Below are 57,671 nucleotides of genomic sequence, written 5' to 3'. Positions count from 1 at the left end.
CTTGCCTTCGCCGTGTCGGCTTTGACATTCCAGGGGCCCGCGTTCTCGGGTCAGGCCGCCCTGTCCGCGGGAAGCCAGACGAGCGCCTCCCTGCAAATTCCCGGTGAGGAGGAGGACGGCGGCCCCACCCAGCCGGCGGACTACCTCACCCAGAAGTTCACCTCCGGCCAGGACGTGACGCCCGCGCAGATCAAGCAGGCGGTCCAGCGGTCCAAGGCGCTCAAGCCGGGCAGCGGCACCTGGGACCTCCTCGGCCCCTCGAACATCGGAGGCCGCGTCACCGACCTGGCCGTCGACCCCGCCCACCCCGACACCTTGTACGTCGCGGCCTCCGGCGGCGGCGTCTGGAAGAGCACGGACGCCGGCGACACCTTCGAGCCGGCCTGGCCGAACGACAACACGCAGACGGTGGGCGCGCTCACGATGGGGCCCGACGGCACGTTGTGGGCCGGCACCGGCGAGGCGAACCCGTCCGGCGGGGGTCTGACCTACTTCGGCGACGGCGTCTACAAGTCGACCGACGGCGGCCGGCACTGGCAGCAGTGGGGTCTCACCGACAGCGCGGCGATCGGCAAGATCGTCGTCGATCCCACGGACCCGCAGACGGTCTTCGTCGCGGCCGCCGGGAACCTGTCCGGGTCCGCGAGTGAGCGCGGCATCTACCGGCTGACGAACCGCGGCAAGGACTGGAAGCTCGTCCTGCCGACGCCGAACGCCACCACGGGCGGCGTCGATCTGGCGATCGACCCGACGAACCCCAAGCGCATCTTCGCGACGTTGTGGGACCACCAGCGCAACAGCGGCCGCCGCCTCTACGGCGGCGTCGGCTCCGGTCTGTTCCGCTCGGACGACGGCGGAGAGACGTGGAAGCGGCTGGAGAACGTGACCGGCCGGCATGCCTCGGACGCCACGGGCACCGGCCTGACGAGCGACGCGAGCCTCGGCCGCATCGGAGTCGCGATCGCCCCGACCGACCCGAACCGGGTCTACGTGATCTCCGGCAACACGTACGGCGCCGACAAGGGCTTCTACGTCTCGGACGACGGCGGCGACTCGTTCGCGCCGAGCGGCCGCGCGGGCGCCTCGAGCGGCTACGAGTGGTGGTTCGGGCGGCTGTGGGTCGACCCGAAGGACAAGAACCACCTGTTCAACGCCGACGTGAACCTGCGCGAGTCCAAGGACGGCGGCGCGACGTGGGCCACCTCCAGCGGACCGCACTCCGACCAGCACATGGTGCAGTGGGACCCGAACGTCCCGAGCCGCGTCTACCTCGGGAACGATGGCGGTGTCTACCGCTCCGACACCGATGGCGCGACCCGCTCGTGGATCCACGGGACGTACCAGCCGTTCAACCAGTCGTACCACCTCGCGGTGGCCAGCGACGACCCGACCCGGCTCGCCTCCGGCCTGCAGGACAACGGAAGCCACCGCACCTGGACCGCCACCGCCGCGCCTTCGGACCTGATGCAGTGGAACTCCTACGGCGGCGGTGACGGCCACTACGTCGTGATCGACCCGAGCGACCACAACATCTACTACGAGTGCTCCCAGGGCGGAAGCTGCACGCGGCACGAGGACGCGAACGGCACCACCCGCAACATCCGGTTCGGGACGCGGCACTCCTCGCGGATCACGACGGACGCCCCGGTCGTCCTCGACCCGAGCAACCCGTCGGTCGTGTACTTCGGCGGCAACGTGCTCGACCGGTCGACCGACCGCGGCACGACCTTCACGCAGATCAGCCCGCCCGGGGACTTCCTCACCGGGCCGGTGCCGGCGGAGCAGGACGACCCGGGGTCGTACGGAGGCATGTACTCCACGATCACCGCGATCAGCCCGGCGAAGACCGACGGCAACACGATCTACGTCGGCACCGACACCGGCCGGCTCTGGAAGACGACCGACCTCGGCGCCACCTGGACCGAGTTCACCGGCAAGGGCCTGCCCGTCCGGTGGGTCAACTCGATCGTGGTCGACCCCTCCAACGCCGACCACGTGTACGTGGCCTACTCGGGCTACCGCGAGGGCGACAACGCGGCGAACATCTGGGAGACGACCGACGGCGGCAACAGCTGGAAGAACATCAGCGGCAACCTGCCCAACGCGCCGGTCGAGATGCTCGCCTACGACCAGCCGAGCGACCAGCTCTACGCGGCGACCGACTTCGGCGTCTTCTACGACAAGAACGGCAAGAAGAACTGGAAGCGGCTCGGCGCCGGCCTGCCCAACACGCCGGTGCTCGACATCACGATCACCGGTGACCGCAAGACGCTGTACGCGGCGACGTTCGGCCGCAGCGTCTGGAAGATCGCGCTGCCGCAGCAGTAACCGGTCACACCCCTGACGGTCGGGGAGGGCGGGCCCACAACGGGCCCGCCCTCCCTGCGTTTTCGGGCAGGGTCATCTCCGGAAGCGGCCCGGTGCCGCAGCCGATTCGATCGCGCCCGATTCGATCGCGTCCGAAGATCGCGCACATATATGGTCGGCCCATGGCAAGATCGCGGCCTCCTTTCCACCGGCTCACCTCCGCCGAGCGACGGCTGTGGGAGGCCTATCCCACCGGCGCCTGGGTCGACCTGCGCGAGGGCCACGAGGTGGACCCTTCCTCCGGCGGCCCGTGGGGTTCAAAGGGCATGTGGGGCCGTTCCCGGGTGGTCCGGGCGGAGGTGATCTCCGCCCTGGTGCTCGACCGGGGCGTCGGCGGATCGGCCCGGGTGCCGGGCGTCCGGCTCGCCGGGGCCAGGATCATCGGCGATCTCAACCTCTCCGACGCCACGATCGAGGCGAAGGTCCACCTGCTCGACTGCCACATCGCCGGAACGGTCTCGCTCAACGACGCCAGGACCAGGGGCGTACGGCTGCGGCGCTGCGACATCCTCCGCTTCCGGGCCAGCCGGGCCACGATCGACGGGCTCCTCGACCTCGACGGATCGACGGTCCACGCGGGGGTGCGCCTGGACAACGCCCACGTGACCGGGCAGCTCCGGCTCTCCGGCACGCGGGTGGGCACCCCCGGCGAGGCGCCGTACCGGGAACCGGGGGCGGACCCCTCGGAGGCGGCCTCCTGGAACGGGCCCGAGGGCTCCGAGGAGCCGCGGACCTGGGAGTCGGTCGCGCTGTGGGCCGGTGGGCTCGCCGTGGACGGCAGTGCCTTCTTACGCGACATGCGGGCCACGGGCGGCCTGCGGCTGATCGGCGCCCGCTTCTCCAGCGGGCTCTACCTCCAGGGCGCCGTCGTCACCGCGGACGGCACCCCCGCCGTGCACGCCGACCACATGCAGGCCGCGGCGGCCGAGCTCGGCGCGGGTTTCACCGCCCACGGAACCGTACGGCTGCGCGGCGCGCGCATCGACGGGGTCCTGTCGTTCCACGGGTCGGTGCTGCGGGCGCGGGGCCGGGTGCTGCATCTGAGCCACATGCAGGCCGACGAGCTCATCCTGCTGCCCGAGTCGATCGAGGGCGAGGTGAACCTCGGCTACTCCCGCTTCGGTGTGCTGTTCGACCGTCCGGACAGCTACCCGGGCGACGTGCGCCTCAACGGGCTGACGTACGAGTCGCTGCGCGGGCCCGCGACCCTGGCGGACCGGCTCTCCTGGCTGCGGCGCGATCCCGGAGGCTACCTCCCCCAGCCGTACGAGCAGCTGGCCGCCTACTACCGGCGTATCGGGCACGAGCCTGACGCGCGCCGGGTGCTGCTGGCCAGGCAGCGGGCGCGGCGGCGGACGCTGCGGGTGCCCGGGCGGCTGTGGGGCCGGCTGCTCGACGGGCTCGTCGGCTACGGCTACCGGCCCTGGCTCGCCGGTCTGTGGGCCGCGCTGCTCCTCGCCACGGGCACGGCGATCTTCACGCAGTGGCCGCCGCACCAGATCGGGCTGGACGAGTCGCGCCACTTCAACGCCTTCGTCTACACGCTCGACCTGCTCGTGCCGGTGAGCGTGTTCGAGCAGCGGGGCGCCTGGGAGCCGGCCGGATGGACCCAGTGGCTGGCGAACGGCCTGATCGCCGCGGGCTGGATCCTCGCCACCGCTCTCATCGCCGGAGCGAGCAGGCTCCTGCGGCCGTCCAACGCCCCCTGACACCCGTCAGAGCCGCCGGTCCGGTCTCGGCCGCGCTCATCGGCGTGCGGGGGTCTCGACGCGCAGGCGCGGGAGGCTCTCGGGGTGCTTGTCGCGAATGAACGTCACCAGGTGCTCGCGGATGTCGCAGCGCAGGTCGAAGGCGCTCGCCGAGTCGGCCGCGCTCATCAGGGCGCGCAGCTCGACCAGCCCCTCCGGCGTGATGTCGGTGACCTGGAGCGTCCAGTCCTTCTGGTCCCACAGCGGGTTGTTCCGCAGCGCCCGGTAGAGCTCGGTGCGCACCTCCTCGACCGGGATCGACCAGTCCACCCGGAGATACACGCTGCCGAGGATGCGGCTTTCGTGGCGCGTCCAGTTCTCGAACGGATTGGTGGTGAAGTAGGACACCGGCAGGATGAGCCGCCGCTCGTCCCACAGGCGCAGCGCCACATAGGTGAGGGTCAGCTCCTCGATGCGGCCCCACTCGTCCTCGACCACGACCACGTCGTCGAGCCGCAGCGCGTCGCTGAAGGCGAGCTGCAGCCCGGCCAGCATGTTGCCGAGCGTGGACTGGGCCGCGATGCCGCCCACCACGCCGGCGATCCCGGCGGAGGCGAGCAGTCCCGCGCCGAGCGCCCGCACCTGCGGGAAGGTGAACAGCATCGCCCCCAGCGCGAGCACCACGACGACCGCCGCAGACACCCGGCGCACCAGCGCGATCTGGGTGCGGATGCGCCGGGCGCGGCGGTTGCGCTCGCCCTCGACCCTCGTCAGCCGGTCGAGCACGACATCGGTCACCGCGTACGCCGCCTGGATCATCAGCCAGGTCACGCAGGCGATGAGCAGCAGCGCGAGCAGGCGCTGGAAGCCGCGGGAGTCCGACCCGGGCATGCCGGGGTCGTAGGCCGCCTTGACGGTGCCCACCACGGCCGAGGCGAAGCCCGGCCAGGTGCACCTGCGCACGAACGGCCCGGCGAGCGCCCACCGCTCCCCTATCAGGCGCGATTTCAGCACCCGCCGGACCAGCTCCACCGCGACGATCGCGGCGGCCACGGCGATCGCCACGGTCGCCCAGTTCCACGCCGCCGCTGTGACGGCGCCCCCTGTCGTCGTCATGGCGTTCCCTTTGCCCTTTAGGGGAGCGCCGAAAACCGGATGAGTCAGAAGGCTTCGTCGAAGCTGACGTCCCCCTCGACGGCCACCTGGTAGGCCGAGACCCGGCGCTCGAAGAAGTTCGCCAGCTCCTGCACGTCCTGGAACTCCATGAACGGGAAGGGGTTGTCCGTGCCGTATCGCACGGGCAGGCCGAGCCGGGTGAGCCTGCGGTCGGCGACGTACTCCAGATAGCGCCGCATGTTGTCGGCGCTCATCACGCCGTGCCCGTCGCCGCACAGGTCGCGGGCGAAGGCGAGCTCGGCGGCGACCGCCTCCTCGATCATCCGCGTCACCTGGGCCACCAGCTCGTCGTCGAACAGGTCCGGCTCCTCGCGGCGCACGGTGTCGACCACCTCGAAGGCGAACTCCATGTGCATCGACTCGTCGCGGAACACCCAGTTGGTGCCGGTCGCCAGGCCGCCGAGCAGCCCGCGCGAGCGGAACCAGTAGACGTAGGCGAAGGCGCCGTAGAAGAACAGTCCCTCGATGCAGGCGGCGAAGCAGACGAGGTTGAGCAGGAAGGCCCGCCGGTCCTCCCGGGTCTCCAGCCGGCTCAGCTCGCTGATCGAGTCGATCCAGCGGAAGCAGAACTCGGCCTTGTCGCGGATCGACGGGATGTGCTCGACGGCGGCGAACGCCTTGACCCGCTCGTCGTGGTCGGGCAGGTAGGTGTCCAGCAGGGTCAGGTAGAACTGGACGTGCACCGCCTCCTCGAACAGCTGCCTGCTGAGGTAGAGCCGCGCCTCGGGGGCGTTCACGTGCTGGTAGAGGTTCAGCACCAGGTTGTTGGCCACGATCGAGTCGCCGGTGGCGAAGAACGCCACGAGCCGGTTGATCAGGTGCCGCTCCCCCTCGTCGAGGGCCGCGAGGTCGGCGAGGTCGGAGGAGAGATCGACCTCCTCGACCGTCCAGGTGTTCCGGATCGCCGCGCGGTACCGCTCGTAGAACCCCGGGTAGCGCATCGGGCGCAGGGTCAGGTCCATACCGGGGTCGAGCAGCATCGTTCTCATTGGCATGCCTCGCAGATTTCGGGGTTTTCGAGTGAGCAGGCGACCGCCTCGACCGGCGCCATGGCCGGCACGGTCGTCTGGGCGATCCGCGTCGCCGGGCGGGAGCGCAGGTAGTAGGTGGTCTTCAGGCCCGACCGCCAGGCGTAGGCGTACATCGAGGAGAGCTTGCCGATGGTGGGGGCGGCCATGAAGAGGTTGAGCGACTGCGACTGGTCGACGTACGGCTGCCGCGCGGCGGCCAGGTCGATCAGCGCCTTCTGCGGCAGCTCCCAGGCGGTGCGGTAGAGCGTCTTGAGCGCGTCCGGGATGGCGGCGATGTCCTGGATCGAGCCGTCGTTGAGCTTGATCGCGTCGCGCATCGGCTTGGTCCACAGCCCGAGCGCCTGGAGATCCCGCACGAGATACCGGTTGACCTGGAGGAACTCCCCCGACAGCGTCTCGCGCTTGAAGACGTTGGACACCTGCGGCTCGACGCACTCGTAGCAACCCGCGATCGAGGCGATCGTGGCCGTCGGCGCGATCGCGACCAGCAGGGAGTTGCGCAGCCCGGTCCGCGCGATCCTGGCCCGCAGCGCGGCCCACTCCTCGGGGTGCGCCGGGGCGCACGGGAAGTGGTCGAGGTGCAGGACGCCGTCCGCCGCCCGGGTCTCCTCGTAGGCGGGGTGGCGCCCGCGTTCGGCGGCCAGGTCGGCCGAGGTGCCGTACGCCGCGAGCGCGATCTCCTCGGCGACGCGGGTCGACAGCGCCAGCGCCTCCGGCGAGTCGAACGGCAGGCGCAGCGCGAAGAACACGTCGGCGAGGCCCATGACGCCGAGCCCCACGGGCCGCCACTTCCGGTTGGCCGCCTCCGCCTCCGGGGTCGGGTAGAAGCCGAGGTCGATCGTCCGGTCCAGGAACCGTACGGCGGTGCGGACCGTGGCGCGCAGCCTGCCGTAGTCCACGGCGTCGCCCTCGGGGGTCAGGTGCGCGGCGAGGTTGACCGAGCCGAGATTGCACACGGCGGTCTCGCCGTCGCTGGTGACCTCCAGGATCTCGGTGCACAGGTTGGACAGGTGGATGACGTTTCCAGGGCGCGCGGTCTGGTTGGAGGCGCGGTTGGCGGCGTCCTTGAACGTCATCCAGCCGTTGCCGGTTTGGGCGAGCGTGCGCATCATCCGGGCGTACAGGGCGCGGGCCGGCACCTGCCGGACGTGCCGCCCGGCGGCCTCCAGCTCGCGGTAGCGGGCGTCGAACGCCTCGCCCCACAGGTCGGTCAGCTCGGGGGCCTCCTTGGGGTCGAACAGTGACCACGTGCCGTCCGCCTCGACCCGGCGCATGAACTCGTCGGGCACCCAGTTGGCCAGGTTGAGGTTGTGGGCGCGGCGCGACTCCTCGCCCGTGTTGTCGCGAAGCTCCAGGAACTCCTCGACGTCGGCGTGCCAGGTCTCCAGGTAGACGCACGCGGCGCCCTTGCGCCTGCCGCCCTGGTTGACGGCCGCCACCGACGCGTCGAGCGTGCGCAGCCAGGGGACGATGCCGTTGGACAGGCCGTTGGTGCCCCGGATCAGGGATCCGCGCGAGCGCACCCGCGTCCAGGCGACGCCGATGCCGCCGGAGTACTTCGACAGCCGGGCCACCTGGCCGTACCGCTCGTAGATGCTCTCCAGCTCGTCGCGGGGCGAGTCGAGCAGGAAGCACGACGACAGCTGCGGCCGGCGCGCGCCCGAGTTGAACAGCGTCGGCGAGCTGGGCAGGTAGGTCAGCGTGGACATCAGGCCGTACAGCTCGGCCGCCTCGGCCACCGTGTCCGACAGGCCGCAGGCGACGCGCAGCAGGAAGTGCTGCGGGTGTTCGAGCACGCGCCGGGTGACCGGGTGGCGCAGCAGGTAACGATCGTAGACCGTGCGCAGCCCGAAGTACTCGAACCGGTCGTCGGCCGCCGGGTCGATCAGCCCGTCGAGCGCATCGGCCTCGCCGGCCACGAACGCGGCGATCGCATCGCCCAGCAGCCCGGCGGCGTGGGCGGCGGCGACCGACTCCGAGAAGGTGCGCACCCCCTCGGCCGCCGCTTCCTCCGCGATCAGACCGCTCAGTAGCCGGGCCGCCCGGCGCGAGTTCTCCGGGGCGGCGATGACCCCCGCCGCCGCCTCCTCGATCGCCTGCCGGACGCCCGCCGCGTCCACCGCGCCGTCCGCACCGTCCACCTGGGTGTGGGCCTGCCGTACTGCAGGGGCAGAGGCTACGGAGACGGAGGCGGAGGCGGCGCGGCGCGGGGCGCCGGGTCCGGGATCTCCCGCCGAAGCCCGCGGCCCGCCGCGCTGCCCTGACGCGGGGTCCGCGGACGCGGAGGCCGGGTCGGTGATGGTCATGATGCCTCTCCTCGTCGTTGCGTGTCCCGGCCGGGCCGGAGGGGAGGCATGCCGCGGCGCACGCGCACGAGAGGGAACCGTGCCGTGACGAAGCGGCGAGCCCACCCTCGGGGCCCGGCGCGGGGCGCGCGCCCATGCGCGCGCGTCACTGGCAGGTCTTCGGACTCGCGGGCGTCCGGACGGGCTCGCGCCCGCCGGTCCTACTGGCCGTCGCTTCCCGGGCGCGCTCGCGCCCAGTGCTTGCCGACACGGTGCCTGAGGCACAGTGCCGTGTGACGGCGGTCGTTCCCGCTCACCGCTGCGGGGCAGTCCCGGATTCGCACCGGGTTCCCTCTTGCCTCACCCAAGGTGAACCAGCAACGCGATGGATCCTACATCTTGTGGCCCTTCCCGCAAGCACCCCTACAAGTTGTGTTCCTCACCGAACTCCGAGATCATTGAGGAGCAGGGCCGTACGGCGTGCCTCGCCGACGAGCCATTGGCTGAAGTCGTCGCCGTCGAGCCACATCGGCGTCCAGTCGTTGCGGTCGCACAGGCTCCGCCAGCCCGGAGTGTCGGTGACGGCCCGGCACAGGTCGAGCAGGGCGTCCTGCCCTGGTGTGCCGCGCGGGGCGATCAGCCCCGTCCAGTCGGCGTACACGACCCGGACGCCCGACTCCGACAGCGTCGGCGCGTCCACCCCGGGCAGCCGCTCGGCGGAGGAGACCGCGAGCGGCCACAGCCGTCCGGCGCGCACGTGGGGGGCGACCTCGCGCCTGCTGCCGAACCCGAGCGGGAGCCGGCCGTCGAGGACCGCGGCGACGGCCTGCGCCCTGCTGCCGAACGGGACGTAGTCGAGCAGACGGGGATCGGCCCCCAGTCCCCGCGCGGTCATGCCGAGCAGCAGGTGCTCGGAGCCGCGGTCGGCGCCGCCCGCGACCCTGGGCCCCCCGGGGTCGCGCAGCAGCGCGGCGGCGAACTGCTCGAACGTGCGGTAACCCGAGTCGGGCGAGGCGACCAGCACCTCCCACTCCCCCGTCAGCCGCGCGAGCGGGACGGCCCTGGCGACCAGGAGCGGGTCGCGGGCCCGCGCGCAGGCGGCGAGCAGCGCAGGATCGGCGATCACCAGGTCGGCCCGCGGCCCGCCCTGCCGGGCGAGAGCCGGCCCGCCGTCGCCGGCCTCCCGCCTGATCTGTACGGCCCGGGCCCAGCCACGCCCCTCGATGAGCGACTTGAACCCGGCGGCGACGTCGTCCCCGCAGCCTCCGGGCGGACCCGGGACGGCCAGCGAGAGCTCCCCGCGGCGTGGTGGCGCCTGAACGCCGCACGCGCCCGCCAGGGCCAGGGCTCCCAGCGCGAGGACCGAACGGCGTCGCATGTCGGCACCCTCCTACCCGAAGAGCCCCTTACACGCACAGACTATGAGTAACTACCCCAAGTCACCACATAACGGACGCTACGACTGCGGTGATCGATGGGCGCGTTGGCGCCCCTCCTCGAACAGGAGGCGCAACTGGTTGCCGTGCATGGGCCGCGCTCGTACAGGGCGCCGAGAATGAGGATCCGGACGGACGACACGCGACTGCCACCCCGGGCCGGTTCGCGCACAACGACGTACAAGACCGGCGCGGCTCGCCCGCCTAACGTCTCCGGCGTGGACGAACACACCAGCCCCGAGTTCTCCCGCAGCGCCCTGCTCACCATCGACCTGCAGCGCGACTTCGTCGCCGACGGACTGACGGAAAGCGAGCTCGACCCGGACCTGCTCCTGGCGGGACACGCGCAGGAGATCGGCCCGGACGAGCACATCCTGTACAAACCCCGCTGGAGCGCCTTCTTCCGCACCCGGCTGCTGGAACGCCTCGCCGAACGCGCGGTGAGCACGGTGGTCGTCGCCGGCTGCAACTACCCGAACTGCCCGCGAGCCACGCTCGTCGACGCGACCGAACGTGACCTGCGCGCCGTCGCCGTTCGCGACGCGCTGTCCGGCTGGACCGCTGACGCGGACCGCGAGATGGCCGGGATGGGCATCGCCTGCCTGAACACAAGCGAGGTCGTCGCCGCCATCCGGACGCATGTGGCGTCCTCGGGCTGACCACCGCCTGCAGACCCGGGCCGCGACGCCGTACGGCCCGCGCCGGGCGGGCGCGGGCCGTACGGGAGGAACGGGGGGCTACTCGACCGTCACGCTCTTGGCGAGGTTGCGCGGGCGGTCGACGTCGCGGTCCAGGGCGACGGCGGCGTGGTAGGCGAACAGCTGCAGCGGGATCGTGAGCAGGATGGGGTCGAGCTCGACCTGGTTCTTGGGCACCACGATGCAGTCGTCGGCCGCCTCGGAGGTGCGGTGGCCGACCATGAGGATGCGCCCGTGCCGGGCCCGGATCTCGCCCAGCGTGGTGAGGTTCTTGTCCAGCAGCTCGTCGTCCGGGACGATCGCGACCGTCGGCAGCTCGGGGCTGATCAGCGCGAGCGGGCCGTGCTTGAGCTCGCTCGCCGGATACGCCTCGGCGTGGACGTAGGAGATCTCCTTGAGCTTCTGCGCGCCCTCGCGGGCCACCGGATAGCCGCGCACCCGGCCGACGAACATCATGCCCGGCGCGTCGGCGTACTTCTTCGCCAGCTCCTTGATCCGGTCCTCCAGCGTGAGGATCTCCTTGATCTGCTCGGGCAGCCGGCGCAGGCCCTCGCAGATCCTGCGGCCGTCGGCCGGCGACAGGTCGCGTACACGGCCGAGGTGCAGGGCGAGCAGCGCGAACGCCACGGCCGTGGAGATGAACGCCTTGGTGGAGGCCACCGAGACCTCCGGACCGGCGTGCAGGTAGATGCCGCCGTCGGTCTCCCGGGCGATGGCGCTGCCGACGGTGTTGACGATGCCGAGCACCCGGCCGCCCTTGCGCTTGAGCTCCTGCACGGCGGCGAGCGTGTCGTAGGTCTCCCCCGACTGGCTGATCGCGACGTACAGGGTGTCGGGCTCCACGACGGGGCTGCGGTAGCGGAACTCCGAGGCGGGCTCGGCGTCGGCGGGGATGCGGGCCAGCTCCTCGATGAGCTGCGCGCCCATCTGCCCGGAGTAGTACGCGGACCCGCAGCCGATGATCTTCACTCGGCGGAAGGAGCGGGTCTCGCGGGCGTCCATGTTGAGGCCGCCGAGGTGGGCGATGTGGAAGCGGTCGTCGATCCGGCCGCGCAGCGTGCGGGCGACCGTGTCGGGCTGCTCGGAGATCTCCTTGAGCAGGTAGTGCTCGTAGCCGCCGTTGTCGTAGTGGCCGGCGTCCCAGTCGACGGTGAACGGCTCCTTGGCCGTCTCCCTGGCGTCGCTGGTGAACGTGTTGAACCCGTCGGCCTTGATGACCGCGAGCTCGCCGTCCTCCAGGTGGACGACCTGGCGCGTGTAGCGGATGAGCGCGGCGACGTCGGAGGCGGCGAACATCTCCTTCTCGCCGAGGCCGAGCACGATCGGGCTGCCGTTGCGGGCCACCACGATCTCGCCGGGGCGCTGCTCGTCGATCACGGCGATGCCGTACGTGCCGACCACGCTCTTCAGCGCCCGCAGCACGGCCTCCCGCAGCGACTCGGTCTCCTTGACCATCCGCCCGATGAGCTGCGAGAGCACCTCGCTGTCGGTCTCGCTCTCGAACTTCACGCCCTCGCCCTCCAGGCGGCGGCGCAGCTCGTCGGCGTTCTCGATGATGCCGTTGTGCACGACGGCGATGCGCTGCTCCTGGTCGATGTGCGGGTGCGCGTTCACGTCACTCGGCGCGCCGTGGGTGGCCCAGCGGGTGTGCCCGATGCCGATCGTGCCCTTGAACTTGGCGGGAACCGCCGCCGCCAGGTCGGCGACCCGGCCCTTGACCTTGCGCGTCTTGAGGCTCTTGGCGTTCACGACGGCGAGGCCGGCCGAGTCGTAGCCGCGGTACTCCAGCCGCTGGAGACCTTCGAGCAGGATGGGCGCCGCGTCCTTCGGTCCGACATAAGCGACGATTCCGCACATAACCGCTCCTATCCGTAAACGATCCGCCGGAGCTGGCGCAGGGTCAGCTCCGGTGCCGCGACACGTCTTCCCGCGAGCTCGGCGGAGATTCTGGGGAAGATCTGGTCGTTCGTCAGCCCCCTCGACTTGAGTTCGCCGTGGCGGCGCCGCACGTACTCTTCCGCGGGCTCGCCGAAGTACGCCAGAACGTCGGCCACCACGCGGGCCGCCTCTCCCGGTCCCAGCGATGTGGTCCGGGTGAGGTGACCGATCAGGTCCTCGAAGGGATGCCGTGCCGTGGACACAGAGCAGGACCCTAACGCAGTGCCGATGCCGACTAACAAGTTTCCTGCCCGTTTTCGGGCAGGATCAGTCCCGAAAGTCACCCGGCGCCATCCCGGCAGTCGCCGGGCGGGCCTGCGCGACCGAAGCGGCGGCCGGTCCGGCCGCGCTCGGACCGGCCGGCTACGAGGATCTAGAGCCGGCGCATCAGCAGACGGCCCTGGCGGAAGCGCTCGCCTTCGAGAGGCGCGCGCAGCATCCGTCCGATCTCGCGGAAATCCGCCTCGCGGGCCAGCTCGGCGAGGCCGTCGATCGGCCAGCGGTACGCCGGCGCCGCCTTGTGGTCGAACTCCGCCACCGGATCGCCCTCGGATTCGAAGAAGCCGAGCAGGAGGAGGCCGCCGGGGGCCAGGACGCGGCGGAACTCGGCGAAGTACGCCGGCAGCTGCCGCGGCGGGGTGTGGATGACCGAGTACCAGGACAGGATGCCGCCCAGCTCGCCGTCGGCCAGGTCCAGCGCGTCCATGGACCCGACCTCGAAGCGCAGATCGGGATAGGCCTCACGGGCGATCTCGATCATCCTCGGCGACAGGTCGACGCCGAAGACGTCCAGTCCCAGGTCGCGCAGGTGCGCGGTCACATAGCCGGGCCCGCAGCCGACCTCGGCCACGCGCCCGGCGCCGGCGGCCCGTACGGACTCGGCGAACGCGTCGAGCAGCGCGCGGTCCAGCGGCAGGCGGCCGAGCGAGTCCCGGAAGAGCTCCGCGTAGAGGTCGGCGACGGCGTCGTAGGCCTCCGCCGTCGCGGTGAGATAGGAAGCGGATTCGGTCACGGCGGGCGACTCTAGTCCCTCGGCTCCCGCCCCGCGCACCGCCGGAGGGGCCGCGCGGAGTCGCCCGCGACCATGCTCCCGACCGTGATCGTCCGCCGCCTCGTCACGGGGAGCGAGCCCGGCCGGGGCGGAGCGGCGAACGGATCCGCCCCTCGTCCGGTCGGTGCGACGATCAGGCCACCGGGGCCACGGCGCGCAGCACCTTCATGAACGCGCGCATCCACGCCGGGTGGTCCGGCCAGGCCCGCCCGGTCACGAGGTTCTGGTCGACGTGGGCCTCGCTGTCGACCCACGTGCCGCCGCCGTTCTCCACGTCGAGCGCGCAGGCGGGGTACGCGCTGCTCTCCCGTCCCTTGAGCACTCCGGCCGCCGCGAGCACCAGCGGCCCGTGGCAGAGCGCGGCGATCGGCTTCCCGGCGCCGGCGAAGTGGCGGACGATCTCCTGCACGTCCCGGTCGCCGCGGAGGTACTCGGGGGCGCGACCGCCGGGGATCACCAGCGCGGCGTACTCGTCCGGGTTCACCTCGGAGAAGGCCACGTCGGCCGCCCAGGTGTGGCCCGGCTTCTCGGTGTAGGTGTCGAACCCCTCGACGAAGTCGTGCACCACGAACTGGAGCCTCTTGGCGGACGGCGCCGCGATGTGCGCCTCGTAGCCCTCCTCCAGGAGCCGCTGGTACGGGTACATCACCTCCAGGTCCTCGGCCGCGTCACCGGTGATGATGAGCACCTTCGCCATGACGGAACCCCTCCTTCTTATGGTCGCGGCCTCATCCTGCGCGCGGCCTCCCCGGCAGGTCAACGTCTCGGCCCGCTTCGGTCACGGCCGCGCGTCCGCGTGCGGAATCGAGGCCGGTTGGCACCGGCACCCCTGGGAATCCGCTAGAGTTGTTCACGCGTCGCCGGGGAAACCCGAGCGATGGCTGCGGAAGTGGCTCAGTGGTAGAGCATCACCTTGCCAAGGTGAGGGTCGCGGGTTCGAATCCCGTCTTCCGCTCGGAGTCCGGACGAGATCCGGGCACGGACGATTAGCTCAGCGGGAGAGCGCTTCCCTGACACGGAAGAGGTCACTGGTTCAATCCCAGTATCGTCCACCACTCACCGAAACCCCGGCCGCGGCCGGGGTTTCGTCGTTTCTCCGTCTGGTCGCGTCCGGCGGACGCGGGTCCGGCGTTGAACGGCCCCCGGGATCGTCATGGAGCCGGTCGCCTCTCGATCGTTCGACCGGCACGGTCAACGGATCGCCGAGCTCCGGCGCGCCCAAGCGGCGGTCGCCGGCGAGCCGCGGCCCAGCGCGGCCAGACCCGGCCTGGCCCGAGGGGACGGGGCGGCATCCGTCCTCAGGGCGTCGTGTGATCCACAAGGGCGCCGGCAGCCGAAAACGGCCGGCGCCCCCGTGAAATCGCGGCACTGCACTCGCCTTTACCGGCGACGCATTCCCGCCACCACCGATGCGCCCCCGCCAAGAGCACCGGTATCACGATGGGCCACGGCCGCCACCTGCCGGTCGCCGGCGCCGAGATAATCTTCTATCAATTACCCTCACGCGGCCACAATCCATTTAATCGGAAATCATACGTCTCTTGTCTAGATTTCCTCTTAATGACGGGATTTGTCGAACTTTTCTGAACTACCAGGACGGGACGACGAGAACCTGCGGTGCGACTTGGTGCATCCGGGTGCGCAGCCAGAGCAACTGGATGGCCGTCTCGGGGGCGCAGTGCCGGGCGAGACCGAGCAGGTCGTCGTCCCTGAGCCCGCGCGCGGCCTGCGCGACCACGCTCCACGACAAGTCGCACTCGGTGCCCAGGAGGTACAGCCCGTGCAGGTCTCGCAGCAGAGCCAGGCCGCTCCCATCCCCGCCGCCGTCCCTGCCGCCGCCCCTGCCGCCGTTCCCGCCGCCCCGGCCCGGCGTCACTCCAGGGCGGCGCGCCGTCCCGGAGTCCGCACCCTCCGCACCCTCCGCACCCGCCCGCTCCCGTTCCACGGCCCCGCGCACCACCCGCTGGAGGTCCGCCGGCTCCAGACCCGCCGCGTCGAAACCCCCGCTGTCGAAACTCCCGCTGTCGAAGCCCCCGGTATTCACGCCGCCGGTGTCCAAGACGCCGGTATCGCGCCCTCCTGCATCGAACCTCCCGGAGTCGAATTCCCCCGTGTCGAAACCCCCGGCGTCGATTCCCCTCGCGTCGAAACCCCCGGCCTGGAATGCCCCGGCCTCGAAACCAGCGCCCTCGAAACCCGCCGCGTCGAAACCGGAGGCCTCACGGCGCGGCACCTCCAGCCCCGGCGGCCTCCCCGGCGCTCGCGACGGCGCGGGACGCGGATCGCGCAGGCTCCCGGAGCGGTACCTCCGCAGGAAGGGCTCCAGCCGCTCGGCGTGATCGCGGCACTGCGCGGCGAGGCGCTCGCAGACACCGCACAGGTCGGACTCACGGGGATGGACGCGCCGCAGCGTGTGGAACCCGTACGACAGCGCATGCTGCGTGCGGGACAGCGTCTCCAGATAGCGCGCCAGATGCCCGCTCACAGATCGTCCCACCCGCGGGCGGCGTCCCCCCAAGCGGTGCGTGTGCCTGCAAGGATCATTTCGTCGCTTCCTTCCGGTAGGCCGACCCACCTCGTCTCCGGCGATCGCGGACGTCAGACCTCCTCGTATCGTTCCGGCGCCTCCCCTCCTCCGGCTACGGCCGTCACCTCGGGCCGCGCGGTCACACCGCAGCCGAGCCGTGTGGCGGCGGCCGAGTAGAGGCCCTCCTCCAGGGCGGCCTCCCCGCGCCGCCCGGCCTTCACCAGCCGGACCGCCGCGGCCGTGCACAGCGGCCGGCGGGACACCGGGTCCCATGCGGTGAACGTCAACTCCGCGACCGCCCGCGCCACGGCCTCGCCCTGTCCGTCGAGCGGCAGGACCACGGCCCCCGGGCATGCGCCCGACAGACGCGCGACGGCCTCCAGCGCGCCGAGGGGCGACTCGACCCGGACGAGGTCACCGTCCTCGACGCCGAGCGCCGCGGCGTCGCCGGGGTGGACTTCCAGACACGGCTCGGCCGCGAACGGCTCGGACGCAGCGTCGCCGGGACGAGCCGGCCGGGCCGGAAAGCGGCACGGCCCCGGGCGGGTGACGAGGACCAAGGGGTGCTCGTCGTCGGCGACCTCGGGAGACGGCTCGAATTCGGCGGCGTGGAGGAAGGCCCGTCCCCGGGGGTTTTCCGCGCGGTACCGCTCCTCGCCGTACTCGGCCCCCGTGGCGAGGTCGGCTCCGAACGTCTGGCAGTCCTCCGGCCCGGTGTTGAAGCGCCCGCCGGCGTACAGACGCTCGATGCCGTGGGAACTGGACGGCAGGCAGGGCCACGGGACGCCGCCGGCCCGCAGCCGGTCGTAGGTGATCCCGGTGTGGTCGCACGGACGGCCCCGGGAGCACGCCTTCCACGCCTCGAACGCCGACTCCGCGTCGGTCCAGCGCAGGAGCGGCCGGCCGTCCCGGTCGCGCAGGTCCATCCGCCGCGCGTAGTCGAGCAGGATGTCGAGGTCCGCCCTGGCCTCCCCCGGCGGCTCGACCGCCTTCTCGCACAGGTGCACCGTGCGGTCGGCGCCGGTGACGGTGCCGGTCTTCTCACCCCAGACCGCCGCCGGGAGCACCACGTCGGCCAGCCGCGCGGTCTCGGTCAGGTACGGGTCCTGGACGACGACGAACAGGTCCTCCCGCGCGAGGATCCGGTCGAGACCGGGCATCGTGGCCGCCGGATCGGACGCCGTGATCCACAACAGCCCGACCGAGCCCTCCTCGGCGTACCTGAGGATCTGGGTGGCGTGCGTGGCCGGCCCCCAGTGCGGGATGACGGCGGGGTCGACGTTCCACAGGTCCGCCAGCTCGCGCACGTGCCCCGTGTCGGCCCAGTTGCGCAGCCCCGGCAGGTCCGCGGCCGACCCCGCCTCCAGCGCGTCGCATCCGGGCCCCCCGAGCTGGCAGAGCCCCGCCCCCGGACGGCCGAGCATGCCGCGCAGCAGGTGGACGTTGTTGACCTGGCAGGCGGCGGCGGTCGCCTGGTTGGAGCCCAGGAGGGCCGGGCCCACGGTCGACACCAGCCGTTCGGCGGCGCCCAGGATCTCGGCGGCCTGCTCGATCTGCGCGACCGAAACCGCGCAGATCTCCGCCGCGCGCTTGGCGGGGTACGCCTCGACGACGCGCCACAGCCGTTCGAACCCCACGGTGTGCGCGGCGACGTAGGCCGTGTCGTACCAGCCGCCCGCGATCAGCTCGTGCAGCAGGCCGTTGAGGAGGGCCACGTTGGTGCCGGGACGCACCGCGAGGTGGACGTCGGCCTCCCTGGCCCCCGCCGTCCCCTCCGGGCCGGTCGCGATCATGGCGGGCGGCCTGGAGCCGAGCCGCCGGTCGAGCATGCGCTCCCACAGCACGGGATGGGTGGCGGCGCAGTCGTGCCCCCACAGCGCGAGCGCGTCACAGTGGTCCACATCGGTGTACGAGCCCGGCTGGCCGTCGGTGCCGAAGCTCGCCGCGAGCGCGGCCGCGGCCGCCGCCGCGCCCCAGCGGGTGTCGCCGTCCATGTGCGGGGTGCCGATGCCCGCCTTGCCGATGACGGCCAGGGTGTAGTGCTCCTCAAGGAACAGCCGCGTGCCGGTGTGGAAGGCGAGGCTGCCCCAGCCGCCGGGGCGGGCGAGCAGTTCCCGCGACCTCGCGGCGACGCGGTTCATCGCGACGTCCCACGTCGTCTCCACCAGCCGCCCGTCCTCCCGGACCAGAGGGCGGGTCAGCCGCGCCGCGCGCGGCTGCCAGGCGTGCCACTCCCGGGGGTCGAGCCTGCCGTGGTTGACGCGGTCACCGGCCCGGCCGCGCACGCCCACCACCCGTCCGCCGCGAACGGCCACGTCGAGGGCGTCGCCGTTGGAACCCGCCGCGGAGACCGCGGGAACCCAGCGCTCGACGTCCGGCTCGGCGACGCCGTCCTCCGTGAACGCGTCCACACGCACCGGCCAGGGGCTGCCGAGGCGGATGACCGGGGGGAGCGCGTCGCGCATGTGGCTCGGCAGGGCCGCGGCCAGCCGTTCCACCGCGTCGGGAGGTCCGTACGGCGTGCGCCGCCCCCTGGGATCGGCGATCCGGTCCAGCACCTGGCACCTCCGCGGTGACGATGTGTGAACGACGCGTCCCGTACCCGGTGCCATGCGCTTCTGATCCCGGAATCGCCCGAACTGACCGGTCCCTTTTCGAATACTTTCCATAGAGTGTCAATGCCGGACCCGCCCCCTGTCCGGGTCTCGTGATCTGTAAGGTGCATTTACTGGGTGTTGTCGGCGCGACCGGCGGGGACGGCCCGCGTGTTCGCGTGTGGGGTGCGAATGGACGGACGCACGGCCGGTCCGGTCGTCACGGGCATGTCCGTGCCACTCGTCGGACGGCGGGACGCGCTGACCGCGCTGCGGGGCGCGATGGCCGCGAGCCACCGCGACGGCTTCCAGTTCCTCGCGCTGGCCGGCGAGCCGGGCGCGGGCAAGACGCGGCTGCTCGCCGAGCTCGCGGCGATGGCCGGTGAGATCGGTTTCACTGCCCTGTGGGGACGCGCCGCCGAGTATGAGCAGATGCTTCCCTACAGCGCACTGGTGGACGCGCTCGACGACCATCTCGACGCACGCCGGGAGGAGGTCGTCCGGACCGTGGGGTCCGGGCAGGCCACCCTGCTGTCCGGCGTCTTCCCCGGGCTGGCCGCCGGCGGAGCCCCGGCCGGCGACGAGCCCGCGCTGGCCGACGACCGCAGCGGCCTGGCCCGATATCGGCTCTACCGGGCCGTACGGCACCTGGTGGGCGCGCTGGCCGAGCCCACCGGCCTGCTGCTGGTCCTCGACGACGTCCACTGGGCCGATGACGGCACGCTCGAGTTCCTCGACCACGTCGTGCGGCACCCGCCCGCCGGCCCGGTGCTGATGGCCGTGGCCTACCGTCCGGCCCAGGCCGCCCCGCGCGTGGCCACGCTGGCCGCGGCGGCCGGCCCGCGCGGGCACGAGGTCGTGGTCGGTCCGCTCAGCGCGGCCGAGGTCCGGCAGTTCCTCGGGCCCGACGTCAGCAGGGGACGCGGCACGGCGCTGTACGAGGCCAGCGGCGGAAACCCGTTCTATCTGGAGGCACTGGCCCGGATGGGCGGCACCGACGTGACCGAGCTGCCGCCGACCGTGCTCGCCGCGCTCCAGGTCGAGCTGGGCGACCTGTCCCCCGGCGCGCTGCTGGTGGCCCAGGCCGCCGCGGTCGCCGCCGACGAGTTCGAGCCGGCCGTGGCCGCCGTGGCCGCCGAGCTGCCGCCCGCCGCCACGCTGGCCGCGCTGGACGAACTGGTCGAGCGCGACATCGTCCGCAGCGCGGGCGCGCGGTTCCGCTTCCGCCACCCCCTCGTGCGGCGTGCCGTCTACGAGTCGGCGGCGGCGGGCTGGCGCCTGGGCGCGCACGCCAGGATCGCGGCCCGCCTGGCGGAGCTGGGCGCCCCGGCGACCGTGCGGGCCCACCACGTGGAGCACTCCGGGTCGTTCGGCGACCGGCCGGCGGTGGAGGTGCTGGTGGCCGCGGCCCGCGCGGTGACCGCGCACGCGCCCGCCACCTCGGCGCACTGGCTGCAGGCGGCGCTGCGGCTCATGCCGGACGACGCCGGGGCCCGGGAGGATCGGCTCGCCCTGATGCTGGAGCTGAGCTGGGCCCAGGGGATCAGCGGAAGGCTCGCCGAGGGCCGCGACACCGCCCGCGAGCTGCTGCGCATGCTTCCCGAGGACGACTACCCCCGCAGGGGACGCGCGGCCCGTGTCTGCGCGCTGATGGAGCGCCAGCTCGACCGCCCGCAGGAGGCCAGGGCGCTGCTGCTCGACGAGCTGAGCCGACTGCCCAACCCGCGGGCGGCCGCCGCGGTGCCGATGCGGATGCGTCTGGTCGCCGAGAGCATGATGCGGGTGGACTTCCGGGCCGCCCAGGCGGTGCTCGATCTGATGCCCGACAACGCCGACGACTGGGAGCCCGGGCTCGCGGTCGCGGTGGCGGCGCTGCGCCCGATGCCCGCCCTGGCCGCCCGCCGTACGGACGACGCGCTGCGCTACGCCGAGATCGCCGGCAAGCTGCTCGCCGACGCCCCGGACGAGCACCTGTCCGAGTGGCTGGACGCCATCGCCTGGCTGTGCTGGGCCGAGTCCTACCTGGGCCGGTACGGCGAGGCGCTGCGCCACTTCGACCGGGCGGCGTCCGTCGCGCGGTCGACCGGGCAGACCTACATCCTGACCAACCTGCTGGCGGGCCGGGCCAAGACGCTGGTGGCGACGGGCCGGCTGGCGGAGGCCAGGGCCACCGCGGAGGAGTCGGTGGAGGGCGCCCGGTTGCTCGACTCCGGCCAGCAGCTCGTCTTCGCGCTCACCCAGCTCTGCCTGGCCGAGTCGTGGAGCGGCGACGACGAGGCGGCCCTGCGCGCCGGCGAGGAGGCCGTGCGGTGCGGCGTCGGGGCGGGCGAGACCTGGGAGGCCACGGCCCGCTACGCGCGGGGACAGGCCCTGGTCAACGCGGGCCGGTTCGCCGACGGCGTCGAGGCGGTGCTGGACGCGTGCAACCGGTTCGAGTCGCCCCGCGTGGACCCGGGGACGCTGCTCCAGGCGTGCGAGACGCTCGCCTACACGGACGCCTCCAGGGAGACGGGCACGGAGGCCGGCACAGGGATCGCCACGGGGACCGGCACAGGGACGGGCGCAGGGGCCGACACGGAGGCGTCCGCGCGGGCGGCGCAGTGGGCGGCGCTCGCCGTGCGGCTGGAGGATCCACGCCTGCCGGCCTACTGCGGCTTCGCCGCGCTCGCCCGCGCGCACGCGCTGTCTCGCCGGGACCCGTCCTCGGCGGCCGCGGCCGCGGAGGAGGCGGCCCGGCTGCTGGGCGCCGGCGAGCGGCGGCTCGACGCGGGCCGGGCCCTGCTCACCGCCGGGCTCGCGCATCTCGGGACGCCCGGCGGCCGGAGCCGCGCCAGGGAGAACCTGCGTGCCGCGGCCGAGGTCTTCGACGCCTGCGGCGCCCGCGGGCTCAAGGCGCGCACCGAGCGCGAGCTGCGCCGCCTCGGCGTACGGGTGGGCGGCGGCGCGACCACGGCCCCGGGCGGGCAGGCGACCAGGTTCGGGCTGTCGCCCCGGGAGCTTGAGGTGGCGCAGCTGGTCGCCGAAGGGCTGACCAATCAGCAGGTCGCCGAGCGGCTCTTCCTCAGCGTCCGTACGGTGGAGACGCACCTGTCGCGGATCTTCACCAAGCTGGAGGTCACCTCCCGGGTCGGCGTGGCGACCGCCCTCACGCGCTGAGTGCCGACAAGTACGGGTTTTCCACGATGCCGCCGCTATGGGTGGTCCTGGGATCGTTGCCCCGGCAGAAAGGCGATCGGATGGAACACCGCATACCCCGGTTCACGCTTGACGGCGTGCGGGACGCCGAGGTCACGGTCCATCCGTTCGCCACCGAGGACGAGCTGGGGTTGCAGCTCACCCGGTTCCGCCGCGACCACACGCCGGCGCAGGGGGCGCAGGATGACGTCGTGCTGCTCGTGCACGGCCTGACCTCGTCGAGCGACATGTTCATCATGCCGGAGCACACGAACCTGGTCAGGTTCCTGCACGACAGCGGGTTCGGCGACGTGTGGGCGCTGGACTTCCGGATGAGCAACAGGTTCCCGTACACGCTGGAGACTCGCAGGCACACGCTGGACGACATCGCCCAGTACGACCACCCGGCAGCACTACGCGAGATCCGCCGCCACGTGGGGGCGCGGCGGATCCACGTGGTGGCCCATTGCCTGGGGTCGGTGACCTTCCACATGAGCCTGTTCTCCGGGGCCGTGAGCGAGATCGCCAGCGTGGTGGCCAACAGCGTCGCGCTGACGCCCCGGGTGCACCCCTGGGCCCGCCTCAAGCTCACCCTCGGTCCCGCGCTGCTGGAGTACGGCACGGGCCTGTCCTACCTGGACCCCCGGTTCAGGGACGCACCCCCGCTGACGCGGCGGTGGCTGCTGGCCCGCGCCGTCTCCTACTTCCATCCCGAGTGCCGTGAGGCGGCCTGCCACATGCAGAGCTTCATGTGGGGCAGCGGCAGGCCCGCGATGTACCGCCACCGCAACCTCGCGCGAAGGACGCACGTGCACGAGCGGCTCGCCGACCTCAACGGCGCCTGCGACCTGCACTACTACCGTCACGTGCGGAAGATGGTGGCGGCCGGGCGGGCGGTGAAGTCCGACATCGGCGACCCGCGGTACGCCGCGCTGCCCGACGACTACCTGGTCAATGCGGCCGACGTCGACACGCCGATCCTGTTCCTCACCGGCGACCGCAACGAGGTCTTCACCGACTCCAACATCGTCTGCCACCGCGTGCTGTCGGAGGCGGCGCCGGGACGGCACGAGCTGCGGATCCTGCCCGGCTACGGGCACATCGACCCCCTGATCGGGGCGAACGCGCACCGGGACGTCTTCCCGCACATCCTCGACTTCCTGAAGCGGCACAGCGGTCGCTGACCGCGTCACTGAGAGACATCCACTTATGGAACACGTCGACGCGGTCGTGGTCGGTTCGGGTTTCGGCGGCGCGGTCGCCGCCTGCCGCCTCGCCGAGGCGGGGCTGTCCGTGGTCGTGCTGGAGCGGGGCAGGGCGTACGCGCCGGGCGAGTTCCCGCGCGGCCCGGCCCAGCTCGGCCGCGCCTTCTGGGACCCGGCCGAGGGCCTGTACGGGATGTTCGACATCTGGAGCTTCTCCGGCTGCGACTCGGTGGTCTCCAGCGGCCTCGGCGGCGGCTCGCTCGTCTACGCCAACGTCATGCTGCGCAAGGACGAGGACTGGTTCGTCCACGAGCAGGCGCTGCCCGGAGGCGGCTACGAGTCGTGGCCGGTGACCAGGGCCGACCTCGAACCGCACTACGACGCGGTCGAGCGCATGATCGGCGTCTCGCCCTACCCGCTGACCAGTCCCGGCTTCGACGACACGCTGAAGACGCTCGCCATGCGGGACGCGGCGGCCGAGCTGGGGCTCGACTGGCGGCTTCCGCCGCTGGCCGTCAGCTTCGCGCCGTCGCCGGGGGCGCAGCCCTCCCAGGGGGCGCCGCTCGCCGCGGCGGCGTACGGGAACCTGCACGGCGTGCCGCGCCGTACGTGCCGGTTGTGCGGCGAGTGCGACCTCGGCTGCAACGACGGCGCGAAGAACAGTCTCGACCACACCTACCTGTCGGCCGCCCGGCACCACGGCGCCGACCTGCGCACGCTGCACGAGGTGCGGCGCATCGGGCCGCGCGTGGGCGGCGGCTACGACGTGCAGTACGTCGAGCACATGCCGCGCGAGGACGAGGCGGGCGAGGACGGCGACGGGCCGCCCCGGCGGACCGGGCCGCACACGATCAGCTGCGACCGGCTCGTCCTGGCCGCCGGCACGTACGGCACGTCCTACCTGCTGCTGAAGAACCGGGCGGCCTTCCCCGGCCTGAGCGCGACGATCGGCAGCCGTTTCTGCGGCAACGGGGACATGCTGGCGTTCCTGCTGCGGGCCACCGACCGGAGCAGGACCCGGCCCATCCGGGCGAGCCGCGGACCGGTCATCACCAGCGCGATCCGGCTCGACGACGGCGCGGACGGACGCGGCGCCTACATCGAGGACGGCGGTTATCCCGAGTTCGTCGACTACCTGGTCGAGGGCGCGGACATGAGGCCGGGCAGGGTCGCCAGGTTCCTGCTGCGGCGGATGCGCAACATCCTCACCCACGACACCAACCTGTCGGCGGAGTTCGCCGACCTGATCGGCCGGGGCGAGCTGTCGGGCACCTCGCTGCCGCTGCTCGGCATGGGCCGGGACGTCCCCGACGGGAGGCTGCGCCTGCGCGACGGCCGCCTCGACGTGGACTGGACGGCCGAGAGCAGCGAGGACTACTACGAGCGGTTGCGTGCCATCATGCGCAGGATCGGCGACGTGCTCGGCGCGGAGTACGCCGACAGCCCGCCGTGGTGGCGCAGGCGGATCATGACCGTGCATCCGCTGGGCGGCGCGCCGATGGGCCGCCATCCGGGCGAGGGGGTCTGCGACCCGTACGGAGAGGTCTTCGGCTTCCCCGGGCTGTACGTCGCGGACGGCGCGGCCCTGCCGGGGCCGGTCGGCGCCAATCCGTCGCTGACCATCGCCGCGCTCGCCGACCGCATGAGCACCCGGATCCTGGAGTCCCGTGCGTCCCTCGCCGCGCCACTGGCGGGGGTCGGGGCCGTGATGGTCGGGGCCGCGGGGGTCGAGTCAGTGGGGGTCGAGTCAGTGGGGGTCGAGTCAGTGGGGGTCGAGTCAGTGGGGGTCGAGTCAGTGGAGTTGCCCGCCGTGCCGCCGATCGAGGTGGGGACGGAGGCCGTGCCGATGGGAACGGAGACCGTGCCGATGGGAACGGAGACCGTCTCCGGCGGCCGTCCCTTCGCGGCCGGACGCGCGGACGAGCCGAGCGTGTTCGAGGGCCGGACCTCGCTGTGGTTCGTGGAGGAGATGCGGGGGCTCCTGACGCTCGTCCCGCCCGGCGGTGCGGCCCGCCGAAGTGGAGCCGGCGGACGCCCCATGGCCTTCCGCATCACGATCACGATCGACGACATCGACCGCTTCCTGACCGAGCCCGAGCACGAGGCGAGGGCGGAGGGCTGGATCGAGGCCGACCTGTGCGGAGGCAGGCGGCCGATCGCCGGGGGCTCGTTCAACCTGTTCGTCCCCGGGGAGACGGCCGGGCAGCGGCGCATGTGCTACCGCCTGCGTTTCTGGGACGCCGACGGCCGCCCCCGCACTCTGGCCGGGCACAAGGAGATCCTGCCGGGCGCGCCGACCCGCCTGTGGCTGGACACCTCCACCCTGCACGCCCGCCTGCTGGAGGGGCACGTCGAGGAGGGCGGGGACGACGACGCCGCCGTGGTCGCCGCGGGGACGCTGCGCATCCTGCCGTCCGACCTCGTGCGGATGCTCACGACCTTCCGCACGGCCGGGCCGGACGGCACGGGGGCCGTGACCCGCTTCTGCCGGTTCTTCCTCGGCGAGCTGTGGGAGGTCTACGGCCCCGGCTGATCTCTGCCGTAGGGGTCGTAGTCGACCTCCAGCGGTTCCTGGCCGGGGCGGTCGGGCTCGGGGACGTGCCGGAGGTTCACCCTGATCCTCGTCCAGGTCGAGCTGCGCCCTCGCATCGAGTCGACCAGGACGTCGGCCGGCTGCAGGAGGCGGGCCACCTCGGGATGGCGGGCCTTCCATCGTTCGAGCCCGGCCATCGCCTCGTCCCGCGTGGCGGCCCTGGCGATCTCGACGAGCGGCATGACGGACTGACGCCGTCCCTGCCGCGGCGGGTCCGCGGGCCTGTCCGGCCGCGGCCCCTGGGCCTCGGCCAGCTCCAGCAGGGCGTCCAGCGACCCCGCCCGCTCGTCCATGCCGGCCCACGGGTCGCCCGCCTCGGCGAAGCGGTCGGGCATCGACGCGAGCGTGAAGTCCTCCGGCCGGCACCCGGGCACCTCGTCCCAGGCCAGCGGGGCCGAGACGAGGCCGGTCGGCCGTACGGAGTAGGCGGAGGCGACGGTGTGGTCGCGGGCGTTCTGGTTGTAGTCCACGAAGACGCCCTGCCGTTCCTCCTTCCACCACCGGCTGGTGGCGACGTCCGGCTCCCGGCGCTCGACCTCCCTGGCCACGGCCTCGGCGGCCCGCCGCACCTCGGGGAAGGTCCAGTGCGGCTCGATGCGGGCGTAGACGTGGAATCCGCGCGAGCCCGACGTCTTGGGCCAGGTGGTCAGGCCGTGCTCCTCCAGCACGTCCCTGGCGACCAGGGCGACCCGCACGATCTGCTCCCAGCCGACGCCGGGCACGGGGTCGAGGTCGATCCGCAGCTCGTCGGGATGGTCGAGGTCGTGGGCCCGCACGGAATGGGGGTTGAGGTCCACGCAGCCCAGGTTCACCGTCCACAGCAGGTGGGCGAGGTCGCGGATCACCACCTCGTCCGCCGTTCGGCCGGAGGGGTAGCTCAGCTCGACGACCTCCACCCACTCCGGTCGCTTGGCGGGCGCCCGCTTCTGGAAGAACGCCTCCCGGTCGACGCCGTGCACGAAGCGCTTGAGTATCACCGGCCGGTCGGCCACGCCGCGCACCGCCCCCTCCGCGACCACCCGGTAGTAGGAGATCAGGTCGAGCTTCGTGTGCCCGGTCCGCGGGAAGACCACGCGGTCCGGATTCGTGATCTTCACGATCCTGCCGTCGAGCTCCAGCGTCATGCCGCCACACTACGTCGCCGGTCCGCCCCCACCCTGAGCAGCGATGCAGCCGAGGCGCTGACATTCGCGGGCGGACACTCTAAGATCACCGCCCGTACCCCATATATGGCAGGAAAGGCAGGCGCAGCCCTTGGTCTCCGAAAGATGGTCCGCGTCGGCCGTTGAAGGGCTCATCTCCTTGCCGTTGGAGTCCCTGCTCACCGGAGACTACGAAGTCGATCCCACACTCGTCTACGAGCGCCTGCGCGCCAGGTATGGCCCGGTGGCCCCGGTCGACGTCCTCGGTGTGCCGGTGTGGTTCGTGCTCGGCTACGACGAGGTGCTGCACATCATGCAGAACGCGCGCGACGCGTGGAGCAAGCGCGTGGACCACTGGCGGGCGTACGCGGAAGGAGGCGTTCCCGCCGACTGGCCGCTGCTCGCCCTCCTGCAGGCCGACAACTCCGGTTTCCACGACGGGGACAGGCACCGGGGTCTGCGCGGCGCCTGGATCGCGGGGCTCCGGCCGTTCCAGGATCCCGGCGGCGAGCAGGCGCAGCGGCTGGAACGGGCCATGGTGAGGCACTGCGACGATCTCGTGGACGTGATGGCGGAGGCCGGGCCCACCGGCCGGGCCGATCTCGCCGGGCAGTACAGCCGGCCGTTCCCCCTGCTCGTCGCCAACCACCTGCTCGGCGTCACCATCGAGCGCGGCGAGGACCTGCTCGAGGACCAGTGGCGCCTGCTGGACGGCTCCGACTCCGCCGGGGCGTACCAGCGGTTGCACGCCGCCCTCCTCGACCTGGCGACGGCCAAACGGCAGCGGCACGGCGACGACCTGCCGTCGTACATGATCGAGGCGAAGCCGGATCTCACCAACGAGGAACTCGCCCGCGAGTTGATGATGCTGTCCGGATTCCTGGACTTCACCGGCAGCCTGATCTGCAACGTCATCGTCGAGGCGATCACCAATCCCCGCCTCAGGGAGAGCCTGTCGATCGGCGCGATCGAGGAGGTGGTCAACCGCGTCGCCCTGGCCAACCCGGCGCTGGCCAACCTGACCCTCCGCTACGCCAGGATGGACGTGAAGCTCGGCCGCTTCACGATCGCGGCCGGCGACCCGGTGATGCTGTCGATCGCGGGAGCACACGCCGACCCGCGGTTCGCCGGAGCGTTCACCAGCGACAACATCCGCAGCACCCGCGCCCACCTCGCGTGGGGCGCGGGCCCGCACAGGTGCCCGAGCCAGCGGCTGGCCACGCAGATGTCCACGATCGCGGTGCGCCGCCTGCTCGACCGGTTCTCAGTGCTGACCCCGACGCTTCCGGTGGACCGGCTTCCGTGGCGTCCCTCCCCCTTCGTCCGCGCGCTGCGCTCCCTGCCCGTGACGTACGAGGTCAGCACGAGGTTCTCCGGCACGCTCCGGCCCGCGCGAGAGACCCGCGGCGAGCCGTCACCGCCGGCTGTGCAGGACGGCGGCGACGTGCGCCCGAGGTCCGGTCTCGTCACGTTCCTGCACGGACTGCGCCGCGGCCAGTGACGCGGCCAGTGACGCGGCGAGGTCACGCGAACCAGGTCATCGCCTGCCCATGCGACAGGGTCCAGGCGAGCGGCGTCCCGTCCAGCGCGAGGACGTTGTGCAGTGCCGCGCCGGGCGGCTCCGGCAGGCCGGGGTAGGGCAGCACATCGGGGGTCTCGTTCGCGATCCAGTGCCCCGGCAGCCCGCGGACCATCTCGGCGAACGCCTCCCGCCGCGGCGCCGGCACCTGGTACAGCACCGAGGTGTGGAACACGACGAGCGTGGCGCCTGCCGGGGCCTTCGCGGCCAGGTCCGGCAGATCGTCCGCCAGGTCGCCGCGCACGAGCAGCGGCGGCTCGGTCGCGGCGACGGCCGCAGCCGCCCTCAGCCGGGCCCGCCGCCGCTCGTGCTCCGGCCAAACGAGGGCGTCGAGCCACGCGACGTCGGCGGGACTCGTCACGTCGAGCGGGTTCAGATCAAGACCGGCCCGCCACACCACGTCGGGCAGGCGGGCCGGCGGCGCCACCCCGGTCACGGCGCAGTCCAGGACCGGTTCGCCGGAGCCGACCGGGTGGTCGCCGTAGCGGTAGGCGTACCGGTCGGGGTAGAGGCACAATCCGGCAGAGGCCCCGACCTCCAGCAGCGCGAGCGGCTGCGGCAGCGCGGCGAGCACCGGCAGCAGCACCGCGCACCGCCCGGCCTCGTTCGTCTGCGTGGCCCGGGTGCGCATCTCCGCTTCGACCGCCGGCCGGTTCCCCATGGTGAAGTCACGGAACGCTGCGGGGTCCTCGACCGGGCCGCCGAGGAACCGTACGACGCCGAACAGCAGGTTCGGCTGCCGCTTCGCCGGCGGGAGCGTGCCGAGCAGCGCGAGCATCTCATGGTCGCGGGAGACCGCGAGCGCCAGGCGCTCGTACGCCGGGGACACGCCGTGCGCCTCCCGTGCGGCGAACTCGGCGTAATCAGCTGCGGTCGTCATACCGCCATCGTCGTCGGATTCCGCCCGTGGCGCGCGCCCGGCGGGGCGGGATCAGGCGAGGCCGGCGGCGCGGAGTGCCTCGCCGAAGGCGGTGCGGTTGGCCCGCTGGTCGGCGACCGCCCGCGCGAGCGCCTCGGTGTCCGAGGCGCGGAAGACCGGAACGTCCTGCTCGATCACGATCCAGCCCTCGTAACCCGACCGCCGCAGCTCGGCCAGCACGGCGGGCAGGTCCAGATCGCCCTGCCCGAGCGGCGGGAAACCGCCCGCCACGACCAGGTCCCACAGGTCGCCGCCGACCCCGCGGATCCGGGCGAGGACGTCCCGGGAGGCGTCCTTGACGTGCACCTGCCGGATCCGCGAGGACCAGTCGCGGATGACCGCCACGGGGTTGCCCCCCGCCAGCCACAGGTGGCCGGTGTCCAGGCACAGCGAGACGTCCGTCGAGCCGAGCAGCCGCTCGATCTCCTCGGGCGTCTCCACGTCGGTGCCCAGGTGGTGGTGGAAGACGGGCTCCAGGCCGCGGTCACGGCAGCGGGCCGCGGCCTCGCCGATCCGCCCCGCGCACGCCTGCCAGTCGTCGTCGGACAGGGAGAGCCTCAGATCGGCCGGCATGCCGGGACGGGCGAACCGCTCGGGCCGGTCCGGGCAGGCGAGAGTCGGCCGCGGCGCGAAACGCGGATCGGCCGCCCCGGCCTCCGCGTCGCCGACGGCGGTGAACACGTCGAGGGCGGCGTCGAGGGCGGCCAGATCCTCGCGGAAGCCGTCCGGGTCGTCGTAGCGCAGGTCCACCCAGCCGCCGGAGAGCCCGAGACCATGCGCCGCGAGCCGCTCGGGCAGGGCCGGCGCCGTGCCCAGGTATCCGATCGGCCCGGAGTCGGTGCCGTGGTATCCGGCCTCGCGCATCGTCGTGAGCATCTCGTCGGGCCCCAGCGGCGCGCCGTCGGCGCGGTAGACGCCGAAGCTGACGGGCGCGCTCGCCACCCGCACCGCCCAGGGAGCCGCGTGCCCCGTCACCCCGTCACCTCCGGGAAGCCCGCGAACCGGCCGCTCGTGATGAGCCGAAGGACCTCCCGCCGCACCACCTCGACCGCGCTTTCGCCATCCGGGTCGCGGGACACCTGCTCACCCTTTCCGCCGCACGGGGACGAACCATGGCAGAGCATGGGTCGGCCCGATTGAATCACACCCCGATCATCGCATCCTGCGCTTCGGGCAGGACCAGGCCGGGTCCACGACCTGCGAGGAAGACTCCTCAGAGTGAGCCGCCGAGATAGCGCTCGGCCAGCTCGCAACTGCCCTGGGTGTAGCCGGCGCCGAGCTCCCCGGCGATGTCGGCGGCCGAATGGGAGCCGATCCACGCGACGAGAAGGAGGCGGCGGAACATGATGAACGTCCAGATCTCGGCCTCGTCCTCCTTCGGGAGGTCGAGCAGGGACCGGTAGCCGCGCGCCCACGACTCCGCCATGTGCGGCACCTCCGGCCGGTGCTCGATGAAGCTGACGGCGGCGCCGAAGTCGTAGAGGTACCAGCCGAAGCCGCAGTCGTCGAAGTCGATGACGCTGGTTCCCGCCCGGCCGTCCACGAGGAGGTTGGCCAGGCGCAGGTCGGCGTGGATGAGCCCGTACCGGTCGGGGCCCTTGCCGAACCGCTCCAGCCTGCGGCGCAGCTCGGCCTCCAGCCGGGCGAGCACGGCGTGCGCCTCCCGGTCCACGCCGACGCCGTCCTGCCACCTGCCCCACCGCGCCCGCGGGCCGAAGGCGGCGTCCAGGTCCCAGTGGAAGCGGGTGAATGACGCCGGCCTCGCCCAGGCGCGGGCGTGGCGGTGCATGCGGGCGGTTAGCGCGCCCAGCCGTTCGAAGTCCTCCACCAGCCGGTCCTCGGCCGGCTCGGCGCCGGGCAGGAACTCGAACATCACACAGTGACGGGGTTCGGATCCCGGTTCCCGCACGGCGACGACGCGCGACCCGTCGCGGGCGGGCAGCACGCGCGGCGTGACGATCCCGGCCTCGTCGCGCAGCGCGTCGAGCCAGGCGAGCTCGCTGACGATGGCCTCCAGCGAGTGGTAGCCGAGCCGGTGGACCCGCAGGATCATCCGGCATTCACCGTCGCCAACCATGAAGGTCGCGTTCTCCGAGACGTTGAGCAGCGTCACGGAGGCGCCGGGGGAAACGTCGTAGCGTCGAAGGGCACGGCGGGCGACCCCCTCGACGCGGGCGAGGACGTCGCCGCCACCGGACAGGTCGTGGACCTGCATGCGTTCTCCTAAAGATCCTGTGGAAGTCTCCGTCAGATCCTCCCTGCCGCGTTTCCCGCGTCGCCCGCCGGGGCGCTCCGTGTGTGCGACCGCGGCGTGTGGCACCGCGGCGTGTGGGACCGCGGCGTGTGGGACCGCGTGCAGGCCGCGTGCGGGGGCGGGCCCGGCGAAGCGGAAAACCCCTTTCCGGCCACGAGCGGTTTCCGTACACTCGCCACTGATCACGCGCGCCGCCACGACGCGGCGCGCCTCGGCCGAAGAGAGGGGAGTTGACCGTGCATCAGCGCATCGCGGTCGTCGTCCTCCGGTCACGGCACGAGGTGATCCTGGTGTCTACGTCGCTCTCCGATGCCGGCCGCGCGGCCGCCATCGGACGTTCCTGACGAACTTCGCCCCCTGGTAAGGGCAAAGCGGGCACTGAAGCCGTTTCACCGGCGGCGTTGACGCCGCTCCGGCGCCATGTTCGAAGGCGCACGTGAAACCGCACGTGAGACAGCATGCGGCCCCGCACATGGCCCGCACGCCGAACCCCGCGTGCGCCGCTCCGCACACCGCCCGCCGCTCGCTGGTCGCTGGTCGCCCCGGCGGTCCTCGAACGGTGTCCGCCCAGGGGCCGCGCCCGGCCTGGATCCGGCCGGTTCTTCTCGTCAGGCCAATCGCGCCCCGCCACCGTAGGAACCCTCCGAAGGGCATGGCCATGCGCGCCGACCTGAACCGCAATCACCCCGTCCCGCTGACCGGCATCCGCAACCTGGGCATCCTCGCCCACGTCGACGCGGGCAAGACCACCGTCACCGAACGGGTCCTCTACCTCACCGGCGCCGTCCACCGGCGCGGCGAGGTGCACGAGGGGACCACCGTCACCGATTTCGACCCCCTGGAGCGCGACCGGGGGATCACCATCTTCGCCGCGGCCGTGAGCTGCCTGTGGGACGGCCACCGGATCAACCTGATCGACACCCCGGGTCACGTGGACTTCTCCGACGAGGTGGAGCGGTCGCTGCGGGTGCTCGACGGCGCGGTCGCGGTGTTCGACGCCGTCGCCGGCGTGGAGCCGCAGAGCGAGTCGGTGTGGCGGCAGGCCGACCGGTACGGCGTGCCGCGCATCGCGTTCGTCAACAAGATGGACCGCGCCGGGGCCGACCTCGACGCGGCGGTCGAGTCGATCCGCGAGCGGTTGCGGGTCACCCCGCTGGTCGTCCAGCTGCCCATCGGGCGGGAGGACGGGTTCACCGGCGTGGTGGACCTGCTGCGGATGCGGTCGCTGGTCTGGGACGCCGGCCGTGACACGGTCACGGAGGGCCCGGTGCCGGAAGCCCTCGGGGACGAGGCCCGCCGACGCCGACGCCTGCTGGAGGAGACGGCGGCCGAGCTTCATCCGGCGGCGCTGGAGGAGTTCTGCGCCCGTCCGGAGATCTCGGCGCCGACCCTGACCGCCGCCCTGCGGGACCTGACCCTGCGTGGCGAGGCGGTGGTGGTGCTGTGCGGGTCGGCGTACCGCAACCGGGGTGTCGAACCGCTGCTGGACGCCGTCGTCGACTACCTGCCCGCGCCGCCCGACGTGCCGCCCGTACGCGCCGAGTGGGAGGGATCCGGGCAGGAGCGGCCCGCCGACCCGGCGGCGCCGTTCGCCGCGCTGGTCTTCAAGGTGCACGCCGCCCCCACCGGACGGCTGACCTACCTGCGGGTGTACTCGGGAACGATCAGAAGGGGAGACGTCGTGCTGGACGCCGGCGCCCGGCGCACCGAGCGGATCGGACGCATCCTCCGGGTGCAGGCCGACCGGCACACCGAGACGGACCGGGCCACGGCCGGGGACATCGTCGCGGTCGCCGGGGTCAAGGCGGCCCGCGCCGGAGCAACCCTCTGCGCCCCCGGGGCGCCGCTGGTGCTCGAGCCGCCGGTCACGGCCTCGCCGGTGGTCTCCGTGGCCGTCGAGTCGCGCGGCAGCGGGGACGCCGGGCGGCTCGCGACCGCGCTGGCCCGGATGACCGACGAGGACCCGTCGCTGTCGGTCCGCGCCGATCCCGAGACCGGCCAGACGCTGCTGTCGGGGATGGGCGAGTTGCACCTGGAGGTCGCGGTGGACAAGCTCCGCCGCGCCCACGGGCTCGACGTCGCCGTCGGACGGCCCCGGGTCGCCTACCGGGAGACGGTCGTCCGCGGGGTGTCCGGGCTGCTGTACCGGCACGTCAAGCAGGACGGCGGCGCCGGGCAGTTCGCCCACGTCGTGCTCGACGTGGAACCGCTGGAGCACGACGCCGGCTTCGTGTTCCGGTCCACGGTCACCGGCGGCCGGGTGCCGCGCGAGTACGTCGGCGCGGTGGAGGCCGGCTGCCGGGACGCCATCGCCGAGGGCCCGCTCGGTGGCCATCCGGTGACCGGCCTTCGGGTCACGCTGACCGACGGCACGACCCACCCGAAGGACTCCTCGGAGATGGCGTTCCGCACGGCCGGGCGGCTCGCGCTGAGGGAGGCACTGCGTGCCGGTGAGATGGCTCTGCTGGAGCCGCTGGCCGAGGTCACGGTCACGGTGCCCGAGGAGGCCGTCGGCGGAGTTCTGGGCGACCTCGCGGCCAGGCGCGGCCGGGTCGGCGGTTCGGAGGCGCGGGCGGGCGCCGTCGTGGTCACCGCGACCGTGCCGCTGGCCGAGCTGTTCGGGTACGCGACCCGGCTGCGCGGCCGGACCCAGGGCAGGGGCGACTTCACCAGCCGCCCCGCGGGCTACGCCCAGGTGACCGGTTCCGCCGCGGACCTCACGCGATAGGCACCTCGCCGCGGTCCCGTCCGCGCCTCGTCGCGGGCGGGGCCGTGCCTCGTCGCAGGCAGGGCCGTGCCTCGTCGCGGGCGGGCCGTTCCCGTCCAGCCGTGGTGGCCGCCTACTTCTCCCGCAGGCCCCACGGGGTGCCGTACGCGGTGAGCAGGTCGAGGAACGGCCGGGGCGGCAGGGCTTCGGGGCCCAGGACCCCGGTGCCGGACCAGGCGCCGGCGGCCATCAGTTCGAGCGCCGCCACCGGGTTGACCGCAGTCTGCCACACCACCGCCTGGGAGCCGTACTCGCGCATGGACCACTGGTTGTCGACCACGTGGTAGAGGTAGACCTCGCGCGGGCTGCCGTCCTTGGTGCCCTTGACCCAGGTGCCGGCGCACGTCTTGCCGTGCATGCGATCCCCGAGGGTCGCCGGGTCGGGCAGGCACGCCGCGACCGCGTCGCGCGGGGACACCCTGACGACGGCGCCGCCCTCGGCGACGACCTCGACCGGCTCGGTGCGGTCCAGCCCCAGCAGATGCAGGGTCCGCAGCGTGCCGATGAAGCGCTCGCCCAGTCCATATTTGAAGGTCACCCGCTCGGCGTCGATCCAGCGGGGCACGAGCAGGACCTCTTCGTGCTCGACGTTGACGCACTCGACCGGGCCGATGCCCTCGGGGAAGTCGAACACCTCCGGCTCGCTGAAGGGCGGGGTGGTGAACCAGCCCCGGCCGGCCTCGTAGACGACCGGCGGGTTGAGGCACTCCTCGATGGTGGTCCAGATGCTGAACGAGGGCGCGAAGTCGTACCCGTCGACGGTGAGGTCGGCGCCGTCGCGGATGCCGATCTCCTCGATGTGGTCGAACAGTTCGTCGGCGGCGTATCGGGCGAAGACGTCCGACAGCCCCGGCTCCACCCCGATGCCGACCAGCGCGAGCCGTCCCGCCTTCTCCCACTCGGCGGCCATCTCGAACTGGGCGTCCCCCAGCTTGACACCGCACGCCTCGTGCGGGCGCTGCGGATGCGGCCGCGACAACGACATCGCCATGTCCAGGTAGTGCACGCCGGCCGACAGCGCCGCCCGGAACAGCGGCATCACGAACCGCGGGTCGGTGGCGTTGAGCAGGACGTCGCAGCGGTGCTCGGCCAGCAGTGCCGCCACCGCGGCCTCGTCGCTAGCGTCCACCCGCCGGGCGGTGAACCGGGCGCCCGCCTCCCCCAGCGCGCCGACGGCCGCCTCGGCCCGGGACAGGTCGTAGTCGGCGACGACCATGTGCGCGAAGAAGGACCGGCGGGCCGCGATGCGGGTGATCGCGGTGCCCACCCCTCCCGCGCCGACGAGCAGAACACGCATGACAAAGCTCCCTTTTGAGGACAAAGACCCCTTTGATGGACCCGATCCAATGTCACCGCCGTACAGAACGTCAATGGTGTTGGCATAAGGTGGCGGCCGGAGAGGAGAGCACAGTGCCCAAGCCGGTGGTTTCCGAGTCGGCGCGCCGGCGGCGCCGCCCGACGAAGAACGGGGTTGTTCTCTCCGAGGACCTGATCGTGCGGACCGCGCTGCGCATGCTGCGTGAGCACGGCGCCGCCGGACTGTCCGTACGGCGGCTCGGCATCGCACTCGGCGCCGACCCCAGCACGCTCTACCGCTACTTCGCGGGCATCGACGACCTGACCCTGGCCATCGGCGACATGCTCATCGGCCGGGCCATGGACGGCTGGCACGCCACCGGCGACTGGCGCGCCGACCTCCGCGAGCTGGGCCTGCGCATCCACGCCGCCTACCTCGAACACCCCCAGGCCGCGGTGCTGACCGCCAGCCGCATCAGCGGCAAGTCCCACGAGATCGCCGCCGACGAGGCGATCCTCGGGCGGCTGCGCGGCGCCGGTTTCCCCGACCGTGCGGCGGTCCGCGTCTATCACGCCTTCATCGACATGACGCTGGCCTTCGCCGCGCTGGACGCGGCGTCCCTCGCGCTGCCGGAGCAGGCGCGCAGGGCGGACGAGGAGATGTGGCAGGCGACCTACGCCCGCCTGTCCCCCGCGGGCCACCCCAACATCGCGGCGGTCGCGCCCCTGCTGGTGGCCGACATGAACGACAGCGCCTACCCCGCCGCGCTGGACATGCTGCTCGCCGGCGCCGCGCGGGACCGCGAGAGGAACGGCTCCGCCGGCGACGGATGAAGGCGGGCACGGCCGGAGCGGCGAGGCGCGGCCGCGTCAGGTGGCCGGGGCGTCCGTCTCCATCTTCACTGCCAGTCCCCGGGCTGAGGGTCCAGCGGGAGGCGCACGACGAAGCGGGCGCCTCGATCGCTGTCCCTTATGGTCAGGGTGCCCTCGTGGCGTTCGGCGATCAGCCGGGCGATGGGGAGGCCGAGGCCGATCCCTCCGGCGTCCCTGCTGCGTGCGCTGTCCAGCCGCGTGAAGCGCTGGAACACCGTCTCGCGCTGGTCGACGGCGATCCCGGCGCCGTCGTCGAGGACCTCCAGTGCCGCGACGCCCTTCGCGGAGCGCGCGTCGCCGTCCTCGCACCGGAGCGTGACCGTGACGGTGGAGGACGCGTGTCGCTGGGCGTTCTGGATCAGGTTGCAGACCAACTGCCGCAGCTGCGCCCGGTCGCCGTTGACGACCACCCCGGGTGTCAGCTGGAGGACGACCCTCCTGCTCACCTGGTGGCTCCTCAGCTCCAGGGCGATGAGCTCGGCCAGGTCGACCGGCTGTCGCGGACACGGGGCGCCGGCGTCGAACCGGGTGAGCGTCAGCAGACCGGTCGTGATCGACTGGAGACGCTCCACACTCGGAAGGACGTCGTCGCACAGCTTGCTCAGGTCGACCCCTTCGGCCGCCCGGAGGGCGTCCTCCAACTGGACGCGGATGGCGGTGATCGGGGTGCGAAGCTCATGGGACGCGTCGGCGCAGAAGCGCCGCTGCTGTTCGAGCATGTGCTCCAGGCGGTCCAGCGTCTCGTTCACGCTCCAGGCCAGCCGGTAGATCTCGTCCTTGACCTTGGGGACGGGAACCCGGCGGCCCAGGTTGGTGCTCCGGATGTGGTCGAGCTGGGCCCGGATGGCGTCCACCGGTTTGAGCGATTTGGCGACGGTGTGCCGCGCCCCGTAGGCGACCGCCCCTGTGAAGAGGACCGTTCCCGTGACCAGAAGGGCCGCCATACCCGGATAGACGAAGAACGGCAGCGTCGGTGCGGCGCTGTACACGGTCCAGTCGCCGTTGCGATACACCTGTTGCGCGACGACGATGTGGCAGCCGCTGGATGGAAAGACGGAATTGCAGACCACGGCGCTCGCCACCCGCCTGGGGCTTTTCGGCGTGAAATGCGCCATGAGCGGCCGGTGCTGCAAATCCCTGGTCGCGGCGACCACATGTCCCTGCGGGTCGACCACCTGGACGGGGCGGATCAGGTTCTGCGGGATCGGCGGCAGCGGATTGACGAGCTGGCCGTGGTCGACGCCGTACGCGGTCAACTCGCCGACCGCCGTCACCTCTTTGGTGAGGTTCTGGGTGGCCATCTTGTTGAGGGCGAACAACAGGACGATGGAGAACGCGATACAGAGGACGCTGACCGCGATGCTGACGAACAGCGCCAGCCGGGCGCGGATCGAACAGTTTTCAAGCTTCATGACGATCCCGTCCCAGTCGGCCGGACTCGGGGCAGCCGCAGGACGAACCGCGCCCCGCCGGCTGTGCTTTCTTCGACGCGGAGGGTCCCCTGATGCGCCTGGGCGATGTCGCGGGCGATGGCCAGGCCCAGTCCGGTGCCGTGGCGGTCGAGCCGGCGGGCGTCGTCCAACCGGGTGAAGCGTTGGAACACCTGCTCGCGGTCGGCCTCGGCGATCCCCGGCCCGTCGTCGCTGACCGCGAGCTCGACCGCGGTGGGCTCGGCCTGCACTTCGACACACACCACACGGCTGGAGTGCCGCTGCGCGTTGTTCAGCAGGTTGGCGAGCAGCCGGCTGATCTGGGACGGTACGGCGGTGACGGTGGCCCCGTGGGTGATGCGGAGCCGCACCGGGTGCCGATCCGCACGTCGCGCGATCTCGGCCTTGACCAGGGCCGCGAGGTCGAGCTGCCGCCACTCGGCGGGTGGGCAGTGGGGCATGCGAGCGATGGACAGGATGTCCTCGGTGATCGTCTGAAGCCGGTCCACCTGATCCAGCAACGTCTCGAGCAGCTCCGGCAGCGGCACCTCGCCGGGATCCTGCTGTGCCGCTTCCAGTTGCACCCTCAGCCCCGCGATGGGAGTGCGCAGTTCGTGGGCGACGTCCGACGCGAACCGCCGTTGGCGGCGGGCGAGCTCCTCAAGTTCTTCCTTGGCCTTATGCACGCCCCCCAGAGCCTGGTTGATCGTACGGCCCAACCGGGTGATCTCCTGCGCCCTCCTCGGCACCGAGATACCGGCGGCCAGGTGGCCGAAGTCGATCCGGGAGAGTTCGGCGCCCACCGCATCCAGGGGGCGGAGCAGCCGTTTGCTCACCTTCCAGGTGACCCAGGCGTTCAGGGCGATCAGCTCGGCGGTCTCCAGCGCCACCAGCAACGGGAGTGAGCCGGGCGGCGTGAGGCCCAGCAGCGGCTGCCCCGCCTCGACGACCACCCGGGACCCGGCGGGGAAGACGGCGCTACACGCCGGCGTGGGCTGCGGGGTGCCCGTGCGCGGCTCGAGGTCCCCTGAAAAGGTCCGGGGCGGCGTTCCCCATGAGGCGGGCGGTGAGGACCCCGCGGGGCCGGCCGCCAGCAGACCGGTGACCCGGCGGACGCCGCCGGCGCCCCGTCGCACCGCGCCCTGTTGCGCACCCTGCCGCACCGCACCCTCTTGCACCGCATGTCGCACATGGCCGTGCGCCGGCTGGCGACTCTCGGCGCCCGTGACAGCGGTGCCGCAGGGATCCCATCGCCGTCCGACGGTCCCGGCTCTCGCCAGAAGGTACATCCCCCCGCCCTCCAGGAGGAGGGTGAAGACGGTCATGATGGTGACCAGCAGGGTCATCTGCCCTCGGATCGAGCGGGGCGCCAGGCGCGCCCACAGGCCCGCCCCCCGCAGGCCCGCCCCCCGCAGGCCCGGCCGCCGCCGGTCCGGACGCCGCCGGTCCGGACGCCGGTATCCGTTCTCACGCCTCATCGAGCCGGGTGACGACGCGCCGGCGGGGCCGGAGGTCTCGTGCGCGTGCGCGTGCTCGGCGGAGGCGTGGCCGGCGGAGCCGGTCACAAAGGGCCGGTGCTGCGGCCGGTCGGCTTTCGGGGGGCGGCGGGGGACCCGCCGCCCGGGTCCGTGTTCGCCGCTCTCCACGCGAGAGGCTTTCGCGCGGTCTGTCCTGTCGCTCGTCAGAAGTGCGTGCCAGGTGACGCTCGACGACCTGCCGGTCAGCACGTGTGCGAGGCCCTTGGCGGCGGCTACCGACGTGAGCAGCGCGAACAGAGGCCACAGGAGTATCAGCAACTTATCCGTCAGGTCCACCATCGCCATCCTTTCGAAATAGGAATTCGAGGGATGCCAGGCTCCTGAGAGGGCCGGGGAGGCGTGGGCGCGTGGTCCGCTGCGCACGTTTCCCGGTACCGCTCAGTCGTGGGGTCCTTTCACGTCAGCTCAAAATCAAGGAATGAGTTGACGGATACGATTCTGAACGGCGGAGAAGCAGGCCGTATCGCACATATGTGTAGCGTTGCGCTCCTGCTCGCGGGCCTGCGATCAACGGTTCAGGTCGCGCCGTGATCGCGAGGCGATGGACGGGCGCACCGCGCGGGCCTGTTGCGGGGCCGTGTGCGCCGGGTGTCTCATGGATTTATTGGGGACGTATCCCGGAATGTCCTGGATGCGGCGGAGGGACCCGGTTCCCGGGAGACTTCCTGGCCTGGTTGGCGCGGCCGCGCCCGGGAGTGGGAACTCGTCGCCGGCCTGCTCCGGGCGGCGCGTGTGGGCAGGGGCGGGGTCGTGCTGGTCGAGGGCCGGCCGGGCGTCGGCAAGAGCCGCATGCTCGACGTGGCCGCCGCCACCGCGACCAGGTGGGGGTTCCGGGTGGTCCGCGGCGTCGCGGACGAGCTGGCCCAGCTGATGCCGCTGGCCCCTCTGATCTCGGCGCTCGAGGAGTCGGGCTGTCCTCTCCGCACCGGCGACAACGGTGTGCCCGGTCCGGTCGACCGGCGGTTGCTGTTGCTCGAGCGTCTGCAGGGACCGCTGGAGGCGCTGGTGGCGCACGGGCCCGTGCTGCTCACCTTGGACGACGTGCACTGGGCCGACCCCATGACTCTGCTGGCGCTGCGGTCGCTGACCGTGGACTTCGCCTCCACCCCGCTCATCTGGATGCTGGCCCGTACGACCGGCGGCGGCGACGCCCTCCGCCTGGACCGCATGTTCAACACGCTGAGCGCGAGGGGGCGACGCGGATCCGGCTGAAGGCTCTGGACGGTGCGGCGGTGGCCGAGGTGGTCACCGACGTCCTCGGGGCGGCGCCCGAGCCGGACGTGCTGGCACTGGCCGACATAGCGGATGCCAACCCCTTCCTGCTCGTCGACCTCATCGAGAAGCTCAAGCACGAGGGGGGGTTCCGGATCGCCGACGGCCGCGCGTCGTTGGTGTCGACGCGGCTGCCGCCGGCTCAGGCGGTCACCCGGGAGCGCCTGGAGGAGCTGTCCGGACCGACCAGGCACATGCTCCAGGTCGCCGGGGTCCTGGGCCGTTCGTTCTCGGTGAAGGACCTGGCCGAGATGCTCGGCGAAACGACGGGCGATCTGCTGCCCATGCTGGAGGAGGCGATGTCGGCGGGCATCGTCGAATCCGCCGGGCACGAACTGGCCTTCCGGCACGAACTCCTGTGGGAGGCGGTGACGGAGACCCTGTCCAGCGCCGTCCGGCGGGCCCTGCACCGCGAGGCAGGGGAGATGCTGCTCAAACGCGGCGGATCGACCATTCCCGCCGCCGCGCACCTCATCCACAGCGCCGGCCACGGTGACATGTGCGCCCTGCGCGCGCTGGACCGGGCGGCGCGGGAGGTGCTGCGGTCCTCGCCGCAGACCGCCGCCGATCTCGCCGTCCGGGCGCTGGAGCTGACCGACGCCGCCGATCCCGACTGGGTGGGTCGGGCCGCCATCGCGGTGGACGCCCTGACGGCCGTCGGGCGGCTGTGCGAGGCCGCCGATCTCGCTCGTCCCGCGCTCAGCAGGGCTCCCCCCGTGGTGGCGCATCGCCTGCGCTGCGCGCTGGCGTACATCCTGCTTCTGAGCGGCCGGCCGGCCGACGCCGTGTCCCAGGCCGAAAGCCTGCTCAGCCGGGAGGACGTCTCCCGCGACCTTCGCGACGTCGCCGAATGGACGGTGTTCTGGGGGCTCATCTCCCTGAACGACCTGAGGGAGGGACGACGGCGAGCGGAGGCCGTCCTCGCCGATCGCGACGGGCATTCCGACACGGCCGTGATGGGCGCCCTGCTGATGCTCTCCCGGTGCGCCATGATCGACGGACGGTTCGACGACTCGTTCACGCATCTGCACGAGGCCATGCGGATCGGGAACAGCGGCACCGTCGAGGCCGTCCAGCGGCCGTACGCATGGCTGCTGCTGGGTCATCTTCACCGGTGCCTGTGTCAGTTCGACGCGGCCGACCTGGCCATCCGGGCGGCCGAGGAGGAGATCGAGTCCCTCGGCGTCACCGTGCTGGCCGCGCAGCCCGCGCTCTTCCGCGCCCGCGTGAAACTGGCCGCCGCCCGGCTCGACGACGCCGCCGCCGAGGCCGAGGCCGGAATGAGGATCGCGGACGACATGGGCACGCACGGGTTCATCCGCGTGGGGTTGTCGATACTCGCGTACATCGCCGTGCGGCGCGGCGACATGAACGCCGCGGGCCGGAACATCAGGAGGTACGCGCGCGAGCCCGGCGCCGCCGGAATGCTCTTCGGATCGGCGTGCGAGTGGGTGGAGGCCGTCGTCGCCGAGGCCCAGGGCGATCGCGAACGGGCGATGGACATCCTCGGCCCCACCTACACCGACGCGGAGAAACAGCAATGGATGCTCGTCACGGCGCCCCTCGCGGCGGCCTGGATGACCCGGCTCGCGCTGGCCTCGGGAAACCGGGCGTACGCGCAGACCACCGTCGACACGGTCGGCCACCTCGCACGGAGAAACCCCGCCTACCCCATCTTCGCCGCCGCCGCCGCGCACGCTCGCGGCCTTCTCCACGCCGACCCCGGCGACCTCGCCTTCGCCGCCGCCAACCACCCGCAACTGTGGGAGCGCGCCTCGGCCGCCGAGGACCTCGGGGTCCTGCTCACGACGTCCGGCGCCTGCGCCGACCGCGAGCGGGCCATCAGCAGCCTCGACCAGGCGCACGACGGCTACCAGCAGATCGGCGCCCTCAGGGACGCGGCCCGCGCGCGGGCGCGCCTGCGCGCACTGGGCGTCCGGCGCCGGCACTGGGCCCAGTCACACCAGCAGGAATTCGGCTGGGACAGCCTCACCGACACGGAACGCGCGGTGGCGGAGCTGATCGCCCGAGGACTGACCAATCGCCGGGCCGCCGCGCAGATGTTCCTGTCTCCGCACACGGTCTCGACCCATCTGCGCCGGATCTTCGCCAAGCTCGACATCGCGTCCCGGGCCGAACTCGCCCGCATCTTCGCCGAAGAGCGCCCCGACCGGGAGTCGTAGCCGGCTGTCGGCTCCCCACCAGCATGACGCTGCCGCCGGCCGAAGGGGTGGATAGGGTCGCCAGGTGCCTGACCCGATCTTCGACCATCCTCGCCTGGCCGCCGTCTACGACGCCTTCGACGGTGACCGCGCCGACCTGGACGCCTATCTCGCCATCGCCGACGAGCTGGGCGCCGACCGCGTGCTCGACGTCGGCTGCGGAACGGGGTGCCTGGCGATTCTGCTGGCGGACAGCGGACGCACGGTCATGGGCGTCGATCCCGCCGAGGCGTCGCTGCAGATCGCCGGATCGAAGGATCGGACCGGAAGGATCACCTGGATCCACGGCGATGCCACCGGAGTGCCGGCGTTCGGCGCCGACCTCGCCGTGATGACGGGGAACGTGGCGCAGGTCTTTCTCACCGACGACGACTGGACGCGGACTCTGCGGGGCATCCGCGGCGCGCTCCGCCCGCAGGGTCATCTCGTCTTCGAGACCAGGCGTCCCGAACGCCGGGCGTGGCAGGAGTGGGCTTCGGACACCGGTCCGGTCGTCCTCGACCTCCCGGAGGCCGGGCTCGTGGAGCAGCGCCGCGAGGTCACCGATGTGAGCCTGCCGCTGGTGTCCTTCCGCTACACCTACACGTTCCTGGCGGACGGCGCGGTCGTCACCTCGGACTCGACCCTGCGGTTCCGCGACCGTGACGAGGTGGAGACGAGCCTGGTCGCGAACGGCTATCGCGTACTGGAGGTGCGGGACGCCCCCGATCGCCCGGGTCGTGAGTTCGTGTTCGTCGCGCGGCGTGCGACGTGAAGCGCCTCAGTGATCGCCCGCCTCAGTGATCGCCCGCCTCAGTGATCGCCCGCCTCAGTGATCGCCGGCGTCGGTGAGGAGGCGGCGGGCCTGGCGGACGACGGCCTCGTCGACGAAGCGGCCGTCGGCGAGGGCGACCGCGCCCTGATCGGCGGCGGAGACGACCTCCAGGGCGGCCACGATCTCCTCCCTGGCCGGGCGGTAGGCCGCCGCGATCACCGGAAGCTGGACGGGGTGGATGGCCGCCCGGCCGCGAAAGCCCATGGCCCGGCCCGCTGCGCAGGACGCGGCCAGGCCGTCGAGGTCGCGGACGTTCGTATACACGGACTGGGCCGGGGCCGGCAGCCCCGCCGCTCGCGCCGCGACCACGATGCGGGAACGCGCCCAGGTCAGGCCCGCCTCGTCGGTCACGCCGAGGTCGGCGCGCAGGTCGGCCTCGCCCAGGCCGATCCCGGCGACGGCCGGTGAGGCGGTGGCGATCTCGAAGGCGCGCTCCAGTCCGAGGGCCGACTCGATGATCGGGCGCAGCGGCACGCCCGGCACCGCGTCGGCGATCCAGCGGATCTCGTCGGCCGACTCCACCTTGGGGACGCGCAGGCCGCCGCCGCCGTGCAGCAGCGTTGCGAGCGTGTGCAGGTCGGCCTGGCCGTACGGCGTGCGCACGTCGTTGACGCGGACCTCCACGCGGGGCTGCGGCGTGGCCAGCAGGGCGACGACCCCGGCCCGGGCGACGCCCTTGTTCTCCGGGGCGACCGCGTCCTCCAGGTCCACGATCACCATGTCCGCCTCGCCGCCGAGGGCCTTGGCGATCCGGTCCGGGCGGTCGGCGGGCACGTACAACCACGTCAGGGGGCGGGTAGCGGACCCCGCGGCAGACGCTGCAGCAGGCCCGGAAGGAGGCCCCGCGGAAGGTGCGGAAGAAGGCACGGCGTCAACTCCTCGCGAATCCTCCGTGCCCCTTTCCGGAAGATCGCCGCTCATGCCCGATCACCTGGTGACATGTCACACCACTCCCTTGGTGCGCAGCGCCTCGATCTCCGCGCCGGTCAGGCCGAGACCGCGCAGGATCTCGTCGGTGTCGGCGCCGTGCGGACGGCCGGTCCACCGGATCCGTCCCGGGGTCCGCGACAGCCGGAACATCACGTTCTGCATGCGCAGCGGGCCCAGCTCGGGGTCCTCCACGGTGGTCACGGCGTCGAGCGCGCCCAACTGCGGGTCGGCCAGCACGTCACGCACGTCGTAGATCGGCGCCGCCGCGGCGTCCGCCTCCTCGAACGCCCGCAGCACCTCCTCCCGGGTCCGCGCGCCGACCCACGCCGCCACGGCCGCGTCGAGCTCGTCCGCGTGCGCCACCCGGCCCGCGCCGGTGGCGAACCACGGCTCGTCCACCAGGTCGGGCCGTCCGACCAGGCGCATCACCCGTTCGGCGATGCTCTGCGCCGAGGTGGAGACCGCGACCCAGGACCCGTCGCGGCACCTGTAGGTGTTGCGCGGCGCGTTGTTGACCGAGCGGTTGCCCGTACGCGGGGGCACGACGCCGAGCCGGCCGTAGACGGTCGGCTGGGCGCCGAGCACGGTCAGGATCGGCTCGATGATCGACAGGTCGACGACCTGCCCGCGTCCCGACCGCAGGGCGGTCATCACGGCGAACGCGGTGGCCAGCGCGCAGATGCCGTCCGCCAGCCCGAACGGCGGCAGCGTGGGCGGCCCGCCTGGCTCCCCCGTCATCGCGGCGAACCCGCTCATCGCCTCGGCGAGCGTGCCGAAGCCGGGCCGCCCGGCGTACGGGCCGAACTGGCCGAACCCGGTGACCCTGGCGAGCACCAGGCGGGGGTTGACCTCGCTGAGCCGGTCCCAGGACAGGTTCCAGCGCTCCAGGGTGCCGGGGCGGAAGTTCTCGATGAGCACGTCGGCGTCCTCGACGAGCCGGACCATCAGGTCCTGGCCCTCCGCGGTGGACAGGTCGAGCGTCATCGTCCGCTTGTTGCGGCCGAGCATCTTCCACCAGAGCCCCTCGGGCCCGTGCCCGCGCGACGGATCCGGCCGGCGCGGGTGCTCCACCTTGACGACGTCCGCGCCGTAGTCGCCGAGCAGCATCGCCGCGGTCGGCCCGGCGAACAGCGTGGCGGCGTCGATCACCCGTACGCCGTCGAGCGGCCCGCTCCGCTCGCCTTCCATGGTCACAGCCCCTCCAGAAGACGGTCGATCTCGTGGCGGTGCGGCATGGAGGTGCTGGCGCCCTCCCGCTGCACCGACAGCGCCGCCGCGGCCGAGGCGAAGCGCAGCGCCCGCGCCGGGCCGGCCCCCTCGGTCCTGGCCACGGCCAGCGCCCCCGCGAAGGTGTCCCCCGCCGCCGTGGTGTCCACCGCCCGCACCGGTACGGCGGCCTCGCGCAGGCGGGTGCCGTCGCGCGAGCCGTACAGGGCGCCCCGGGCCCCCAGGGTGACGACGGCCTCGGGGACGAGGCCGAGCAGCGCCTCCAGCGCGTCCCGGGGATCGTCGCGGCCGGTGAGTGCCGCCGCCTCGTGCTCGTTGGGCACGATGAGGTCGACGGCCTCCAGCAGTTCGGCGGGCAGCGGCGCCGCCGGGGCCGGGGTCAGGATCACCTCGGCACGGGACGACACGCCACGCGGAACGTGTGCCGCGGCGACGACGGCGTCCATCGGCAGCTCCAGTTGCAGCAGCAGCGCGTCGGACCGGGCGATGGTTTCCGCGTCCCGCCCGGCGGGGCCGGTGACCGCGCCGTTCGCGCCGGGCACCACGATGATCGAGTTGTCGCCGCCGTCCTCCACGACGATGTGCGCGACGCCCGAAGGGCCGGGCACGACCCGCAGCCCGGCGGTGTCCACGCCCGCCTCGGCGAGCGCGGCCCGCAGCCCCGGCCCGAACGCGTCGTCCCCCACCGCCCCGAGGAAGGCCACGCCGGCTCCCGCACGGGCCGCGGCGATCGCCTGGTTGGCCCCCTTGCCGCCGGGAACCGTACGGAACTCCCGGCCCGTGACGGTCTCCCCCGGCCTGGGAGCCTGGGCGACGTACGCCACCAGGTCCATGTTGGCGCTGCCGAACACCGAGATCACCGTCGGTCCTCCTCACCGAGCGCGAGCGTGCGGGCGGCGAGCGACTCGATGCTGACGCCGTCGAAGCCGGGCAGGCTGCTGGCGAGCCGGTCCCGGGTCGTCCACCGCTCGGGGACGCCGCCCGCCAGCGCCCCGGCGATCGACCCGGCCGTGGCGGCGGCCGAGTCGGTGTCCCAGCCCCCGGCCACGGCGGCGCCGACGGTCGCGGCGAAGTCCCCGGCGCCGTGGACGAGGGCCGCCGCCAGCAACGCCGCGTTGTTGACCGTGTGCACCCAGTGGAGATGCCCGTGCCGCGCGTGCAGCCGGTCCGCGACCCGCTCGAAGTCCGGCTCCGCCGCGGCGTCCGCGACGGCCTGCAGTACGGCTCCGGCCAGGCGCGAGCCGGGCGGCACGACCGACAGCCCGGCCTCGATCACCTCGCCCGCGCCCCCGGCCACGAGCGCCTGCGCGCACATGGCGGCGGCGAACATCGCGCCGTAGATCCCGTTGGCCGTGTGGCTGAGCCGGGCGTCCCGCCACGCCCAGGCCGCGGCCGTCGCCGGGTCGCCCGGGTTGGCCCAGCCGTACACGTCGGCCCTGATCAGCGCGCCGATCCACTCGCGGAAGGGGTTGCGATGGACGGCGGTCACGGGAGGTTCGAGACCCGTCAGCAGGTTGCGGTAGGCCGCCCGCTCGGCGGTGAAGACCCGCCCGGCGGGCAGCGTGTCGAGCCAGGTCCGCGCGACGTCCTCGGTCGTGAAGTCGCGCCCGTGCCGTTCGAGCACGGCGAGCGCGAGCAGCGCGTAGTTGAGGTCGTCGTCCTCGGGCACGCCGTCGATGTTCTCGGCGAGGCTGGTGCCCGCGCTGCGGCGGTTCCACGGCCACCGCTCCGCGATCTCGGGCGGCAGCCCCTTCGCGGTGAACCAGCCGCGGATCGGCCAGTTGCCGGTCGCCTCGGCGATGGCCCTGATCCCCTCGCGGGGGATCTTCTCCACCGGCTTGCCCAGGAGGCAGCCGGCCGCCCGGCCCCACCACGCTCCCCGTACGCGGCCCGCCTCCGGACGGATCAGCGGGCGGGCCTGCGGACGCAGGGCGGGCCAGTCAGGGCAGCTCGCGACGATCTCGTCGAGCTCCGAGGGCTCGGGCAGCGGCGAGGGGATCGCCGCGAGTTCGTCGAGCAGTCCCTCGGCCAGGGCGCGCAGCTCTACGGACGCGGGCCCCGGGGAGGCGCCCGCCCTGGGCGGCGCGTCGTGTCCCCCGGCGGCGTGCCAGCGGTCGCCGACGGCCGCCACCTCCGGGAGCGCCCCCCGCCCGTCCTCGGCCGCCTGCCGCAGCTCGTGGCCGACGAGGTCCTCGGGCTGCACCCACGTCAGCCGGATCACCGCGCGTCCCCTCCGCTTCGCGCCGCCGGGGTCATCGGGCGTCCCCTTCTCCGCGCGGCGCGAGCAGGGCGTCGAAGGCGGCCTCGTGCGCGCGGCGGCGCTCCGCGTCGGCCCGGTGGACCCGCCGTGCCACGGCCGCGAGCGCCAGCCCCGGCCCGACCAGGTCCGTGCGGCTGGCCGTCGCGACCTGTTCCAGCCAGTCGGCGGGGACGGCGGCCCGCCCGCCGAGCGCCCCGGCGACGGCGCCGCCCATCGAGGCGATCGAGTCGGCGTCGCGCCCGTAGTTGACGCCGCCGAGCACGGTCTCGCGGTAGTCGCCCTCGGCCATCACCAGGAACGCGAGCGCGAGCGGCAACTCCTCGATGCTGTGCAGCCGGCTCGGCCGCCGCGCCCCGAGACCCTGGTCGCGGTAGGTGTCGGCCACCGTGTCGTACGGCCGGATGGCGGCCCGAAGGGCCTCGAACGAGCCGTCCCAGTGGCCGAGGCCCCGGGCGACCGAGCAGACCGCGTCGATGGCGGCCCGGGTGCCGTCGCGGGCGAGCCGCAGGCAGGTGGCGACCACCGAGTCGGGGGTCGCCCCCGGCCGCATAGCCTCGGCGACCGCCGCCGCGAGCACCCCCGCCGCCTCGCGGCCGTAGCTCGACTGATGCGCCCCGGCCAGGTCGATCGCCTCGGCGTACGCGCCGTCGGGGTCGCCGGCGTTGACGACGCCGACCGGGGCCATGTACATCGCGGCGCCGCAGTTGACGATGTTGCCGACGCCGGCCTCGCGGGGGTCGGCGTGGCCGTAGTGCAGCCGCAGCACGAGCCACTTCTCGGCGAGGAACACCCGGTGGAGCGGCAGCGCCTCGGCCTCCAGCTCGGGGATCCACCGCTTGTCCCCCATCATCTCGGGGACCAGGTGCTCGGCCGCGGCGTAGGCGTCGAGGTGGCCGCCGACGCGCTCGTACACCCGGATGAGGGCGTGCGTCATCAACGTGTCGTCGGTGACGTGGCCGTCCCCCTTGTGGTAGGGCGCGATCGGGCGGGCGTTGCGCCAGTCCTCGTTGAAGGGTGGGACGATGCCGCGGACCCGGCCGCCGTAGCGCTCCTGGATCTGCTCGGGCGTCCAGCCCTCGGTGGCTCCGCCGAGCGCGTCGCCCACCGCGGCGCCCGCCACACATCCGACCGCCTTGTCGGCCAGCACATCGACCGGCGCATCGACCGGCGGGCCCTCCTGCGGCGTCATCCAGTCCTCCCCCTTGTCCCGAGATGTGCCGGGCGTCATGCGAGTCGCCCGGCGATGTCCAGCAGGTCGGCTCCCGCGAGCTCCGGCAGGCAGCAACCGGCCAGGGTGCGGACCCGCTCGCGCCAGGCGGCGGGCAGCGCGTCGTAGCCCGCGGCGCAGCCGAGCAGCGCGCCCGTGAGCGCCGGCGCGGAGTCGGCGACCGGCGCCAGGCAGGCCGCGGCCGAGACGCCCGCGCCGAACGCCTCCGCGCCGACCCTCTCCACGCCGGGCCGCTCCACACCGACCCTCTCCACGCCGGGCCGCTCCACACCGACCCTCTCCACACCGGGCCGCTCCGCACCGAACTCCTCCACGCCGGGCCGCTCCACAGCGACCCTCTCCACACCGGGCGTCCGTCGGGCGGAGGTGACGGCGGCGTCCGCGAGGGCCAGCGCGATCGGCACCGTCTGCGCGGCGGCCACACCGTAGCTGTAGACGTGGTCGAGCACGGCGGCGTCCAGCGCCGGCACGGCGGCGAAGGGCGAGCCCGCCGCCCGCGCCGCCGCGAGCGCCTCGCGCGCCGCGTGCCCGATGGCCGTGTCCGGCGGCAGCGCGCCGAGCGCCGCCTCCACCGCGTCGGCCATCGGAGCGCCGTCCGTCAGCGCCGCGACCGCCCGGGCCGTCGCGACCGCGCCGAGCACGCCGTCCTCCGCGTTGGTGACGCACGCGTCCTCCAACGGGTCCAGCCCGGCCGCGCCGAAGGCGACGGCCCGCACGGCGGCGGCGTCGTCGAAGTGGTGGGGGTTGTCGTGCCCGCTGGCGGGCGGGAGCTTGCCCGCCGCCAGGTTGTCGAGCGCCGCCCACACCGAGATGCGCGCCCGGAAGTCGTCGCGGCCCGCGAGGCGGCCGAACGCCTCCGCCCGGTTCTCCCGGATGGTCAGGGCCGTCCAGGCCAGCCACTCGGCGTCGTCCGACGGGCCGACCGCCAGCGGCGCCACCGGCTGGTTCAGCGCGAACGGCACCGGCAGCGTGGTGACCTGACGCTCCTCGGCGAACGCGTCGAGCTCCCGGTGCAGCCGCCTGGCCCAGCCGGCCAGCAGCGCGGACCGGTGCCGGGCGGCCGGCCACCCGGCCGCGTCGCCGGCGGCGAGACCGGCGAAGGCCCCCCGCACGCGATCGAGCCTGTCCCGCCCGTCCTGCCTGTGCCCCGATGGCATGTGGTCCTACAGTCCCTTCACGATCTCGTCGGCGACGTCGCGGACATCGCGTCCGGCGACCACGGGCAGGCACCGGCCCGCCACCGGGCCGATGCGCTCGGCCCAGCGCGCCGGCACCGCCGCCTCGCCCCGGCCGGCCCCCGCGAGAGCCCCGGCGACGGCGGCGGTGGTGTCGGCGTCCCTGCCGAGGTTGGCCGCGATGACGACCGACGCCTCGACCTCCCCGTCACCCGCCGTGTAGGCGGCGAACGCGAGGGCGACCGCTTCGGGCGCCAGGTCCGTCCACGGGTAGTGCCTGACCACGACCGTGTCGTGCAGAGCACGCCCAAAAGAATCGTGCAGAGCACGCCCAAAGGAATCGTGCAGCCCACAACCGGAGCCGTGCAGAGCACGCCCAAGGGAATCGTGTAGCCCACGACCGGAGGAATCGGGCAGCGCACGTCCCCGGAGGGGGCGGGACGTGCGGGCCACGACGTCGAGCGCGGCGCGAAGGTTGCGGGCCGTCCAGGAGTCCTCCGGAACCGCCCGCAGGGCCGCCCCGGCCACCTCGCCGGGCGGGGCGCCGGTCATCGCGACCGCGACCGCCGCGGCCACCGCCCGGCCGCCGAGTATCCCCTCGCCCGTGTGGCTCACCCGCCCGTCGGCCTCCACCAGCCGCGCCGCCTCGTCCGGGTCGCCCGCCGCGAAGATTCCGTACGGCGCGGCCCGCATGGCCAGGCCGTCGGACCAGCCGTGGGCGTGCCACCGGCCGGTCAGCGGCGGCTCCAGGCCGCGGCGCAGGGCCTCGACGGTGCCGAGCTCGGAGAACCCGGCGCCGCGCATCGGCCCGTCGAGTCGCGCCACGATCTCCTCGCGCCAGGCCCGCGCCACGTCCTCGGAGGTGAGCGCGTGGCCGTGGCGCAGGAGCACGGTGGCGGCGAAGATCGTGTATTCGGTGTCGTCGGTGCCGCCGCGCTCGATCTCGGTCAGCACGCCCCACCGGGCCGCGATCTCCTCCGGAGCGAGGTTCTCCGCGGGGGCGCCCAGGGCGTCGCCGGCGGCGAGTCCGAGCAGACAGCCCCGGGCGCGGTCACGTACGGAGATCAACGGCTGTACCGCTCCAGCACCTTGTTCCCGTCCTCGACGAGTCGCTTGGCCAGCTCGTCCAGGCTGATCTTGTCGGCGAAGTACTCCTGCATCGCCGGCGTGGCCACCTTGCTCTTCCACTCGTCGAACCCGTTCACCTTGAGGAACGGCGCGACGACGAGGTCCTTCGCCGAGGCGGTGGCGACGTCCCACCCGTTCTCCTTCGTGGTGAGCGCGGGATCCTTCGCGGCGGTCGTGCTGGTGGGCAGCAGCCAGTCACCCTTGGCCAGTTTCGCCTGGTTCGGGCCGTTCAGGAAGTACGCGATGAACTTCAGCGCCTCGTCGGGGTGCTTGCTGTCGGCGGCGACCGACAGCGTCTGGGAGACCGCGCCCTGCTGGGAGGTCTGTCCCTTCAGCGGCGGCAGCGTGACCCACTCGAACCCGCTCGGCGCCTGCTCGGCGACCTGCTGGCGCAGGTACACCCCGGCCGGGACGATCGCGTACTTGCCGGCGAAGAAGCCCGGCAGCGGGTCGGCGGTGCCCATGCCGAGCGCGGACGGGTCGGCCGACCTGTCGGTGTAGAGCTGGTCGTGAATGCGCTGGAGCACCTCGCGCTCCTGCGGCCCGACCTTCACCGTGGTCTTGCCGCCCTGGGTGTCGAAGAAGGTGCCGCCGAAGTTGAGCGCCAGGTTCAGCACCTTGTTGACCGGCGACTTCATCGGCCAGGCCACGCCGTACGCGCCCTTCTTGGTGAGCTTCCCGGCCGCGTCGGCGAACTCGTCCCACGTCCACGGGGAGTCCGGGGTGGGCACGCGCACGCCGGCGCCGTCGAGTAGCTTCTTGTTGGCGATGAGCACCTGCGACTCCTGGAGGAACGGCACGCCGTAGACGCCCTGGCCGCTCTTGCCGTCGGAGAAGGTGACCGTGTCCCACGCGGCCTGCGGGATGTCGCCGTTCAGCTCGGCGGGGATCTTGCCGGTGAGGTCGAGCAGGAAGCCCCGCGAGGCGAAGCTCGACAGCGCCGGGGAGTCGTCGTGGATGACGTCCGGCGGATCGCCGGCCTCGAACGACGTCACGAGCTGGTCGTTGACGTTGTCCCAGCTCCCCTGGACGTACTCGACCTGGATCTTCGGATTGGCCGTGTTCCAGTCGGCGACGATCTGCTTGTTGGCCTCGATCGACTCCTTCTGCCAGGCCAGGCTGAGGAAGCGCAGCTTCACCGGCTCCCCGGACGCCGCGTCACCGCCGCCGTCGCCGCCGCCGCTCCCGCACCCGGCGGCGAGCGCGACCGCCGCCACGGCCAGCGCGGCACTCAATCTCTTCATGCCGCCTCCTCGCCTTCGGCTCGGAGCGACATTCGTCGACCGCTGTGTTTCCCGATCAGCTCGCTACGCTCGCTCATTGAGACCTCCTATCAGGTGTCGCCATGCGGGTCAGCCCTTGACGGCCCCGGCCATCAGGCCGGACCGCAGGCGCCGCTGGATGGTGGCGAAGAAGACGAGGCTCGGCACGGTCGCGAGCAGCGACGCCGCCGCCAGCGGCCCGAGCCGGGCGACCCCCTCCGGGCCGACGAAGCGCACCAGCGTCAGCGGAAGGGTCTCCACCCCGGGATCCTTGAGGATCACGAGGGCGAACATGAACTCGTTCCAGGACGAGATGAAGCTGAACAGCAGCGTCGCGACCACGCCGGGCGCGAGCAGCGGCGCGACGACGGCGGCCAGTGCGCGCAGCCGGCCCGCGCCGTCCACGGCCGCCGCCTCCTCCAGCTCGCGCGGCACCGCCCGCACATACCCGCGCAGCATCCACAGCGCGAACGGCATGACGAACGTGACGTGCACGACCGTGAGCCCGGCGAGGGTGTTCACCAGTTCCATCCGCCGCAGCACCATGAACAGCGGAATGATGATCAGGACGACCGGGAAGACCTGGCTGACCAGCACCCAGCCGATCGCGATCTTCCCGGCCACGCCGCGGAACCGGGCCAGCGCGTACGCCGCGGGCAGCGCGAGCGCCACCGTGATCAGGGCGGTGGCGACCGCGACGACGAGGCTGCGCAGCCCGGCGCCGACCAGGTCCTGCTCGGCGAAGGCGTCGGCGAAGTTGGCCAGCGTGGGCCGGCGCGGGATCCAGGTGGGGTCGAGGGCGGCCATCTCCTGCGGCGTCTTCAGCGCCGTGGACAGCAGCCACAGCAGCGGGAACGCCAGGAACACGAGGTATCCCAGCAGGGCGAGGTATTTCAGCGCGCGGGTCATGTCAGTCTCCCTCCCGCGCCTGCCGCCACAGGTACAGGCCCAGCACGGCCAGCACGACGATCGTGATCGCCACGCCGAGCGTCGCGGCGTACCCGAAGAAGCCGTAGCGGAACCCCTCCTCGTAGGCGAACAGCATGGGCAGCCTCGTCCGCCCGCCCGGCCCGCCCTGGGTGAGCACGTAGACCAGGCTGAACTGGTTGATGTTCCAGACGAAGTCGAGCGAGGTGATGGCCACGACGACGGGCCGCAGCTGCGGCAGCGTGACGTTCCAGAACCGCCGCCAGGCGCCCGCGCCGTCGACGCTGACCGCCTCGTAGAGCTCCCTCGGCACGCTCTGCAGGCCGGCGAGCAGCACGACCGTGGTCTGCGGCATGCCGGTCCAGACCCCGACGACGATGACCGCGGGCAGCGCGAGGGAGAAATCGTGCAGCCAGTCGACGTCCGAGCCGAACAGTCCGTTGAGCAGTCCCGCGTCCGGGTGGTAGACCAGCCGCCACATCAGGCCGACCACCACGGGCGGCATGGCCCACGGCACGACCGCCAGCACCCGGGCGACGCCGCGCAGGCGCAGGTCCTGGTTCAGCAGCAGCGCGAGCCCCAGCGAGGCGAGGAACTGCAGCACGGTCACCGACAGGCCCCAGATCATGCCGATCCGGAACGACTCCCAGAAGTCGCCGTCCGACAGCAACTCGGCGAAGTTCTCCAGGCCGACGAACGAGGTCTCGGCATTGCGGCCGGACCGCGCGTCGGTGAAGGCCAGCAGGATGCCGTAGACCAGCGGGCCCACGCTGAAGACCAGCACCGGCACGAGCGCCGGGAGCAGCAGCACGAGCCCGCCCCCGGACCATGGCCCACGACGGGGCCCACGACGGGGCCCACGACGCGGCCCGCCTCCCGAGCGGCCGTACGGCCGCTCGACGAGCGCGGTCACCGGGCACCTCCCGGCGACGCCTCGGGAAGAGTGGTCGAGCCGCGGATCGTGAGGCTCGGCCGCACGACCACCACCCGCGGCTCGCGCGGGCCGTTCTGCAGCCGGTCGAGCAGCAGCCCGGCCGCCGCCCGGCCGCGCTCGGCCGACCCGAGCGAGACGCTGGTCAGCGTCGGCCAGGTCACGGAGGCGAGGTCGGTGTCGTCCATGCCCACCACCGCCACGTCACCCGGGACGTCCCTTCCCTGCTCGCGCAGCACGTCGAGCGCGCCCAGCGCGATGAGGTCGTTTGCGCACATCAGCGCGTCCACGCCGGGCGCGCGCGCCAGCAGCGCCCGCGCGGCACGCGCGCCGCTGTCGCGGTAGAAGTCGCCCACCTCGACGAGGTCCTCGTCGTACGGCAGGTCCAGCGCCTCCAGTGCCTCCCGGTAGGCGGCGGCGCGGGCGGCGCCGGGAACGGTGCCCAGCGGTCCGTTGAGGAAGCCGATGCGCCGCCTTCCGATGGCGTGCAGGTGATCCAGCGCGAGCCGCACGCCGGTTCTGGAGTCGGTCCGCACGTTGTCCACCAGCGCACCGTCCGGCATGTCCTCGGGCAGCGAGCCGATGACGACGACGGGGGCGCGGGCGGCGACGATGGCCTCGACGTGCTCCTCGGTGACGCCGCGCAGCGGGCTGATGATCAGGCCGTCCACGTAGCGCTCGCGCAGCCCGCGCAGCACGCCGAGCTCGTCCTCGGCGTCGCCGTCGGTGGAGTGGATCAGGAGCCGGTAGCCGGCCTCCTTCAGCAGCGGCTGGACCTCGCGCACCATGGCCACGTAGACCGGGTTGCCGATGTCGGCCATCGCGAAGGCGATCTGGTCGGTGCGGCGGTTGCGGAGCGAGCGGGCGACCGAATTGGGGACGTAGCCGAGTTCGTCGGCCGCGCGCATGACGCGCCGCACGGTGTCCTCGCGGGTCGGCAGCCCGTTGAGCACCCGTGACACCGAGGCGATCGACACTCCGGCGCGTTGCGCGATCGTAGTGATCGTGGGACCCTCGGTCACGGCACCTCACTTGGAAGAGAGTGTCCTGTAATCGTTTACCAGCCGGTAATCTGCGACAATCCGTAAACGTTTACGGCCGGATGAGTCCATATCAAAGCGGGTCCCCTGGGGAGCGTCAAGTAACGAACAGGTAAACCGTCTAGATCACCAAGCCGCAACAAGCCGCGCGTTGGTTCTGCTCTTCGACCAGATTCGCCCTAGAATCCGCCGGTGTGAACGAAGGTCACGAGGATCCTCCGAAGCTCCCCACCAGAGAGCGCTCTCCTCGGCCCGGAACCGGCCGCCACCGACGGCCGCTCCCCGCCGACCTGCCGCCCGACGCGCCCGCCCTGGTTCTGGCGGTGCCGGGCAAGGCCGGGGATCCGGTGGGCCCGAGCGATGACGTGGTTGCCATGGAGGTCGCCTCCATCGTCAGGTTCGACAACCCGCAGATCGACCTTCGCATCGTCTCGCTGGCCGACGGCGGCGCCGACCTCACCAAGGAGTTCGCGTCCATCGCCGCCCAGCGTCCCGCGGACGGACCGGCCGCGGTGGTCGTCCCGCTCGTCACCGGGCCCCATCCGCGCGTGCTGCGCGCCGTACGGGACGCCGTGACGCAGAGCGAGGCCGCGGTCCGGGTCACCGAGCCGCTCGGTCCGCATCCGCTGCTGGCCGAGGCCCTGCACGTGCGCCTGGCCGAGGCGGGCCTGGCCCGCGCCGACCGCATGCGCCTGTTCAACGTCTCCTCGCCGGTCGACGGGATCATCGTCGCGACCGCCGGGGGCGACGAGGCCGCCCGGGGCGCCGACGCCACGGCCGTCCTGCTGGCCGCCCGCCTGACGCTCCCCGTCGTCCCCGCCGCGCTGGACGGTCAGCCGAGCGTGCGCGACGCCGCCGAGCGCCTGCGCAACATCGGCGCCAACCGGCTGGCCATGGTGCCGTACGTCATCGGACCCGAGGCCGACCTCGCGCGGATCACGACGGCCGCCGAGTCGATCGGCGCCGGATGCGCCGAACCCCTCGGCGCGCACGAGTCCGTGGCCCGCATGGTGTGCGTGCGGTACGGCGCCGCCTTCGGCGAGTTCGACGGCTTCGACGACCTGTCCGACTAGGTCGTGTCCGACACTCCCTAAGGCCGGTCGCCCTCGCCGGCGGACTGCTCCACACGGGTCGCGCGGTCGAACAGCTCCACGAGTTCGTCCGCGCAGACGCCGGGATCGGAACCGTCGACGACCCGCTCGGCCATCGTGTCGATGGACGCGCGCAGCGCCGCTCCCATCACCGTGCAGTCGAAGCTCCGGAAGGCCCCCGTACGTTGCCCGTCCGCGAACAGGGCCACGAGCCTGGCGATCGCGGCGTCCCGTTCCGCGCCTCCGGCAGGGGCCTTGTTGAAGGCGATCTGCTGCACCGCGCGCACGTGCCCGGGATGGCGGGCGACAAAGGCGATGTTCGACCTGATGAACGCCTCCAGTTGGGCGCGGGCTCCGTGCGCGGCCTGCAACGCCGGTCGCATGAAGGCCGCGGCGTCGGCGACGACCTGCTGGACGACGGCCTCGAACAGCCGGTCCTTGCTGGAGAAGTGGTAGGTGATCAGCCTTTTGCTGCTGAGCCCGGCATGCTCGCAGATGGCCTCGAACGTGGTCTCCGCGTAGCCGCGCTCGGCGAGCACGGCGATCGCGGCCGAGGCGATCTGAGCTCTGCGCGCCTCGGTGGCCGCCTGACGAGTCCCAACG

General features: G+C 72.8%; 42 protein-coding genes, 2 tRNA genes and 1 riboswitch (2 of these 45 only partly in view). Of the genes, 15 read left to right on the top strand and 29 right to left on the bottom strand.

The features are described from left to right. Together FLX07_RS11470 and FLX07_RS11465 are read left to right on the top strand one after the other, a co-directional pair. Positions 1-2,328, top strand: the 3' portion of a protein-coding gene (locus FLX07_RS11470; protein WP_142570439.1) for a WD40/YVTN/BNR-like repeat-containing protein. 60 nt of this gene lie to the left of the window's left edge; the window shows 2,328 of its 2,388 coding nt (coding positions 61-2,388); the start codon falls outside the window, past its left edge; its stop codon occupies positions 2,326-2,328. A 161-nt stretch (positions 2,329-2,489) separates the two neighbouring features. Further along, positions 2,490-4,076 (top strand): hypothetical protein, encoded by a 1,587-nt coding sequence (locus tag FLX07_RS11465; protein ID WP_142570437.1) that lies wholly within the window; start codon positions 2,490-2,492, stop codon positions 4,074-4,076. A 36-nt stretch (positions 4,077-4,112) separates the two neighbouring features. On the opposite strand, the gene FLX07_RS11460 is transcribed toward FLX07_RS11465, so the two are convergent. The 4 genes from FLX07_RS11460 to FLX07_RS11445 all read right to left on the bottom strand — a co-directional run bounded on the left by FLX07_RS11460 (position 4,113) and on the right by FLX07_RS11445 (position 9,925). Next, positions 4,113-5,171 carry a mechanosensitive ion channel family protein gene (locus FLX07_RS11460; protein ID WP_142570435.1) on the bottom strand — a complete coding sequence of 353 codons (1,059 nt, stop codon included), beginning with the start codon at positions 5,169-5,171 and terminating at the stop codon, positions 4,113-4,115. Positions 5,172-5,215: 44 nt separating this feature from the next. Continuing rightward, entirely contained in the window at positions 5,216-6,226 is a 1,011-nt protein-coding gene (locus FLX07_RS11455) for a ribonucleotide-diphosphate reductase subunit beta (RefSeq protein ID WP_223853273.1), read from the bottom strand. Next, positions 6,217-8,568, bottom strand: coding sequence for a ribonucleoside-diphosphate reductase subunit alpha (locus FLX07_RS11450; protein WP_167748207.1), 2,352 nt, complete (start codon positions 8,566-8,568; stop codon positions 6,217-6,219). The genes FLX07_RS11455 and FLX07_RS11450 overlap by 10 nt, the downstream gene beginning before the upstream one ends. Positions 8,569-8,701: 133 nt before the next feature. After that, a riboswitch (cobalamin riboswitch) is annotated at positions 8,702-8,941 on the bottom strand. 45 nt (positions 8,942-8,986) lie between these two features. After that, positions 8,987-9,925, bottom strand: a complete 939-nt coding sequence (locus FLX07_RS11445; protein ID WP_142570433.1) for a Bug family tripartite tricarboxylate transporter substrate binding protein — start codon at positions 9,923-9,925, stop codon at positions 8,987-8,989. 276 nt (positions 9,926-10,201) lie between these two features. Between FLX07_RS11445 and FLX07_RS11440 the strand changes: the two genes are divergently transcribed. Next, positions 10,202-10,642 (top strand): isochorismatase family protein, encoded by a 441-nt coding sequence (locus tag FLX07_RS11440; protein ID WP_142570431.1) that lies wholly within the window; start codon positions 10,202-10,204, stop codon positions 10,640-10,642. Positions 10,643-10,720: 78 nt separating this feature from the next. On the opposite strand, the gene glmS is transcribed toward FLX07_RS11440, so the two are convergent. The 4 genes from glmS to FLX07_RS11420 form a co-directional block, all read right to left on the bottom strand. Next, positions 10,721-12,538, bottom strand: coding sequence for a glutamine--fructose-6-phosphate transaminase (isomerizing) (gene glmS / locus FLX07_RS11435; RefSeq protein WP_142570429.1), 1,818 nt, complete (start codon positions 12,536-12,538; stop codon positions 10,721-10,723). Positions 12,539-12,546: 8 nt separating this feature from the next. Beyond that, complete coding sequence (locus FLX07_RS11430; protein ID WP_030505148.1) at positions 12,547-12,822, bottom strand: hypothetical protein; 276 nt, start codon at positions 12,820-12,822, stop codon at positions 12,547-12,549. A 170-nt stretch (positions 12,823-12,992) separates the two neighbouring features. Next, on the bottom strand, positions 12,993-13,631 hold the full coding sequence (locus FLX07_RS11425; RefSeq protein ID WP_142570427.1) for a class I SAM-dependent methyltransferase: 639 nt from the start codon (positions 13,629-13,631) through the stop codon (positions 12,993-12,995). Positions 13,632-13,803: 172 nt separating this feature from the next. Beyond that, positions 13,804-14,367: a DJ-1/PfpI family protein gene (locus FLX07_RS11420; protein ID WP_142570425.1), complete on the bottom strand. Its 564-nt coding sequence runs from the start codon at positions 14,365-14,367 to the stop codon at positions 13,804-13,806. A 186-nt stretch (positions 14,368-14,553) separates the two neighbouring features. On the opposite strand from FLX07_RS11420, the gene FLX07_RS11415 reads away from it, so the two are divergent. Further along, positions 14,554-14,625 (top strand) — tRNA-Gly (locus FLX07_RS11415). Positions 14,626-14,650: 25 nt separating this feature from the next. Next, positions 14,651-14,725 (top strand) — tRNA-Val (locus FLX07_RS11410). A 533-nt stretch (positions 14,726-15,258) separates the two neighbouring features. On the opposite strand, the gene FLX07_RS36400 is transcribed toward FLX07_RS11410, so the two are convergent. Together FLX07_RS36400 and FLX07_RS11395 are read right to left on the bottom strand one after the other, a co-directional pair. Further along, positions 15,259-16,155, bottom strand: coding sequence for a hypothetical protein (locus FLX07_RS36400; RefSeq protein WP_167748206.1), 897 nt, complete (start codon positions 16,153-16,155; stop codon positions 15,259-15,261). 113 nt (positions 16,156-16,268) lie between these two features. Further along, positions 16,269-18,755, bottom strand: coding sequence for a molybdopterin oxidoreductase family protein (locus tag FLX07_RS11395; protein WP_142570419.1), 2,487 nt, complete (start codon positions 18,753-18,755; stop codon positions 16,269-16,271). Positions 18,756-18,983: 228 nt separating this feature from the next. Here FLX07_RS11395 and FLX07_RS11390 point away from each other — a divergent pair, with 228 nt between their 5' ends. From FLX07_RS11390 to FLX07_RS11380, 3 genes are all read left to right on the top strand, one after another. Next, positions 18,984-21,947 (top strand): helix-turn-helix transcriptional regulator, encoded by a 2,964-nt coding sequence (locus tag FLX07_RS11390; protein ID WP_223853270.1) that lies wholly within the window; start codon positions 18,984-18,986, stop codon positions 21,945-21,947. A gap of 80 nt (positions 21,948-22,027) precedes the next feature. Next, positions 22,028-23,149, top strand: a complete 1,122-nt coding sequence (locus FLX07_RS11385) for an alpha/beta hydrolase (RefSeq protein WP_142570417.1) — start codon at positions 22,028-22,030, stop codon at positions 23,147-23,149. Between the two features lie 25 nt (positions 23,150-23,174). After that, positions 23,175-25,703, top strand: coding sequence for a GMC oxidoreductase (locus FLX07_RS11380; RefSeq protein ID WP_142570415.1), 2,529 nt, complete (start codon positions 23,175-23,177; stop codon positions 25,701-25,703). On the opposite strand, the gene ligD is transcribed toward FLX07_RS11380, so the two are convergent. Further along, the gene (gene ligD, locus FLX07_RS11375) at positions 25,688-26,887 is read right to left on the bottom strand and encodes a non-homologous end-joining DNA ligase (protein ID WP_142570413.1); all 1,200 of its coding nucleotides are present in this window, start codon (positions 26,885-26,887) and stop codon (positions 25,688-25,690) included. The two genes, FLX07_RS11380 and ligD, sit on opposite strands and share 16 nt — an antisense overlap. Positions 26,888-27,065: 178 nt before the next feature. Here ligD and FLX07_RS11370 point away from each other — a divergent pair, with 178 nt between their 5' ends. Next, positions 27,066-28,406 carry a cytochrome P450 gene (locus FLX07_RS11370; protein WP_208762159.1) on the top strand — a complete coding sequence of 447 codons (1,341 nt, stop codon included), beginning with the start codon at positions 27,066-27,068 and terminating at the stop codon, positions 28,404-28,406. 22 nt (positions 28,407-28,428) lie between these two features. On the opposite strand, the gene FLX07_RS11365 is transcribed toward FLX07_RS11370, so the two are convergent. The 3 genes from FLX07_RS11365 to FLX07_RS11355 form a co-directional block, all read right to left on the bottom strand. Next, positions 28,429-29,364, bottom strand: coding sequence for a DUF2332 domain-containing protein (locus tag FLX07_RS11365; protein WP_142570408.1), 936 nt, complete (start codon positions 29,362-29,364; stop codon positions 28,429-28,431). A 51-nt stretch (positions 29,365-29,415) separates the two neighbouring features. Further along, positions 29,416-30,378 carry a sugar phosphate isomerase/epimerase family protein gene (locus FLX07_RS11360; RefSeq protein ID WP_229689681.1) on the bottom strand — a complete coding sequence of 321 codons (963 nt, stop codon included), beginning with the start codon at positions 30,376-30,378 and terminating at the stop codon, positions 29,416-29,418. A gap of 238 nt (positions 30,379-30,616) precedes the next feature. Further along, positions 30,617-31,618, bottom strand: a complete 1,002-nt coding sequence (locus tag FLX07_RS11355; RefSeq protein WP_142570406.1) for a phosphotransferase enzyme family protein — start codon at positions 31,616-31,618, stop codon at positions 30,617-30,619. A gap of 697 nt (positions 31,619-32,315) precedes the next feature. Here FLX07_RS11355 and fusA point away from each other — a divergent pair. Then, on the top strand, positions 32,316-34,385 hold the full coding sequence (gene fusA, locus FLX07_RS11350; RefSeq protein WP_142570404.1) for an elongation factor G: 2,070 nt from the start codon (positions 32,316-32,318) through the stop codon (positions 34,383-34,385). Positions 34,386-34,497: 112 nt separating this feature from the next. Here fusA and FLX07_RS11345 read toward each other — a convergent pair whose 3' ends face one another. Further along, a complete protein-coding gene (locus FLX07_RS11345) occupies positions 34,498-35,721 on the bottom strand; it encodes a saccharopine dehydrogenase family protein (RefSeq protein ID WP_142570402.1) in 1,224 nt (407 codons plus the stop codon). A 113-nt stretch (positions 35,722-35,834) separates the two neighbouring features. On the opposite strand from FLX07_RS11345, the gene FLX07_RS11340 reads away from it, so the two are divergent. Beyond that, a complete protein-coding gene (locus FLX07_RS11340; RefSeq protein ID WP_142570400.1) occupies positions 35,835-36,554 on the top strand; it encodes a TetR/AcrR family transcriptional regulator in 720 nt (239 codons plus the stop codon). 65 nt (positions 36,555-36,619) lie between these two features. Here FLX07_RS11340 and FLX07_RS11335 read toward each other — a convergent pair whose 3' ends face one another. After that, positions 36,620-38,005 (bottom strand): sensor histidine kinase, encoded by a 1,386-nt coding sequence (locus FLX07_RS11335; protein ID WP_142570399.1) that lies wholly within the window; start codon positions 38,003-38,005, stop codon positions 36,620-36,622. After that, a complete protein-coding gene (locus FLX07_RS11330) occupies positions 38,002-39,588 on the bottom strand; it encodes a sensor histidine kinase (RefSeq protein WP_167748204.1) in 1,587 nt (528 codons plus the stop codon). The genes FLX07_RS11335 and FLX07_RS11330 overlap by 4 nt, the downstream gene beginning before the upstream one ends. A gap of 552 nt (positions 39,589-40,140) precedes the next feature. Here FLX07_RS11330 and FLX07_RS11325 point away from each other — a divergent pair. From FLX07_RS11325 to FLX07_RS11315, 3 genes are all read left to right on the top strand, one after another. Further along, on the top strand, positions 40,141-40,773 hold the full coding sequence (locus FLX07_RS11325) for an ATP-binding protein (RefSeq protein ID WP_308424404.1): 633 nt from the start codon (positions 40,141-40,143) through the stop codon (positions 40,771-40,773). 20 nt (positions 40,774-40,793) lie between these two features. Then, a complete protein-coding gene (locus FLX07_RS11320) occupies positions 40,794-43,016 on the top strand; it encodes a helix-turn-helix transcriptional regulator (RefSeq protein WP_142570393.1) in 2,223 nt (740 codons plus the stop codon). A gap of 64 nt (positions 43,017-43,080) precedes the next feature. After that, positions 43,081-43,809 carry a class I SAM-dependent methyltransferase gene (locus FLX07_RS11315; RefSeq protein WP_142570391.1) on the top strand — a complete coding sequence of 243 codons (729 nt, stop codon included), beginning with the start codon at positions 43,081-43,083 and terminating at the stop codon, positions 43,807-43,809. Between the two features lie 54 nt (positions 43,810-43,863). On the opposite strand, the gene FLX07_RS11310 is transcribed toward FLX07_RS11315, so the two are convergent. From FLX07_RS11310 to FLX07_RS11260, 11 genes are all read right to left on the bottom strand, one after another. Then, positions 43,864-44,643, bottom strand: coding sequence for an HpcH/HpaI aldolase/citrate lyase family protein (locus FLX07_RS11310; RefSeq protein WP_229689679.1), 780 nt, complete (start codon positions 44,641-44,643; stop codon positions 43,864-43,866). Positions 44,644-44,811: 168 nt separating this feature from the next. Further along, positions 44,812-45,987: a CaiB/BaiF CoA transferase family protein gene (locus FLX07_RS11305; protein ID WP_142570639.1), complete on the bottom strand. Its 1,176-nt coding sequence runs from the start codon at positions 45,985-45,987 to the stop codon at positions 44,812-44,814. A 2-nt stretch (positions 45,988-45,989) separates the two neighbouring features. Beyond that, positions 45,990-46,886, bottom strand: a complete 897-nt coding sequence (locus FLX07_RS11300; RefSeq protein WP_142570387.1) for a ribokinase — start codon at positions 46,884-46,886, stop codon at positions 45,990-45,992. Beyond that, the gene (locus FLX07_RS11295; RefSeq protein ID WP_142570385.1) at positions 46,883-48,247 is read right to left on the bottom strand and encodes an ADP-ribosylglycohydrolase family protein; all 1,365 of its coding nucleotides are present in this window, start codon (positions 48,245-48,247) and stop codon (positions 46,883-46,885) included. The genes FLX07_RS11300 and FLX07_RS11295 overlap by 4 nt, the downstream gene beginning before the upstream one ends. Before the next feature lie 31 nt (positions 48,248-48,278). Then, positions 48,279-49,475 carry an ADP-ribosylglycohydrolase family protein gene (locus FLX07_RS11290; RefSeq protein ID WP_142570383.1) on the bottom strand — a complete coding sequence of 399 codons (1,197 nt, stop codon included), beginning with the start codon at positions 49,473-49,475 and terminating at the stop codon, positions 48,279-48,281. Between the two features lie 35 nt (positions 49,476-49,510). Beyond that, a complete protein-coding gene (locus tag FLX07_RS11285; RefSeq protein WP_229689678.1) occupies positions 49,511-50,626 on the bottom strand; it encodes an ADP-ribosylglycohydrolase family protein in 1,116 nt (371 codons plus the stop codon). Positions 50,627-50,677: 51 nt separating this feature from the next. Continuing rightward, positions 50,678-51,757, bottom strand: a complete 1,080-nt coding sequence (locus FLX07_RS11280) for an ADP-ribosylglycohydrolase family protein (protein WP_142570380.1) — start codon at positions 51,755-51,757, stop codon at positions 50,678-50,680. Beyond that, positions 51,754-53,061: an ABC transporter substrate-binding protein gene (locus tag FLX07_RS11275; protein WP_142570378.1), complete on the bottom strand. Its 1,308-nt coding sequence runs from the start codon at positions 53,059-53,061 to the stop codon at positions 51,754-51,756. Before FLX07_RS11275 ends, FLX07_RS11280 begins: the two co-directional genes overlap by 4 nt. 108 nt (positions 53,062-53,169) lie before the next feature. Next, positions 53,170-53,988 carry a carbohydrate ABC transporter permease gene (locus FLX07_RS11270; RefSeq protein WP_142570375.1) on the bottom strand — a complete coding sequence of 273 codons (819 nt, stop codon included), beginning with the start codon at positions 53,986-53,988 and terminating at the stop codon, positions 53,170-53,172. Position 53,989: 1 nt separating this feature from the next. After that, on the bottom strand, positions 53,990-54,817 hold the full coding sequence (locus tag FLX07_RS11265) for a carbohydrate ABC transporter permease (protein ID WP_229689677.1): 828 nt from the start codon (positions 54,815-54,817) through the stop codon (positions 53,990-53,992). 98 nt (positions 54,818-54,915) lie between these two features. Continuing rightward, the gene (locus FLX07_RS11260) at positions 54,916-55,959 is read right to left on the bottom strand and encodes a LacI family DNA-binding transcriptional regulator (protein ID WP_142570371.1); all 1,044 of its coding nucleotides are present in this window, start codon (positions 55,957-55,959) and stop codon (positions 54,916-54,918) included. Positions 55,960-56,171: 212 nt separating this feature from the next. Here FLX07_RS11260 and FLX07_RS11255 point away from each other — a divergent pair, with 212 nt between their 5' ends. Further along, positions 56,172-57,050 carry a sirohydrochlorin chelatase gene (locus FLX07_RS11255; RefSeq protein WP_142570369.1) on the top strand — a complete coding sequence of 293 codons (879 nt, stop codon included), beginning with the start codon at positions 56,172-56,174 and terminating at the stop codon, positions 57,048-57,050. 17 nt (positions 57,051-57,067) lie between these two features. On the opposite strand, the gene FLX07_RS11250 is transcribed toward FLX07_RS11255, so the two are convergent. Then, a protein-coding gene (locus FLX07_RS11250; protein WP_142570367.1) for a TetR/AcrR family transcriptional regulator crosses the window boundary here: on the bottom strand, positions 57,068-57,671 show its 3' portion. It continues 8 nt past the right edge of the window; the window shows 604 of its 612 coding nt (coding positions 9-612); the start codon falls outside the window, past its right edge; it ends in the stop codon at positions 57,068-57,070.

Origin of the sequence: Microbispora bryophytorum, assembly GCF_006874465.1 — a bacterium.
Lineage (GTDB): Bacteria > Actinomycetota > Actinomycetes > Streptosporangiales > Streptosporangiaceae > Microbispora > Microbispora bryophytorum.
Note: the sequence above shows the minus strand (reverse complement) of the source record. Positions and strands in the feature narration are given on the sequence as shown.

Excerpts from the sequence above, each read along its gene's own strand:
- FLX07_RS11445 (WP_142570433.1), bottom strand. The coding sequence starts at position 9,925 with ATGCGACGCCGTTCGGTCCTCGCGCTGGGAGCCCTGGCCCTGGCGGGC.
- FLX07_RS11345 (WP_142570402.1), bottom strand. The coding sequence starts at position 35,721 with ATGCGTGTTCTGCTCGTCGGCGCGGGAGGGGTGGGCACCGCGATCACC.
- FLX07_RS11385 (WP_142570417.1), top strand. The coding sequence starts at position 22,028 with ATGGAACACCGCATACCCCGGTTCACGCTTGACGGCGTGCGGGACGCC.
- FLX07_RS11465 (WP_142570437.1), top strand. The coding sequence starts at position 2,490 with ATGGCAAGATCGCGGCCTCCTTTCCACCGGCTCACCTCCGCCGAGCGA.
- FLX07_RS11455 (WP_223853273.1), bottom strand. The coding sequence starts at position 6,226 with ATGCCAATGAGAACGATGCTGCTCGACCCCGGTATGGACCTGACCCTG.
- FLX07_RS11335 (WP_142570399.1), bottom strand. The coding sequence starts at position 38,005 with ATGAAGCTTGAAAACTGTTCGATCCGCGCCCGGCTGGCGCTGTTCGTC.
- FLX07_RS11290 (WP_142570383.1), bottom strand. The coding sequence starts at position 49,475 with ATGACGCCGCAGGAGGGCCCGCCGGTCGATGCGCCGGTCGATGTGCTG.
- FLX07_RS11460 (WP_142570435.1), bottom strand. The coding sequence starts at position 5,171 with ATGACGACGACAGGGGGCGCCGTCACAGCGGCGGCGTGGAACTGGGCG.
- ligD (WP_142570413.1), bottom strand. The coding sequence starts at position 26,887 with ATGACGCTGGAGCTCGACGGCAGGATCGTGAAGATCACGAATCCGGAC.
- FLX07_RS11450 (WP_167748207.1), bottom strand. The coding sequence starts at position 8,568 with ATGACCATCACCGACCCGGCCTCCGCGTCCGCGGACCCCGCGTCAGGG.
- FLX07_RS11365 (WP_142570408.1), bottom strand. The coding sequence starts at position 29,364 with ATGACGACCGCAGCTGATTACGCCGAGTTCGCCGCACGGGAGGCGCAC.
- FLX07_RS11380 (WP_142570415.1), top strand. The coding sequence starts at position 23,175 with ATGGAACACGTCGACGCGGTCGTGGTCGGTTCGGGTTTCGGCGGCGCG.
- FLX07_RS11420 (WP_142570425.1), bottom strand. The coding sequence starts at position 14,367 with ATGGCGAAGGTGCTCATCATCACCGGTGACGCGGCCGAGGACCTGGAG.
- FLX07_RS11355 (WP_142570406.1), bottom strand. The coding sequence starts at position 31,618 with ATGCAGGTCCACGACCTGTCCGGTGGCGGCGACGTCCTCGCCCGCGTC.
- FLX07_RS11270 (WP_142570375.1), bottom strand. The coding sequence starts at position 53,988 with ATGACCCGCGCGCTGAAATACCTCGCCCTGCTGGGATACCTCGTGTTC.
- FLX07_RS11305 (WP_142570639.1), bottom strand. The coding sequence starts at position 45,987 with ATGGAAGGCGAGCGGAGCGGGCCGCTCGACGGCGTACGGGTGATCGAC.
- fusA (WP_142570404.1), top strand. The coding sequence starts at position 32,316 with ATGCGCGCCGACCTGAACCGCAATCACCCCGTCCCGCTGACCGGCATC.
- FLX07_RS11275 (WP_142570378.1), bottom strand. The coding sequence starts at position 53,061 with ATGAAGAGATTGAGTGCCGCGCTGGCCGTGGCGGCGGTCGCGCTCGCC.
- FLX07_RS11390 (WP_223853270.1), top strand. The coding sequence starts at position 18,984 with ATGGACGGACGCACGGCCGGTCCGGTCGTCACGGGCATGTCCGTGCCA.
- glmS (WP_142570429.1), bottom strand. The coding sequence starts at position 12,538 with ATGTGCGGAATCGTCGCTTATGTCGGACCGAAGGACGCGGCGCCCATC.